General features: G+C 65.6%; 39 protein-coding genes, 1 tRNA gene and 2 pseudogenes (2 of these 42 cut by a window edge). 12 read left to right on the top strand and 30 right to left on the bottom strand.

Annotation, left to right across the window (positions count from 1 at the left end; translation table 11 throughout):
* The 4 genes from AC5Y5B_RS14960 to AC5Y5B_RS14945 form a co-directional block, all read right to left on the bottom strand.
* On the bottom strand, positions 1-10,577 hold the 5' portion of the coding sequence (locus AC5Y5B_RS14960; RefSeq protein WP_500005700.1) for an amino acid adenylation domain-containing protein. Its footprint begins 553 nt before the window's first position; only the first 10,577 of its 11,130 coding nucleotides appear in the window; it begins with the start codon at positions 10,575-10,577; the stop codon falls past the left edge of the window.
* Positions 10,578-10,674: 97 nt separating this feature from the next.
* Positions 10,675-12,405, bottom strand: a complete 1,731-nt coding sequence (locus AC5Y5B_RS14955) for a thiamine pyrophosphate-binding protein (RefSeq protein WP_500005699.1) — start codon at positions 12,403-12,405, stop codon at positions 10,675-10,677.
* 627 nt (positions 12,406-13,032) lie between these two features.
* A complete protein-coding gene (locus tag AC5Y5B_RS14950; RefSeq protein ID WP_289176421.1) occupies positions 13,033-15,642 on the bottom strand; it encodes a helix-turn-helix transcriptional regulator in 2,610 nt (869 codons plus the stop codon).
* A gap of 460 nt (positions 15,643-16,102) precedes the next feature.
* Positions 16,103-18,778, bottom strand: a complete 2,676-nt coding sequence (locus AC5Y5B_RS14945; protein WP_240631703.1) for a helix-turn-helix transcriptional regulator — start codon at positions 18,776-18,778, stop codon at positions 16,103-16,105.
* A gap of 1,178 nt (positions 18,779-19,956) precedes the next feature.
* Here AC5Y5B_RS14945 and AC5Y5B_RS14940 point away from each other — a divergent pair.
* Genes AC5Y5B_RS14940 through AC5Y5B_RS14930 form a run of 3 tightly spaced genes read left to right on the top strand, consistent with a single transcriptional unit; the run spans position 19,957 to position 22,077 of the window.
* Positions 19,957-20,358: a helix-turn-helix domain-containing protein gene (locus AC5Y5B_RS14940; RefSeq protein WP_240631702.1), complete on the top strand. Its 402-nt coding sequence runs from the start codon at positions 19,957-19,959 to the stop codon at positions 20,356-20,358.
* Complete coding sequence (locus AC5Y5B_RS14935; protein ID WP_240631699.1) at positions 20,327-20,839, top strand: hypothetical protein; 513 nt, start codon at positions 20,327-20,329, stop codon at positions 20,837-20,839. Before AC5Y5B_RS14940 ends, AC5Y5B_RS14935 begins: the two co-directional genes overlap by 32 nt.
* Entirely contained in the window at positions 20,836-22,077 is a 1,242-nt protein-coding gene (locus AC5Y5B_RS14930; protein ID WP_500005697.1) for a DUF6545 domain-containing protein, read from the top strand. Before AC5Y5B_RS14935 ends, AC5Y5B_RS14930 begins: the two co-directional genes overlap by 4 nt.
* A 22-nt stretch (positions 22,078-22,099) precedes the next feature.
* Here AC5Y5B_RS14930 and mshC read toward each other — a convergent pair whose 3' ends face one another.
* From mshC to AC5Y5B_RS14900, 6 genes are all read right to left on the bottom strand, one after another.
* Positions 22,100-23,335, bottom strand: coding sequence for a cysteine--1-D-myo-inosityl 2-amino-2-deoxy-alpha-D-glucopyranoside ligase (gene mshC / locus AC5Y5B_RS14925; protein ID WP_500005696.1), 1,236 nt, complete (start codon positions 23,333-23,335; stop codon positions 22,100-22,102).
* A gap of 118 nt (positions 23,336-23,453) precedes the next feature.
* Positions 23,454-24,245: a 3'(2'),5'-bisphosphate nucleotidase CysQ gene (locus tag AC5Y5B_RS14920; protein WP_500005695.1), complete on the bottom strand. Its 792-nt coding sequence runs from the start codon at positions 24,243-24,245 to the stop codon at positions 23,454-23,456.
* A gap of 109 nt (positions 24,246-24,354) precedes the next feature.
* Positions 24,355-25,170: an SCO1664 family protein gene (locus AC5Y5B_RS14915; RefSeq protein ID WP_346427294.1), complete on the bottom strand. Its 816-nt coding sequence runs from the start codon at positions 25,168-25,170 to the stop codon at positions 24,355-24,357.
* Complete coding sequence (locus tag AC5Y5B_RS14910; protein WP_007770786.1) at positions 25,154-25,741, bottom strand: DUF3090 domain-containing protein; 588 nt, start codon at positions 25,739-25,741, stop codon at positions 25,154-25,156. The genes AC5Y5B_RS14915 and AC5Y5B_RS14910 overlap by 17 nt, the downstream gene beginning before the upstream one ends.
* Positions 25,742-25,813: 72 nt before the next feature.
* Positions 25,814-26,575, bottom strand: a complete 762-nt coding sequence (locus AC5Y5B_RS14905; RefSeq protein WP_500005692.1) for a histidine phosphatase family protein — start codon at positions 26,573-26,575, stop codon at positions 25,814-25,816.
* A gap of 128 nt (positions 26,576-26,703) precedes the next feature.
* Positions 26,704-27,006 carry a hypothetical protein gene (locus AC5Y5B_RS14900; RefSeq protein ID WP_112632394.1) on the bottom strand — a complete coding sequence of 101 codons (303 nt, stop codon included), beginning with the start codon at positions 27,004-27,006 and terminating at the stop codon, positions 26,704-26,706.
* Between the two features lie 207 nt (positions 27,007-27,213).
* Here AC5Y5B_RS14900 and AC5Y5B_RS14895 point away from each other — a divergent pair, with 207 nt between their 5' ends.
* The 6 genes from AC5Y5B_RS14895 to AC5Y5B_RS14870 all read left to right on the top strand — a co-directional run bounded on the left by AC5Y5B_RS14895 (position 27,214) and on the right by AC5Y5B_RS14870 (position 32,816).
* The gene (locus tag AC5Y5B_RS14895) at positions 27,214-28,206 is read left to right on the top strand and encodes a YncE family protein (protein WP_500005691.1); all 993 of its coding nucleotides are present in this window, start codon (positions 27,214-27,216) and stop codon (positions 28,204-28,206) included.
* Positions 28,203-28,472, top strand: a complete 270-nt coding sequence (locus AC5Y5B_RS14890) for a DUF5703 family protein (protein WP_112632392.1) — start codon at positions 28,203-28,205, stop codon at positions 28,470-28,472. Before AC5Y5B_RS14895 ends, AC5Y5B_RS14890 begins: the two co-directional genes overlap by 4 nt.
* A gap of 32 nt (positions 28,473-28,504) precedes the next feature.
* Complete coding sequence (locus tag AC5Y5B_RS14885; RefSeq protein WP_500005722.1) at positions 28,505-29,575, top strand: quinone-dependent dihydroorotate dehydrogenase; 1,071 nt, start codon at positions 28,505-28,507, stop codon at positions 29,573-29,575.
* 76 nt (positions 29,576-29,651) lie between these two features.
* Positions 29,652-31,175: a PucR family transcriptional regulator gene (locus AC5Y5B_RS14880; RefSeq protein ID WP_500005690.1), complete on the top strand. Its 1,524-nt coding sequence runs from the start codon at positions 29,652-29,654 to the stop codon at positions 31,173-31,175.
* A gap of 180 nt (positions 31,176-31,355) precedes the next feature.
* Entirely contained in the window at positions 31,356-31,985 is a 630-nt protein-coding gene (locus tag AC5Y5B_RS14875; RefSeq protein WP_500005689.1) for an Rv1733c family protein, read from the top strand.
* 291 nt (positions 31,986-32,276) lie between these two features.
* Positions 32,277-32,816 carry a GreA/GreB family elongation factor gene (locus AC5Y5B_RS14870; RefSeq protein ID WP_500005687.1) on the top strand — a complete coding sequence of 180 codons (540 nt, stop codon included), beginning with the start codon at positions 32,277-32,279 and terminating at the stop codon, positions 32,814-32,816.
* 167 nt (positions 32,817-32,983) lie between these two features.
* Here AC5Y5B_RS14870 and AC5Y5B_RS14865 read toward each other — a convergent pair.
* The 3 genes and pseudogenes from AC5Y5B_RS14865 to AC5Y5B_RS14855 form a co-directional block, all read right to left on the bottom strand.
* Positions 32,984-34,343, bottom strand: a pseudogene (locus tag AC5Y5B_RS14865) (HNH endonuclease signature motif containing protein).
* 125 nt (positions 34,344-34,468) lie between these two features.
* Positions 34,469-34,999 carry a YbhB/YbcL family Raf kinase inhibitor-like protein gene (locus AC5Y5B_RS14860; protein ID WP_112632387.1) on the bottom strand — a complete coding sequence of 177 codons (531 nt, stop codon included), beginning with the start codon at positions 34,997-34,999 and terminating at the stop codon, positions 34,469-34,471.
* Positions 35,000-35,035: 36 nt separating this feature from the next.
* Complete coding sequence (locus tag AC5Y5B_RS14855) at positions 35,036-36,409, bottom strand: M20/M25/M40 family metallo-hydrolase (protein WP_430918405.1); 1,374 nt, start codon at positions 36,407-36,409, stop codon at positions 35,036-35,038.
* Between the two features lie 112 nt (positions 36,410-36,521).
* Here AC5Y5B_RS14855 and AC5Y5B_RS14850 point away from each other — a divergent pair.
* Positions 36,522-36,607 (top strand) — tRNA-Leu (locus AC5Y5B_RS14850).
* On the opposite strand, the gene AC5Y5B_RS14845 is transcribed toward AC5Y5B_RS14850, so the two are convergent.
* The 4 genes and pseudogenes from AC5Y5B_RS14845 to AC5Y5B_RS14830 form a co-directional block, all read right to left on the bottom strand.
* Positions 36,589-38,235 carry a recombinase family protein gene (locus AC5Y5B_RS14845; protein ID WP_112632386.1) on the bottom strand — a complete coding sequence of 549 codons (1,647 nt, stop codon included), beginning with the start codon at positions 38,233-38,235 and terminating at the stop codon, positions 36,589-36,591. The genes AC5Y5B_RS14850 and AC5Y5B_RS14845 overlap by 19 nt on opposite strands.
* A gap of 186 nt (positions 38,236-38,421) precedes the next feature.
* Positions 38,422-39,911 (bottom strand): annotated as a pseudogene (locus AC5Y5B_RS14840) (replication initiator).
* Positions 39,904-41,349 carry an FtsK/SpoIIIE domain-containing protein gene (locus AC5Y5B_RS14835; protein WP_112632385.1) on the bottom strand — a complete coding sequence of 482 codons (1,446 nt, stop codon included), beginning with the start codon at positions 41,347-41,349 and terminating at the stop codon, positions 39,904-39,906. Before AC5Y5B_RS14835 ends, AC5Y5B_RS14840 begins: the two are co-directional and overlap by 8 nt.
* A gap of 104 nt (positions 41,350-41,453) precedes the next feature.
* A complete protein-coding gene (locus AC5Y5B_RS14830; RefSeq protein WP_005086573.1) occupies positions 41,454-41,798 on the bottom strand; it encodes an SCO3933 family regulatory protein in 345 nt (114 codons plus the stop codon).
* Between the two features lie 254 nt (positions 41,799-42,052).
* Here AC5Y5B_RS14830 and AC5Y5B_RS14825 point away from each other — a divergent pair, with 254 nt between their 5' ends.
* Together AC5Y5B_RS14825 and AC5Y5B_RS14820 are read left to right on the top strand one after the other, a co-directional pair.
* Positions 42,053-42,853: a hypothetical protein gene (locus AC5Y5B_RS14825; RefSeq protein WP_112632384.1), complete on the top strand. Its 801-nt coding sequence runs from the start codon at positions 42,053-42,055 to the stop codon at positions 42,851-42,853.
* 5 nt (positions 42,854-42,858) lie between these two features.
* Positions 42,859-43,326 carry an NUDIX hydrolase gene (locus AC5Y5B_RS14820; protein ID WP_005086575.1) on the top strand — a complete coding sequence of 156 codons (468 nt, stop codon included), beginning with the start codon at positions 42,859-42,861 and terminating at the stop codon, positions 43,324-43,326.
* A 10-nt stretch (positions 43,327-43,336) separates the two neighbouring features.
* Here the strand turns inward: AC5Y5B_RS14820 and AC5Y5B_RS14815 are convergent, their stop codons facing one another.
* The 13 genes from AC5Y5B_RS14815 to AC5Y5B_RS14755 form a co-directional block, all read right to left on the bottom strand.
* Positions 43,337-43,873, bottom strand: a complete 537-nt coding sequence (locus AC5Y5B_RS14815) for an HD domain-containing protein (protein WP_005116484.1) — start codon at positions 43,871-43,873, stop codon at positions 43,337-43,339.
* A gap of 370 nt (positions 43,874-44,243) precedes the next feature.
* The gene (locus AC5Y5B_RS14810) at positions 44,244-45,443 is read right to left on the bottom strand and encodes an acyl-CoA dehydrogenase family protein (RefSeq protein WP_112632418.1); all 1,200 of its coding nucleotides are present in this window, start codon (positions 45,441-45,443) and stop codon (positions 44,244-44,246) included.
* Between the two features lie 159 nt (positions 45,444-45,602).
* The gene (locus AC5Y5B_RS14805) at positions 45,603-46,709 is read right to left on the bottom strand and encodes an NDMA-dependent alcohol dehydrogenase (protein ID WP_005086578.1); all 1,107 of its coding nucleotides are present in this window, start codon (positions 46,707-46,709) and stop codon (positions 45,603-45,605) included.
* Positions 46,710-46,857: 148 nt separating this feature from the next.
* Positions 46,858-47,268: an SCP2 sterol-binding domain-containing protein gene (locus tag AC5Y5B_RS14800; protein WP_005110592.1), complete on the bottom strand. Its 411-nt coding sequence runs from the start codon at positions 47,266-47,268 to the stop codon at positions 46,858-46,860.
* A 91-nt stretch (positions 47,269-47,359) separates the two neighbouring features.
* Positions 47,360-48,418, bottom strand: coding sequence for a BtrH N-terminal domain-containing protein (locus AC5Y5B_RS14795; protein WP_005086581.1), 1,059 nt, complete (start codon positions 48,416-48,418; stop codon positions 47,360-47,362).
* 49 nt (positions 48,419-48,467) lie between these two features.
* Entirely contained in the window at positions 48,468-49,613 is a 1,146-nt protein-coding gene (locus AC5Y5B_RS14790) for an acyl-CoA dehydrogenase family protein (RefSeq protein WP_005086582.1), read from the bottom strand.
* A 38-nt stretch (positions 49,614-49,651) separates the two neighbouring features.
* Entirely contained in the window at positions 49,652-51,271 is a 1,620-nt protein-coding gene (locus AC5Y5B_RS14785; protein ID WP_112632383.1) for a fatty acid--CoA ligase, read from the bottom strand.
* A 26-nt stretch (positions 51,272-51,297) separates the two neighbouring features.
* The gene (locus AC5Y5B_RS14780) at positions 51,298-51,951 is read right to left on the bottom strand and encodes a transglutaminase-like domain-containing protein (protein WP_011560574.1); all 654 of its coding nucleotides are present in this window, start codon (positions 51,949-51,951) and stop codon (positions 51,298-51,300) included.
* Positions 51,948-53,405: a cytochrome P450 gene (locus tag AC5Y5B_RS14775; protein WP_112632417.1), complete on the bottom strand. Its 1,458-nt coding sequence runs from the start codon at positions 53,403-53,405 to the stop codon at positions 51,948-51,950. The genes AC5Y5B_RS14780 and AC5Y5B_RS14775 overlap by 4 nt, the downstream gene beginning before the upstream one ends.
* A gap of 115 nt (positions 53,406-53,520) precedes the next feature.
* Positions 53,521-55,050, bottom strand: coding sequence for a flavin-containing monooxygenase (locus AC5Y5B_RS14770; RefSeq protein WP_011856019.1), 1,530 nt, complete (start codon positions 55,048-55,050; stop codon positions 53,521-53,523).
* A 76-nt stretch (positions 55,051-55,126) separates the two neighbouring features.
* Positions 55,127-56,092: an alpha/beta hydrolase gene (locus AC5Y5B_RS14765; protein WP_012296509.1), complete on the bottom strand. Its 966-nt coding sequence runs from the start codon at positions 56,090-56,092 to the stop codon at positions 55,127-55,129.
* A complete protein-coding gene (locus tag AC5Y5B_RS14760) occupies positions 56,089-57,606 on the bottom strand; it encodes a flavin-containing monooxygenase (protein WP_011560579.1) in 1,518 nt (505 codons plus the stop codon). Before AC5Y5B_RS14760 ends, AC5Y5B_RS14765 begins: the two co-directional genes overlap by 4 nt.
* A 44-nt stretch (positions 57,607-57,650) precedes the next feature.
* Positions 57,651-57,671, bottom strand: partial view of a flavin-containing monooxygenase gene (locus AC5Y5B_RS14755; protein WP_005086592.1) — the 3' end only. The gene runs 1,473 nt beyond the window's last position; the window shows 21 of its 1,494 coding nt (coding positions 1,474-1,494); the start codon falls outside the window, past its right edge; the stop codon is at positions 57,651-57,653.

The raw sequence follows: 57,671 nt of genomic DNA, 5'->3' as shown, positions 1-57,671 counted from the left end.
ACGGGGTCGCCGTCCCCAAACAACGGCTGAACCGCGCCCAGCAGCTCGTCGATGTGCAGGTAATCCGCATAGGCCAGCTTGGCCTGTGGCTCTGTCGCCTCGATGTCGTCTGCCGGGTCTTGCAGATGCCTGAATGGGCAGACGCCGGGAACGACGTCCATCGTGCTCGTGCCGGTACTCAACGTGCCCCTCCGTTCCCCGAACCGCTCGAGTTCGCCGGGCCGCTCACAATCGAGGGGCTGGCAGACCTCGCCAGATCGAACTTGTTCCAATGAATCTTTGAGTTGTTTGCCGTACATGCTGAGCGATTCGGTTGTGAGCATCTCTTGATGCGTACAGTCGACCGCGTGCTCGGTGATGTCGCCGGCAACGTAAGGTCGCCAACTTTGCAGCAGCGACTGAGTGGTCTCGCCACGCGTAGCGGAAAAGACGATCGCATCGCCATTGAAAACACCGGGCTCGTGCCGTTGAGCCAATTCGATGTCGCTGTTGATGTTTCGAATGAACAGATCCAGAACCTGCTGGTAGCGCGGGAACTCCGCGGCGAATTCCGCGGCGCCCCGTTCGCGGATCAGCGCTTCGATGTGCTCGAAGGTCACCGCCTCAGCCTGTTCTTGGCCGCCGATCCGATAGAAGCGCAGCGCTTCGATGTGCTTGGTCCAGTCATGGAGATCCTCTTCGGGTAGATCGTCCGTTCTGGGTTGTGCGTCCAGCAGGATCAGGCAGTTGATGTCGCATCCGCGCCGCTGCAACTCGATGGCGATTTCATGGGCGACCACGCCCCCGAAAGACCAACCGAGAAGGTTGTAGGGCCCGGCCGGATGAATTCGTTGAATTCGGTCGGCGTAGTTGTTCGCCATATCGCGAATTGACCGGGGCTCGGCCTCTTCGCCATCGGGAACCTGTTGAATTCCGATGATCGGGCACTCCACGTAATTGCCGAGCGCCTGATAGAGCCAGCTCACCCCACCCCCGGGGTGAATGCAGAACAGCGGAACGCCGGTACCCTTTTTCAGGGTTTGGACCGGAACCACTTCTTGCACGGAAACGGTGTCTTCGCAGCCGGGATGGCGATGCAGATAATCGGCAAGACCGGCGACGGTGGACGCATCGAACAGATAGCGCACCGGCACTTCCCGGCCCAGCGCCTGCTGCAGCCGCGTGCTCAACTGGATGGCGATCATCGAATTGCCGCCGAGGGCGAAGAAGTCGTCGTCGAGCCCGACCCGATCCACGGCCAACACCTGAGCGAACACCTCGGCGACGATTTTTTCCGTCTCGGTTTCCGGGGCCCGGAAGGGGGCGGCGGCAAGCACGGGTGCCGGCAGCGCCCGACGATCGACTTTGCCCGAGGAGGTCAACGGAAACTCTTCGAGCACCACGATTTCTGCCGGCACCATGTAATCGGGCAACCGCGCGCCCACCTGCTCACGCAGGACCGCGGGATCGGGTTGCGGCACGCCGCTGACGTAGCCGACGAGGCGGTCCCCGGTGAGGCCGCGGTGCACGGTGGCCGCGGCCTGGGTGACCCGCGGGCAGGACAGCAGCGTGCTTTCGATCTCGCCGAGTTCGATGCGCTGCCCGCGCAGCTTGATCTGCGCATCGACGCGGCCCAGGTACTCCAGCAAGCCGGCCGAGGTCCAGCGCACCAGATCACCGGTGCGATACATGCGTTCGCCGGCGTCCCCAAACGGGTTGGCCACGAACCGTTCCGCCGTCAACTCCGGCCGCTTCACATAACCGTGGGCGAGCACGGGTCCGGCCATATACAGTTCGCCCGCCACCCCGATCGGCGCGGGGTTGAGGCGTGCATCGAGCACCAACGTACGCACCCCGGCGATCGGTGCGCCGATGCTGACAGGCCGCCCCGCCGACAGCGGCGCATAGCTGACCCAGATGGTGGTCTCGGAAGGCCCATAGGCGTTGAACATGCGCCGGCCCGGCGCCCAGGCGGCCACCAACTCGGCCTGGCACGCCTCCCCGCCCGTGATCAGCGTCTCGAGTCCCTCCAGCCGCTCCCGATCCAGTGAAGCCAGCACCGTCGGGGTCACCAGCGCCGCGCTGACCCGCTGGTCGCGCAGCAAGTCGGTCAGGGCCGCACCGGCGTACGCGTCCGGGGGCGCCACCACCAACGTCGCGCGCGACGCCGCCGCCCACAACCACTCGAAGATCGAAGCATCGAAGGTCGGTGCGGCCACCATCAGCATCCGGGCTTCGGCGCCCAACCCGAACGCGTCGCGCTGCGCCGCCGCCACGCCCAGTAGACCGGCGTGGCTGACCGCCACCCCCTTGGGGGCACCGGTGGACCCGGAGGTGAATATCACGTACGCGGTCTCATCCACCGCCAACGGCGCCAGCCGATCAACGTTGGTAATGGGCTTGGCGCACCGCCCGGACAGGTCCATGCCGTCGAGGCGCAGCACCGGGCGTGCCCCGGCCCCGGCCACGGTGTCGGCGCCGCAGGTCAGCACGCACACGGCGTCCACCGCGTCGAGCACCGTGGCGATCCGCTCGCCGGGATGCGCCCGATTCAGCGGCACGTACACGCCGCCCGCCTTGAGCACCGCCCACCAGGCCACCACCAACTCCGCGCAGCGATCCATCGCCACGCCGACCGCGCGCTCGGGACCGATCCCCGCCTCGATCAGCACCCGGGCCAACCGCGTCGACCACACGTCCAGTTCGCGATAGGACACCTGCCGCACACCGTCGAGCACCGCCACCGCGTCCGCATCGGCGGCCACCGCCGCGGCCAACAACTGCGGGCCCAGCCCCACCGGCGCGTCCAGCGCGCCGGCACCGGACCAGCCCCTCAGCCGCTCGCGCTCACCGCGATCCAGCAGCGCCACGTCCCCCACCGCCACCGCGGCATCGGCGACCACCGCCTCGATCACCCGCCCGAACCAGGTGACCAACCGCTCGACGGTGACCCGGTCGAACAGATCGGTGGCATACGTCACCGTCCCGGCGGCCATCGGGGCGGCCGGATCCTCGGTGGGCACTTCAGCGATGTTGAAATCCAGCTCGAACTTGGCGGTGTGGACGTCCGCCGCGAGCGGCTCGACGCTGAGCCCGTCGATCGCCACCATGTCGGGGCGCGCGTTGTTCTGGAAGACCAAAGCCACCTGGAACAGCGGGTGATGCGCGGTGGAGCGCACCGGGTTGAGCTGCTCGACCAGCAGTTCGAACGGAACCTCCTGGTTGCCATAGGCGTCCAGCGCCTTCTGCCGCACCTGCTGGAGCACCTCGCTGAACCGGTGGCCCGAGCTGACCCCCACTCGCAACGGCCACGAGTTGACGAAGAAGCCGACCAGATCATCGAGTGCCTCATCGAGCCGTCCGGCGATCGTCGCGCCGATCACCACGTCCTCGCCGGCGCCGACGCGGTGCAGCAGCATCGCCAACGACGCCTGCAGGACCATCGAGACCGTCGCGTTGTGCGCCGCCGCCACGGCTTTGACCCCCGCCCACAGCTGCGGGTCGATGCGCAGTTCCACCGCATCACCGCGATAACTGGGCACCGGCGGGCGTGGCCGATCCGCCGGCAGTGACACCGCCTCGGGCACGTCGGCCAATTCCTGTCGCCAGTACCGCAACTGCTCGGCGATCACACTGTCGGGGTCGGACTCGGCGCCCAGCCAATCCCGTTGCCACAGCGTGTAATCGACGTACTGCGCAGCCAGCGGCGTCCACGCCGGGGCGGTGCCGTTCCGCCGCGCTTGATAGGCCTGCGCGACATCACGGACCATCGGAGCCATGGACCACCCGTCAAAGGCGATGTGGTGCACCACAATTCCCACCACATAATGGTCGGGTCCCACCGAATAGACCTGCGCGCGAATCGGGACTTCCGACGACAGGTCGAAGCGATACCCCAGCAGCGCCGCCAACTCGCCGAGCAAGTTCTGCTCGGGCACGGACACCACCGTCGCGTCGCCGCGCCGCCACATCCCCGCCTGGGCGGGCAACACGTGCTGGAACGGCACGCCGTCGACGTCGGGATAGATGGTGCGCAGCGATTCGTGGCGGGCGATGACATCGTCGAAGGCCGCGCCCAGAGCCTCGACATCTAGTGCCCCGACGATCCGGAAGGCGATCGGGATGTTGTAGGTCGCGGCGCCGCCCTGGAACCGGTCGATGAACCACAACCGGCTCTGCGCGTAGGACAACGGCACCATCGGGGGCCGCTGCTGTGCCGTCAACGCCGGCCTCGCCCGCTCCCCCGCGTGCGCGTTCATCCACTCGGCCAATCCGGCCACGGTGGACGCGTCGAACAACGCCTGGATCGGAACCTCGGCACCCAGTTCGGTCCGGATCCGCGCGATCAGCCGGGTCGCCGACAGCGAATGCCCGCCGAGGTCGAAGAACGACTCGTCGATGCCGACCCGCGCCACCCCGAGCACCTCGCCGAACAGTGCGGCCAACACCCGTTCTCGTTGATCACGCGGCGCCCGATAGCCCTCCGCGGTAACGAATTCCGGCGCAGGCAGCGCCCGCCGGTCGAGTTTGCCGTTGACCGTCAACGGCAGCGACTCCACCACCATGATCGCCGCCGGCACCATGTATTCGGGCAGCCGGCCGGCCACAAAGCGGCGTAGCTCGGCGACGCGTTCGATCGCCGACTCATCGCCTTCCCCGGTCGGGATCGTTCGGTTCAGCACGACATAGCCCACCAATCGCTTGTCGCTGACCCGCTCGGCCGCACTCGCGCCGGAGCTGGTCGCGTGGGCGATCACCGCGGCCTGCGCCACCCCCGGGTATGCGGCGAGGACGGTCTCGATCTCGCCGAGCTCGATGCGATACCCGCGGATCTTGACCTGCTCATCGGCGCGCCCCACATACCGCAGTTGCCCGTCGGGACCCCAGCACACCAGGTCCCCGGTCCGATACATCCGAGTTCCCGAGCCCACAAACGGACAGGCCACGAACCGCGCCGCGGTCAGGCCGGGCCGCCGCCAATACCCAAGTCCCACACCGGAACCGGCCACGTACAGCTCGCCGACCACGCCCGCCGGCGCCGGCCGCAACCACGCATCCAGCACAAAGAAGGCCAGGTGTGACAGCGGCCGCCCGACCGGGCTCGCGGCGGTGTCGGTGTCGGCCGCGACGATCTCCCGGAACGAGGCGTGCACCGTGGTCTCGGTGATGCCATACATGTTGATCAGACGCGGCAGTCCCGCGTGGTCGTGCAGCCATGTCCGAAGACGTTGCGGTTCAAGCGCTTCCCCGCCGAACACCACCGTCTCCAATTTGAGCTGCCTGCCCAGTTCCGGGGACAGGGCGTCGGCGGTTTGCAGTGCGTAGAACGCCGAGGGGGTTTGACTCAGCACGTTAACCTGTTCGGCAACGAGCAAGGCGTGCAAGTCTTTTGGTGAGCGGGTCACCGACTCGGGCACTACCACCAGTCGCGCTCCGCGCAGCAGCGCGCCCCAGATTTCCCATACCGAGTAGTCGAAGGCCAGGGAATGACACTGCGTCCACACCTGTCCCGGCGCCATCTCGGCGTCCAGCGACTGCAGCAGCCGGATGACATTGCGGTGGGTGATCGGCACCCCCTTGGGCGCGCCGGTGGTGCCCGAGGTGTAGATGAAGTAGGCGATGTCGTCTGGAGCCGCCGCCAGCAGCCGCGCGCTCGGGTAGCTCGTGATGCGTGGGTCGTCGACGTCGATGACCAACAGGTCGCACCCGTCCAGCCGGTCGGCCAGCCCGGCGGTGGTGAGCGCGACGATCGGCCCGGCGTCGTCCACCATGAAGCGGACCCGGCTGTCGGGATGCATCGGGTCGATCGGCAGATACGCCGCACCGGTCTTCAACACCGCCAGGATCGCCACGACCGCCTCGGCCGAGCGGGGCAACAGCAGCGCCACACACTGGCCCCGCCCGACACCGTGGCTGACCAGAACGTGCGCCCACCGGTTAGCGGCCTCCTCGACCTCGCGGTAGGTCCACGAACGCCGCCCACAGCTGAGCGCCACCGCCTCCGGCGCGCGCGCCACCTGCTCGGCGAACACCACCGGGATCGACACCGACGTGTCCGCGGGCTCGGTCAAAACCGCCCTGTTGCCCCAGGCATCCATGTCGGCGTGCTCGCCGGCATCCAGTACGTCCACCGACGAGAGCCGCCGCGCGGGATCGGTGGTCAGCGCGGTCAAAACCGATCGGAGCCGCTCGATCAGCGTCTCGATGGTGGTCGCGTCGAACACGTCCGTGCGGAAGTCAACCGTGCCCCCGATGCCGGCCGGCTCGCCGTCCTCGGTCCAGCGTTCGCCGAGGGAGAACACCAGATCCATCCGGGTGTCGTCGACGACCCGCCGCGAGCCCGGCAGCGGCGTGATCTGCACGTCGCCTAGGGCCAACGCCGCGGCGGGGTCGTCCTGCCCGGCGAAGTTCTGCCAGGACAACACGACCTGGAACAGCGGGTGATGGGTCGCGCTTCGGGTGGGGTTCAGCCGCTCGACGAGCACCTCGAAGGGCACGTCCTGGTGTTCGAAGGCGGCCAGGCCCCGCTGGCGCACCCGGGCCAGCAGTTCGACGAAGGTGGGATCACCGGCCAGGTCGACACGCAGCACCAAGGTGTTGATGAAATAGCCGACCAGCTCATCCAGTGCCGGGTCGCGCCGGCCGGCGATCAAGAACCCGACCGCCACGTCGCTGCTGGTGCTGAGCTTGGCCAACAACACCGCCAGGGCGGCCTGAACCACCATGAAGCTGGTCGCGTTGTACTCGCCGGCCACCCCGCGCACCCGTCGCTGCAGCTCGGCCGGCCAGTCGACCGGCACACTGGCGCCGCGGTAATCGGCCACCGCCGGGTAGGGCCGGTCGGTGGGCAGCGCCAGGCGTTCGGGCATGCCGGCCAGCGTGTGTTTCCAGTAGTCGAGCTGCGCGGCGATGGGGCTGTCGCTGTCGTCGAGATCGCCCAGGTGCGCGCGCTGCCACAGCGTGTAGTCGACATACTGCACGGCCAGCGGCGCCCACTGCGGGGCCAGGCCCTGCCGGCGTGCCCGATAGGCCTCGGCCACATCGCGGGCCAACGGCGGCAGTGACCGCCCGTCATAGGTGATGTGGTGCACGACAATTCCCACCAGATACTGCTCGGGTCCCACGGAATAGATCTGGGCCCGGATCGGGATTTCGGCGGACAGGTCGAATCGGTACGCCACCAGCGTCAACAGCTCCTGCAGCGCGTCGGACTCCGGCACGGACACCACCGCCGCGGCCCCGCGCCGCCACATCCCCGCCCGGGCGGGCAACACCTGCTGGAACGGCGCACCGTCGACGTCGGGAAATATGGTGCGCAGGGATTCGTGGCGGGCGATGACGTCATCGAGGGCCGCTCCCAGCGCCTCGACATCCAGCGCCCCGTTGATCCGGAAGGCGATCGGCATGTTGTAGGTCGCGCCCCCGCCCTCGAACCGGTCCAGGAACCACAGCCGGCTTTGGGCGAACGACAGCGGAACGCGCTCCGGGCGCGGCATCACCTGCAACGGTGCGCGTGCGGCGCCGCCACGATGCCGGTGCAGATAGTCGGCGAGCGTGGCGACCGTGGACGCGTCGAACAGATAACGCACCGGCACTTCCCTGCCCAGTGCCAGCTGTAGGCGCGCGCTCACCCGGGTGGCGGTCATCGAATCCCCGCCGAGGGCGAAGAAGTCGTCGTCGAGCCCGACCCGGTCCGCGCCCAACACGTCGGCAAACGCCTCGGCGATGACCTTTTCCGTCTCGGTGTCCGGGGCCCGGAAGGGTGCGGCGGCGGCGACCGGGGCAGGCAGGGCCCGCCGGTCGACTTTGCCCGAGGAGGTCAGGGGCAACGTGTCGAGCACCACGATCTCGGCCGGCACCATGTATTCGGGCAGCCGCGCGCTCAGCCGCTGACGGACGACGATCGGGTCGGGCTCGGGCATGCCGCTGACGTAGCCGATCAGGCGGTCGCCGGTGGGGCCGCGGTGCACGGTGGCGGCGGCCTGGCCGACCTGCGGGCAGGCCAGCAGGGTGTTTTCGATTTCGCCAAGTTCGATGCGCTGCCCGCGCAGCTTGATCTGGGCGTCGGCGCGGCCGAGATAGTCCAGGGAACCGGCCGACGTCCAGCGCACCAGATCGCCGGTGCGATACATCCGCCCCCCGGCATCGCCGTAGGGGTTGGCCACAAACCGTTCGGCGGTCAACCCCAGGCGGCCGAGATAGCCGTGCGCCAGCGCGGGTCCGCTCAGATAGAGCTCGCCGGCCACCCCGATCGGGGCGGGGTTGAGCCGTGCGTCGAGCACCAGCGCGCACATGCCGGGAATCGGCGCGCCGATGGTGACCGGCTGCCCCGCCGACAGCGGCGCGGTGGAGGTGGCGCAGATGGTGGCCTCGGAAGGTCCGTAGCCGTTGAACATCCGCCGGCCCGGTGCCCAGGCGGCCACCAACTCCGGCGGGCAGGCCTCTCCCGTGGTTACCAGCGTGTCCACCTCGTCGAGCCGGGACCGATCCAGCGAGGCCAGCACCGTGGGCGTCACCACCGCCGCGCTGACCCGCTGCTCGTCCAGCAATGCGGTCAGCGCCTCGCCGCCGTAGGCCTGCGGCGGGGCAACCACCAACGTCGCCCCCGAGCCGACCGCCCACAACACATCGAAGATCGACGCGTCGAACGTCGGCGCGGCCACCATCAGCACCCGCGATTGCGCGCCCAACCCGTACACCTTGCATTGCGCCGCAGCCAATCCCACCAGGCCGGCGTGACTGACCACTACGCCCTTGGGCGTGCCGGTGGACCCCGACGTGAACATGACGTAGGCGGTGTTGCCGACCTCGAGTTTCCCGCGCCGGTCGGCGTCGGTGATGGGCTTGGCGCACCGTCCGGACAGGTCCATGCCGTCGATGCGCAGCACCGGGCGCGTCCCGGCCCCGGCCACGGTGTCGGTGCCGCAGGTCACCATGCACACGGCGTCCACCGCGTCGAGCACCGTGGCGATCCGCTCCACCGGGTGGGAACGATCGACCGGAACATAGACGCCGCCGGCCTTGGCCACCGCCCACCAGGCCACCAGCAACTCCGCGCAGCGATCCATCGCCACGCCGACCGCGCGCTCGGGGCCGACCCCAGCCTCGATCAGCACCCGCGCCAACCGCGTTGACCATTCGTCCAGTTCGCGATAGGACACCTGCCGAACACCGTCGAGCACCGCCACCGCGTCTGGATCCGCGGCCACCGCCACGGCCAACAACTGCGGCGCCACCCCGACCGGAGCGCGCAGCCCGAACCCGGACCAGCCCGACAACACCAGATCGCGCTCACCGCGATCCAGCACCGACACCCGTCCCACCGTCACCGAGGCATCGGGTACGAGTAGGCGGTCGAGGAGCAATTCCAGACGACGGATGTGCCTGGCCATTTCGTCGGCGGTGTAGCGATCCGGGTTCCACGCGAACTGAATTCGCGGCCTGCCGTCGACCGTCCGCGGATAGATGTTGAACGCGACGTCCTGTACGGGGAAGTTGAAGACCTCGAAGGTCGCTTCCGACGGTCCGAAACGAAGCGGCTCGGCGAAGGCCATCACGTTGATCACCGGCCCGAACTCGACGTTCATGTCCAGAGGGGCCGTATCGGCAATCAGATCCGGCCAGCGCCGGAATTGCTGATGGCGCAGCGCACCGATCAAGTCCTTGCCGACCCGATCGGTCAGCGCGGCCATGCTTTCGCCGTCGTCGACGCTGACGCGCAGCGGCAACAGGTTCGACATCATGCCGGCACACCGTTTCAGCGCCGCGGTCGTGCGTCCCGAAACCGCCAACGACATCGAGACGTTCTGCCGCCCCGTCGTTTTCGCGATGAAAACCGCCACCGTCGCGATCGCCCGTGCGACATCGAACTGGCCGCGCCCGTCGTCGGACACGCGGTGCTTGCACACCAGTTCGTGCACGACGGGGTGGCGCGGCGGCGCGAGCCTGCGCGTACCTGCCAGGTCGGTGACCTCCAAAGGCTCGCGCATGACGGCCTTCCAGTACTCGGCATCGGCAGCGCAGCGCGACGACTCCTGGTACTTCAGTTCCGCGTCACGGATCAGCGCAAACTCGGAGAAGTCGACGACGTCGGTGGTGTCGGAAACCGAACCCGTGTACACGGCGGCGATGTAGCGGATGAAGTTGTTCGCCCCGAACCCGTCGAAGAGAACGTGGTGGGTGCGCAAGTAGAAGTACGACAATTCGTCGGTGATCCGCAGCAGCGCCAAGTCACAAAGGCGGTCGCGCAGCGGATCGAACGGCCGGCGGTAGTCGTCTTGCATCCAGCCGCGAGCGGCGGCCACCGGGTCGCGCTCGGTGCGCAGGTCGATGCAGCGCACGGTCTGCGGAAGCGAGCGGTCGACCATGAAGACCAGCTCACCGTCATCCAAAGACGGCCTCGCGCAAGGTGTTCCGAACCGGCTCGTGGCCGCTTGGCAGGCATCGCTGAGCCTTTCGGCGTCGACATCGTGGTCGATCACGACGTAGCCGGCAAAGTTGTAAGAGACTTCGGGCTGCAGCAGCTGAGCAGTCCAGATCGACCGCTGAGCTGCAGTCAACGGTCCAAGCAGGTCGTTTTGCGTACCGTAATTGAGCATGATCGCGACGTACTCCTATTTAGGCTGATGTAGGCGTTGAAAGTGCGCTGGTGCCGATACGGGCGGCGATTCGTCGGCAATGTCGTCGGCGATGTCGTCAAGCGCTGAAGACGACATCGGTTCTGTTCTCCTTCGTGACACCTTGGCAAGCAACAGGTTCCGACGTCACAGGCCCGAGAAACGTCGAGAGAGGATGAATTTCGCCGGCGGCGCATTCGACGCTGATCACCGACGGTCCATCGGCCTCCAGCGCCGAATGCATGGCGGCGCTGAAGCCGTCGACGTCGCTGACGTCAACCGCTGGAAGCTGTGGGAACATCGCAGCGAGGCCGGCCCCGAGCCGACTCGTCGTGAAGGTGTTGTAACTGTGCCGATTTCCGTAGAACAACTTTTCGCTCATTGCGCACATGGCGCGGGCGTTGTTGTTGAACAAGACGAACGTCACCGGTAACCGGTATTGCACTGCGGTATGCACCTCCATGCCGTGCATGAAGAAGGCGCCGTCCCCGGCTAGCACCACGACGCGCCCGGTCTGTCGCCCGAACTTGGTACGCCCCAACGCCATTCCGATGCCGGCGCCAAAGCTGTAACCCATGCCGTGGGCGACCGCGAACCGGCCCCCGCGCCGAACCGGTAGATAGTGGACGGCCGCGGCGCCGCTGTTGCCGACGTCGACCACGATGTCCGCGCCGTCGGGCAACAGGCGGTCGAGCATGCCCATCGCTTCGCGGTAACGCACACCGGGACCGTCGAACCGCGGCGGCGTCAACTCGGTGCTGGATACCGCATCCGGCACTCGAATCCCGGTTGGCCGCTCGCGGCCGGTCAGCGCGCTGGTCAACATTCGCAGCGAGGCCTGCAGGTCGTCGGTGTGGACGTGGGTACACGCGACGTACGGCGGTACCGACCCGATCGAGATGGTGGGCACGGCGGCCAGGGCAGCGTCCAGGCCGGCGCGGGCTGTCACCGGTAGCCGGGTGCCCACCACCAGGCACAACGCGCTATCCGCCACCGCTTCCACCACACCCGGGTGGCCCATGACGCCGGTGACGCCAAGCGCCGACGACAACCCGAAACCCGGTGTGCCTGCGGCGTCCTTGGCGTGGGGCACGCATGCCACCCGCGCGCGCAGCACGGCCCGCAAGGATGCCAGTTCGGCGCGCGCGTCGTCGCGGACCACCTGCTCACCGGCGATGATCGTCACCGGACCGCTCACCCGGCGCAGCGCTCCCACGATCGGACGCGGATCGCCGATGTCTCGCGGCCGCTCGATTCCGTGTTCAGGCATGAAGCCATTGATGCTTACCTGCGATTGCTGAATGTCTTTGGGCAGCAACAACACCGCCGGGCCACCCGTGCGCGCCGCTGCCACGGCGGCGGGCAATGCCGAGGCGATGTCGGCGGGGGTCTGCACCCGGCGGCAGAAGACCGACACCTCGGAGAACAGCGCCTCGGCGTTCAGCGAACCGTTGCGACCGCTCGTGTCCTGGAAGCTGCCGCGACCATCCATCGTGGTCGGTGGCTGGCCCACCAGCGCCAATAGCGGCATGCGACTGGTGAACAATTCCCCAAGCCCGGCAACAAGGTTCAGCGCGCCTCCGCCGCACGTCGCCACCACACCAAAGCCACCGCGGCTGCGGCTGTATCCGTCGGCCATCGCGGCGGCCGAGAACTCCTGTTTGGCCAGCACCGCGTCGATGTCCGAATGCAAGAATGCGGCGTCGTACAGGTCCTCGATGTTGCCGCCGTCGACGCCGAATATGTAGTCGACCCCGATTGACGCGAGATGCCCGACGATATGGTCGACCACGCGGTGGCTGTGAGACATGATTTCAACCTCTAGAAACGGCGTAGGTGTATTGCGTGCTCGCCCCGGCCCGGTGGAGGAATTTGCACATGCGTGAACGTCCGTGATGCAGGCCCGCGCTTGCGGCGACGAGAGTTGCGCGCGTGCGCCATGCGGCAGTGGGCAGCATCGGTATGGTTGCGCCGGCCCCGGTGCCGGCCCCAACGGCCGCCCGGTGCAACGGCTTTGGCGGGTTTTTGGAGATCCGGTCGTAGTCCACAATCGCGGGAGTCCAACCGGCCATGCCCGCCAGGCATGATGTCATGTGCGGGAGCTTAAGTTTGCTCGAACAACTGTCATGGACCGATTGATTCGACTCAAGTGGTACGCGCGCACAGATCGAGTAGTCATCGGCCGCGCAGTGCGTAACGGATTGGTAACGGCGTTTTTGACCAGTGGTCACCGAGTGCTCAAACGCTCACCGACGAGCGCAAGACGGGTTATCCGTGCCGGACGCCCGGCGTGCGGCACGGACGCTATCCGCTTGCAAGGGAATGTCTTTCGGTTTGCGAACGACCTGGGGCGGACCCGCACGCTCGGGTGGATTACACAGCAGCCGCTGGAGCGATCAGATCTGGCCCCACCCGAACGCCCAAATAGCGCGTTCGGTCACGACGCATCTCGGCTCATCAGGCGGATGAGTTCGTCGCGATTGTTGATGCCCAATTTGGTGAAAAGGCGGTACAAATGGCCCTCGACCGTGCGCACCGAGATCACCAGCCGATCGGCGATCTGCCGGTTGGACAGACCGGCCGCGACCAGCAGCACAATCTGGCGTTCGCGGCCACTGAACGGAAGGGGACGCGCGGCGGCCTCGAGCGCGGGTGTCCGCGACCCGCATCGGCTGGCCAGGGCGTGTGCCCAGGTCGACGATTCGACCTCCTTGCGACGGTCGCCCGCGCGGGCGTGCTCGCCCGCGGCCTGAGCCGACGCGTCGGCGGCAAACGCCAGACCGCCGAGGTCAGCGAACCGGTGTGCCGCGGCGTCGAGCAGGTCGCCGTCGTGTTGCGCCAGGCCGCGGGCATGGTCGGCGACGGCCCGCGCCGATGGAGTGTTCAACGTCTCGACGAGCTCCGCCAAGCGGGTGGCCTGCGAACGGTCGCCGAAGCGCACGGCGGCATGGCGTGCCCGCATCTCCGCCACGTTCATCCCGGCCGCTCGTGCGGTCTCCGCCGCTTGCAGCGCGTGCGCCTGGGCGGCCGCCGGGTCCCCGGCCGCCGCCCGCTCCCAGGCCCGGGCGAGCTCGAGTTCGGGCAAGAACACGCCAACATGCGGGCCGTAGACTTTCTCCGCGCGCCGCAGCGCCGCCGCGGCCGCCGCACTCTCGCCCCGCGCCCCTTCGGCCTGCGCGTGCAGGGCGGCCACCACCAGCAACCACGGCGACGGAAAACCTTGGGACAGTTCGGAGATCGAGCGGTCGAGGGTAGCGCAGGCCGCCGGCAGCTCACCGCGGGTGACCTGCACGAGCCCGAGCATGGCGTCGACCATGGCCTCGGCCGCCGGGATGCCGATGGCCATCGCGGCATAGCGCTTGTGGATCCGCTCGGCCGCGGGATAGTCACCGGAAGCGGCCGCGACCATGACCTCGGCGACCCCGATGGCGAACCGTTGCGATCCGGCTTTGCAGAGCGCGGTCGCGCGCAGTCCCGCCTCGGCTATGGGGCCGACTTCGGCAAACCGTCCGGCGGCCATCAAGGCACCGCAGGTCGCGACGGCCGCCCACACGGTCGCCATGGGCATGACATCGGACTCGCACAGCGCCGGCCCGGCTTCGATCGTGCTCGCAACATCACCGCAGAAGAACCCGATAGAAACCTCCAGGGCGTTGATGAGATGCAGGCCCCCCTCGCACGCAACACGCTGCTTCACGTCGCTCAGTACTCGCCCCGCGGTTTCCGCGTCACCACACCCCCACGCCAGGTTGGCGGCTCGTAGACACCCCCACCGGGCGACCGACCACTCGTCGGCATCATCGACGTCGACGTCGACGTCCAGCAGGATGGCTTCGGCTTCCTCGCCGCGACCTTGCCAACTCACCGCCTCGGCGAGCACCAACGCGGCCGGCAGGCCACCGCCACGATCGACCGCAAACCTGGCCAACTCCTCGCCCAGCACCACGTTCGACATCGCCAACGCGTCGGCGGCCGCCTTGACGGCCACACTCAGGTCGGGATCGAGGTCGCTCCGCATCATGAACTGCGCCAGCTGGATCCGGCCCCGCAGATCGGGCAACTGCGAGCGCCGGCCCGCTGTCCGCAGATGCCTTCGAAGGGTTTTCGCCAAGAGGCCGTTGATTTGTCGCGAGCGCACCATCCCGGCGCGTCGGGTCGCCGCCTCACTGAGCATGGGGTGGTTGAGTTGCACCAGGGTGTGGGATCCATCGGCGACCAACTGGATCAGGCCGCGGCGTTCCAGGTGTGCCATTGCATCGGCATCGCAGATTTCACGCAGGATCTCCAATTCCAGCAGCTCGGCGGTGGCCAAAATCTCCACCACCTCCAGCTCCGCTGGACTCAGCGATTGCAGCCGGAAGTCCAACGCGTCGTGCAGCTCGCGGTCGGCGCGCAACGGACCTCGCAGTTGCCAACCCTCCTCCGTGTGAACCAGCGCCCCACTTTCCCGTCCTGCGGCCAGAAAACCACGCAGTAGCAACAGATTTCCCGCGCTGCGCTCGAACAGCTCGTCGACCAATCCCGACTCGACTGGGCCCCCCAACACCGCACCCGCCAACAGGGCGGTCTGCTCGCGGGTGAACGGATCGATGTGCACGGTCAGCAGCAGCCGTTCTTTCAACAGCGCGGTCACCGCATCCGAGACCGGTTCCCCCGACCGGATCGTCACGATCAACCGTGCGCTGCGACCGGCCGCCAGCTGGTTGACCAAGGTGGCCGACAACGGATCGAGCAGCTGCGCGTCGTCGACCACCACCACCAGGTTCTTGTCCTGCCCCAAGGTGTTGTGCGCGGCGGCCAGCATGATCGCCGGTTCGTGTCCCACGCCGAGACTCACCACGCGAGAAAACGCGCCGAGCGGCAGGGCGCAACCTGTTTGGGTGCCCAGGGCGAATCGCACCGTGCGGCCGGCCGACTCGACCGTCTTCGCCAGCATCCGCGCCAGCGTCGACTTGCCCACCCCGCTGTCGCCGACCAGGGCCACCCCGCTGAAGTCCCCGTTGCTGAGCGCCGCCAGTGATCGCCGGAACTCGGCATCGCGGCCCACGATGGGCCACGTCGATTCATTCGCCCGGTGCGTCAAAGTTTCCCCACTCCCACCGACGCCGCCGACAAGGCGGCCGATACCGGTGCGCTCGTCGACTACAGCGAGCCGGTGCCGCTCTCGTCTGCCCGACGAGACGGTCCGAGCTCGCCGTTCGCTACATGAAGGCTGAACTCGCTGCCGCCAGATAAAGCCTGAAATTCTCAAGCGACGCCAAGGTCACGGCCAGGCAGCCCGATGCGGGCCGGCCCTCGACTGTGAGCGGCTGTCGTGGCAAAACCGTGACCGCGGATGGGTCGACATCGTGGTCGACGATCGCGACTGTGCGCTTCCGAATACCTCTCATGGGCGGGAGCGTATGGCCCCTCAAGCAGGCATCATCGGAATCCACAGCTAAGTCGAGTGGTGCCTGCGCAGAGATAGAGTGGCGGCCCGCCGAAATTCATAGATTATCTATGGAGAGTCAGCCGGTCCGGGGGTGGTCGTGGCGTCCGTAACCCAGGGACTCGTCGTCACCAAGTGACAACTCGCCTCGCGCGGACGGCTCCTTGCGGGTAAGGCAGATGAGTTGGTCGCGATTGTTGATGCCGAGTTTGGTGAAAATCCGGTACAGGTGTCCCTCCACCGTGCGTACCGAGATGACCAGCCGATCGGCGATCTGCCGGTTGGACAGGCCGGCCGCGACCAGCATCACGATCTGGCGTTCGCGGCCGCTGAACGGAAGCGGGCGAGCCGACGCGTCGACCGACGGGGTGCGTAGACCGCATTGACTGGCCAGCGCGTGTGCGCGGGTGGAGGAGTCGTATTTCTTCGTGCGGTCGCCACGGCGGGCGTGTTCGCCGGCGGCCTGAGCCGACGCGTCGGCGGCGAAGGCAAACGCGCCAAGGTCAGCGAACCGATGTGCCGCGGCGTCGAGCAGATCGCCGTCGTGCCGCGCCAGCCCGCGGGCATGGTCGGCGACCGCCTCGGCCAACGTGGTGTTCAGGATGCGGGCGAGCTGCTCCAGCCGCGTGGCCTGCGAACGATCGCCGAAACGCACGGCGGCATGGCGCGCCTGTAGTTCGACGGCGTGCATCCCGGCGACTCGCGCGGTTTGTGCCGCGCGCAGCGCATGCGCCTGGGCACCCGTGGTGTCGCCGGCGGACACCCGCTCCCAGGCCCGGGCGAGCTCGAGTTCGGGCAAGAACACCGCAACATGCGGTCCGTAGGCCTTCTCCGCCCGCCGCAGCGCCGCCGCCGCCGCGGCATTGTCCCCCCGCCCGCCCTCGGCCTGCGCATGGCGGGCGGCCACCAGGACCAACCACGGCGACGGAAACCCCTCAGCGATCACCGCCTGCGATTTGACGAACGCCGCGCACGCGGAAGCGAGCTCGCCGCGTGCGACGTGCACGAGGCCCAGCATCGCGTTCACCATGGCCTCCAGTTCTGGAAGGCCGTTGGCCATCGCGGAATAACGCTTGTAGGCGCGCTCGGCCGTGCGATCGTTGCCTGCGGCGATCGCGGCCATGACCTCGGCCATCCCGATGTTGAACTGATGCGGCCCCAGGCCGCACAGCGTGGCCGCATGCAACCCGACGTCGGCCACCCTGCTGACGTCAGAGAATCGGCCGGCCGCCGCCAGGGCGCCGCAGGTGGGGAAGGCAGCCCACACCGTCGCAATCGGTAGTAAATCGGACTCGCATAGGGCTGGACCAAGCGCGATGGTCGTCTCGACGTCGCCTCGGAAGTAGCCCATGGACAGCTCCAGCGCGTCGATCAGCTGCATGCCCGCCTCGGAGGTCACCCGCTTTTTCACGTCATCGAGGGCCCGGGTTGCGGCTTCGGCGTCTGCGCAGCCCCAGTACAGGTTCGCAGCGCGCAGGCAGCCCCAGCGCGCTACCAGCCATTCGTCCCCGCCGTCGGGTTCGGCGTCGATGAGCACGGAATCGGCCTCCTCGCCGCGGCCCTGCCAACACACCGCCTCGGCAAGCACCAAGGCGGCCGGCACCCCACCGCCGCGATCGAGCGCGAACCTCGCCAGGTCCTCGCCCAGCACCACATTCGACATCGCCAACGCGTCCGCGGCGGCCTCGGTGACCACGTCGAGGTCGGGCTCCAGGTCGCTGCGCATCATGAACTGCGCCAACCGGATTCGGCCTTGCAGGCCGGGCAACCTGAGCACGCGTCCCCCGGCCCGCTCGTGCTTCTGCAGGGCCCGCGCCAGCTTGCCGTTGACTTGCCTCGCGCGCACCATCCCGGCATGCCGGGTCGCCGCTTCACCGAGCATGGGGTGACTCAACTGCGCCACCGCGTGGGACCCGTCGGCGACCAACTGGATCAGACCGCGCCGCTCCAGGCTCGCCAGCGCCTCCGCATCGCAGATGTCCCGCAGGACCTCCCACTTCAGCCGCTCGGCGGTGGCAAGGATCTCGACCACCTCCAACTCGTCCGGACTCAGGGATTGCAGCCGAAACTCCAACGCGTCGCGCAGTTCGCGGTCGGCGCACAACGGTCCCCGAAGTTGCCAGCCCTCTTGGGTCCGAACCAGCGCGCCACTTTCTTGGCCGGCGGCCAGGAAACCGCGCAGTAGCAACGGATTTCCCGCGCTGCGCTCGAACAGCTCGTCGACCAGTGGGAAATCGACGGGACCGTCCAGCACCGCCCCGGCCAGCAGGGCGGTCTGCTCGCGGGTGAACGGATCGACGTGAACGGTGAGCAATATGCGTTCCTTCAACAACGCTGTCACCGCATCCGAGACTGGCTCACCGGACCGGATCGTCACGATCAGTCGCGCGCTGCGCCCGGCCGCCAGCTGATTGACCAACGTGGCCGACAACGGATCGAGCAGCTGCGCGTCGTCGACAACCACCACCAGGTTCTTCTCTTGAGCCAGCGTCTTGTGCGCAGCGGCCAGCATGACCGCCGGTTCGTGGGTCACCCCGAGGCTGACCGAGCGAGAGAACGCGCCGAGCGGCACTGCGTAGCCCGTTTGAGTGCCGAGCGCGAATCGCACTGTCCGGCCGGCTGATTCAACCGTTTTCGCCAGCATGCGCGCCAGCGTCGACTTGCCCACCCCGCTGTCGCCGACCAGCGCCACCCCGTGAAATTCGCCGTTACTCAGGGCCGCCAGAGACCGCCGCAACTCCAGATCTCGCCCCACAATGGGCCACGTGGACCCGACTTCCCCCGACACCAGAAAACCCTAATTTTTAGCGAGCGAGCACCGGCGCCTTGGCGTTTCGCAAAGCCAGGGCGGTAGCCAGTGGATAGCGTTCCAAAGTCCAGATGGGCCGGCAACCAGCCCAAGCGGTAACGGCCACACGACGCTCTTGTGGCCGACGATGATCACGACGCGGGTAGCGACGCAGCCGACCGTTCACTGACGGCCCTGCGCGCCCGCTCGTCGTGTGCACCGGACTCATCCCTTCTGCAGTCCAGCAATTACCGAAAAATATACGCCAATCTGCACCTGGCAGCAAATTGTTTCGACCCGCCGCGATTCGACACCCGTGTAAATTAATATCCAGGTTATACAGGTGTTTCATAGGTTCGAACGGCGGATCAACGGGGGGCTCATAGCAAACTCTTATCCACAGCTGGTCCCGCTTCTGGCCGACCACCGAGCATACGCGCAGAACAAATTTTTGGCCCCGCATCGCAGCCATAGCTAACACCGCCGGACCGGTGTCGGCACCCCTGGAATTCACGTCTCAGTGCCACATCTGCGTCCGAGGGGGTCCCTTCCTACGCGACGTCGACAACGGGTCAGCGCCGCCATCGAAGCGGCGGTCGAGTTTGCCGTTCTTGCGGACGGCCTCCGACACCCTGGTCTATCGCGCTTCGCCACGCTTCGCCGATTCGGACGAGGCCCTAACCCAGCAGGGAAGACCTTCGAAATCCCCAGCCTCCCCGCGGGAAGGCGGACCCGGCGCTCTGGTGCCCGCCCCTCGTCGTTCACCAGCAAAGCCGGGTCCGTAGGCGAACCGCGCCGCACGTCGATCGCCACACCCGGCCGGGCACACGCCGCGGCGAATTGTATACGCCAGTACACGCCGGAAATTCAACCGTACACTGATGAAAATGCAAGACGGAACGCCGCGCGCCTGTGCATAACCGAGATGAAGCGCTTCACCATCCACAGACGCCGAGGTCGCAGCCGCGCACCGAAAAGTTTTCGCGAGTAGCGTTTCGGGACCGTCGAGGAGGACCGCCCTGTAACATGAGTACACACCGCCAGAGATCAGATGAAACGAGAGTGCATTGGCAGCCGATGGCGTCACAGCCAACGGATCCAACGACGGCGAGCTGGCGGCCCGGCTGAACAAGCTGTTCGAGCTCATGCGCAAGGCCGGCACGCCTCCGTTGTCCAACGCCGCGGCCGCGGCGGCGATCACCGACAAGACCGGCGTCCCGATCAGCCCGGCGTACCTCTGGCAGCTCAGAAGCGGCATAAAGACGAATCCCACTGTCGCGCATTTGAGGGCGATCGCCGATTTCTTCGGCGTGCCGCCGTCCTATCTGATCGATCGCGGCACCGACCCGGCGATCGACGCGCAACTGAATCTTCTACAGGCATTGCGTGATAACGGCGTGCGCGATCTGGCGGCGCGCGCATCGGGGCTGACACCCCAGGCCCTCAACAGCCTGGCGGCGATCGTCGACCACCTCCGCGAGCTTGAACGGCTGCCCCCGATTTCTTCGCAGAGAGATGACCAACGAGATGGCGGCCTCGAACGCTGACATACTCGCGCTGACGCGCGACCTCCCGATTCCGGTGCCGTGGGACCGGAACGTTTTCATCGAGAACTTGGGCCAGATGCGCGGTCGCGCCATCAGGCTGGTCCCGACGGACACCGCGACGCTAGCGGACAGCCCCTGCGGAATTTGGCTGGCCTGCGATGACGAAGACCTGATCCTGCATGAGGTCGGCACCACGGACTACCACATCGACCAGATCGTGGGCCACGAGATCGGGCACATCTTGTTGGGTCACGGTCGATGTGGCGGTGACGGCTTCGACGAGGCGCCCGAATACAGGGTGTGCCGCCAGGCCCTGCCCGACATCGATCCCGAAACGGTCCGCGCGGTATTGGGTCGTGGCGACTACGCGAGTGATCAGGAGCGCGACGCGGAGATGTTCGCTTCCCTGTTGCTGATCGCCGCCGCGGAGGCTACCGAGCGTCGCTCGATGATGCGCAGCGCCTTCTTTCGTCGCCAATGACCTCCATCATCCCGGGTATCGTCGCGTGGCCCGTGATCACGATCATGGCGATGCTTCTTGCGGCGCGGTTCCGGTGGTGCAAGGCGAACCTGTACCAGACCTACTTCAACAACGTGATGGCCTGGCTGCTGCTCGCGCAGCTGCTGCGCGAGCGCCGGGTGGAAGCGATGTTGTCTACAGGCGCCCTCATGAGCGTGACCACCGCCCAGCAATTGTCCTGCGTCGCAATGATATTGGCGGACGCTGAATTCATCGGCTTCACCATGCTGTGGAACCGGATCTCACCGGAGGCGACGCGTCGCAGTCACCGCTATTACCGCGTGGCCGCCGTTGCGCTGTCCGCGGCTTTCCTGGCCGTGGGCACCCGTGCTCGCGTCGCGGGTCAGCCGTTCGAGGTGGCCGGCGGCTGGGATGCGGTGTTGGCGTTGAGCCTGTACCTGACCATCCTCGTCACCCTGGTGGTGCGGTTGCTGTGGATGTTCGGCGCGGAGCTGCTCAGGGCCACCGACACGCGCGAATTGCTGCTGGCGGCCGCCGGGGTGCTTGCCGTCGCCCTGACGGCCGCAGCCTGCCTGGAGGCGCTGGTGTTGGCGGTGAGCGACCAGCTCGGCTGGACCGACACCGTGCGGTTCCGGATGCGGGTGCACGGATTCGAAGTCCTGTGGATGGCCGTCATCGTGTATCTCTTCGGCGCGGTTCCGCTCGCCGTGCGGCTGCATTCCTTTCTTGGACTCGACCGCGTCAGCCGCATGTGGAGAAGTCTGCAGCCGCTGCGGCTCAGCATGACGACCGTGGTCCCGGAAAGCAGTTTCGACCTCGAGCACGACGACCGCCGGTTTCAAAAGACCACGCTGCAGCTGCACCAGACCGTCATCGAAATCCGCGACGCGATCCTGCAGCTGCGCCACTATGTTCGCACTACCTCTGAAGACGAGCTGGCGCGTTTCTTCCAGACATATTCCGTGCCGGCCGACGAACGCGCTTCGGCGACAGACGCTTTCGAGCTGGCGCGCGCGGCCGAGGCCAAGACCGCAGGGGACAGCCCCGCGACGCCCGACCAAGCTTTGGTGGTCAATTCCCGGTCCACCAACCTCTACGAGGAAGCCGCCGATCTGTCGGCACTGGCGAAATGGTGGACAGCGGCCCAAGTGGCGGCCCAACATGCGGCAACCGAACATGCGGCAACCGAAGGGGTCATCGCGGAGGGAACCAGCCTGGGAAGCGGCCAGCCTGCGTGACCCAGCGCATGTCCCGCCCGGGCTAGACGGCCACGCCCAATAGCGCATCGATCGCCGCAGCCACCCGCCGGGGCGCCTCGGCGTCGTGGCCCCCGTAGTCCAGCGCGTCGGTGACCCAACCATCAATCGCAGCAAGGGCTTTGGGAGTGTTGAGGTCGTCGGCCAGGTATTGGCGCACCCGCGCGATCACGTCGGTGGCGTCCGGGCCGGCCGGTAGCCCGGTGGCGCGACGCCAACGGAGCAGCCGGGCGACGGCGTCGTCGAGCACTTGGTCGCTCCAATACCGGTCCCCGCGGTAGTGCCCGGCGAGCAGCCCGAGCCGGATGGCCGCCGGCTCGACACCCTGCGCGCGCAGCTGGGACACCAGGACCAGGTTGCCCCGGCTCTTGGACATCTTGTGCCCGTCCCAGCCGATCATGCCGGCGTGCACGTAGTGGCGCGCGAATCTCCGCTCGCCGCGGACACATTCGGCGTGCGCGGCGGTGAATTCGTGATGCGGGAAGATCAGGTCGCTGCCCCCACCCTGAATGTCCAAGCCACTGCCGATGCGGCTGAGCGCGATCGCCGCGCACTCGACGTGCCAGCCCGGGCGTCCGGGGCCGAACGGCGAGGGCCAGCTCGGCTCCCCCGGCCGCGCGGCCCGCCATAGCAAGGCGTCGAGCTGGTCGGTTTTGCCGGGCCGTTGCGGGTCGCCGCCGCGCTCGGCGAACAGTCGCAGCATGGTGTCGCGGTCATAGCCGGATTCGTAGCCGAACTGGGGCGTGGCGTCGGCGCGGTAGTAGATGTCCGGGTATTCGCCGTCGACCGCGTACGCCGCGCCCGACGCGAGCATCTTCTCGACGAGTTCGACGACCTCCGCGATGGCCTCGGTCGCCCCGACGTACTCGCGGGGGGCCAGGACGCGCAGCGCCGCCATGTCTTCGCGGAACAGCGACACCTCACGCGCGGCCAAGTCGCGCCAGTCGATGCCGTCCCGCTCGGCGCGCTCGAGCAGCGGATCGTCGACGTCGGTGACGTTCTGCACGTAGTGGACCTCGTGGCCGAGATCCAGCCACTGCCGGTAGATGAGGTCGAACGCCAGATAGGTTGCCGCGTGGCCCAGATGGGTCGCGTCGTACGGGGTGATGCCGCAGACATACATCGTGGCGGTCGATCCGGCCGCCACGGGACGCACCTGTCGGTCCGACGTGTCATACAGCCGAAGCTCCGGGCCGCGCCCCGGCAACACGGGGACCTCTGGGGAAGACCACGACTGCATGGCAATCAGCCTAGGCGGGCGACGACAGCCGCCCGAAAGGCAGCCTCGTCGAATACACGGCCGGCCGCTCTCGGCCAAAGGCTGACGCGCCGGCCCGGCCGCAGCCGGCCTATCGCCGTTAGGTGCCGCGGATGGCGCCCAGCAGGATGGGCGCCAACTCGGCGCGGCACATCACGAAGTCGGGCAGATACGGGTCGAGCTGGTTGTAGCGCATCGGCGACCCATCGAGCCGCGACGCGTGCATGCCGGCGGCCATCACCACCCCGGCGGGGGCCGCCGAATCCCACTCCCACTGGCCGCCCGCGTGCACGTAGGCGTCGACGTCCCCGTCGATGATGGCCATCGCCTTCGCCCCCGCCGAGCCGATCGCGACGGGCTGGATCGGCAGCGTCTGCCGCATCCGGTGCAGCACCGCGGGAGGACGGGTGGCGCTGACGGCGATGCGGATGGTGTCGCTGACGCCGACGCGCGCGGAATCCGCGGTCACGGTGTCGCTGCGGTAGACGATGTTGCCGCGGGCCGGCAACGACACCGCCGCGTCGGTGATTTCGCGCTGGCCGTTACTGGGCCGCTGCCACAGCGCGATGTGTACCGCCCAGTCGTCGCGGCCCGGCGTGGAGAACTCCCGGGTGCCGTCTAGCGGGTCGATGATCCACACGCGGTCGTGGTTGAGGCGAGACAGGTCGTCGTAGGCCTCCTCGCTGAGCACCGCGTCGTCGGGCCGCTCCGCGTGCAGTCGCCGCAGGATCAAGGCGTTCGCCAGGCTGTCGCCAGCGTCGCCCAGCGCCCAGGGATACCCGAAGCCGACTTCGTCACGGACCTTCAGCAGCAACTCCCCCGCTTCGGCGGCGAGATCGGCGGCCAGCGCGGCATCGGTCGGGTCAGCCAGATCGTCCGCGCGGTTGCTCACTGGTTCAGTATCGCCGACGGCGTGCCGCGGCCCGCACCGATGGCGGCGGGCGGCTGCGACCTATGCCGGCGACCCGCTGCGCCCGGCTGCGCCGCGCTTGCGATCACCGCTAGAAGGCCGGCCACGGGATGGGGCGATGCCGGTTGGGTCCGGGCATCACCGGGCGGTCCAGCAGCGCGTGCGCGCGGGCGCGCAGCGCACGCACTTCGGCCCGGGTGATGTGCTCGGTCAGCTCGTCGCCGAAATGATCGTCGAGCGCGTCCGCCAGTCCGGCCACGGCTTCCAGGGTGTGATCGTCGATCGGCTTACCGGCCCACCCCCACAGCACCGTGCGCAGTTTGTCCTCGACGTGCAGGCACACGCCGTGGTCGACCCCGAAGATGTGGCCGTCGAGGTCGCGCAGCACGTGGCCCCCCTTGCGGTCGGCGTTGTTGACCAGCACGTCGAACACCGCCATCCGCCACAGGCGAATGTCGTCGGCGTGCATCAGGACGACCTCGTCGCCCGCGTAGTCGAGGGCGCGCAGCACCGGCAGATAGCCCGGCTGCTTGGTGCCGGCGGGAAACAGGTCGACCAGATCCGGCCCCGGCCGCGGCTCGGTGTCCACGGCGTCGCCGGGTTGCTGCACCCATTTCTGCAACATTCCCGGACCCGCCGGGCCGTGCCGAATGATGGTGTAGGGCACGATATTCCAGCCCAATTTCGCCGACACCAGATACGCGGCCCGCTCGCGGCCGGCCAGCGTCCCGTCCGGGAAATCCCATAGCGGCGCCTCCCCCGCGACGGGCTTGTAGACGCAGTGCACGCTTGACTCACCAAGCGTCGACTCACACAGGAAGGTGCCGTTGCTGGCCGAGCGGATCCGTCCGATGACCGTCAGCTCGCCGTCGCGCAACACCTCACGGTCGTCAGACCTCGGGGTCATCGTCAGGCCCGAGCAGCGCACTGCGCCGATATCCGTTGGCGCGCGCGCAGATATGGCCCTCCGGGTCCAGTGGTTCGTCGCACAGCGGACACGGCGGCCGCCCCGCGGAGATGACGCGATTGGAGCGGGTGGCGAACTGGCGCGCCGACTCCGGCGTCAAGAACACCCGGACCGCGTCGGGACCCTCCTCGGTGTCGTCGAGCACCACCGAGGCGTCGAACTCGGCGTCGGTGACCGCCAGCAGCTCGACCACCACGGTCTGGGCCTCCGAATCCCAGCCCAGGCCCATGGTTCCGACCCGGAACTCGGCGTCGACGGGGGTGACCAGCGGATCGAGGTCCTCGATCTCGGCGGGCTCCGGCGGAACGGGCGTGCCGAACCTGCGGTTCACCTCCAGCAGCAGCGCACCGATGCGCTCGGAGAGCACCGCCACCTGCTGTTTCTCCAATATCACCGACACCACGCGGGCGTCGTGCACAGCCTGGATGTAGAACGTGCGATTTCCGGGCTGGCCAACGGTCCCGGCCACGAAGCGGTCGGGTGTGCGGAAGACATGAATTGCGCGGGCCATGGCACTTCCCAAAATACCGGCAGTTGCCGTCGCCGTGCGATCCGATGGTGCCGGCCGCCGGATTAATCCGTATTAATCCGTGGAACCGCCGACCACCGCGTCGCTGGACGGCACTCCCGCGGCCGGTTGCTGCGCCTCCCCGTTGGATCCGGGGCCGGTTTCGGGCTTCGCCTCTTCCTTCGCCGGGGGCCCGGCGCGCAAGGACGCGGACAGCCGAGCGCCGGTGTGGTTGACGTGCAACACAAACGGGCGCAGTTCGGTGTAGCGGATCACACTGACCGACGCCGGGTCGGCGGCGACGCGCTGGAAGCCGTCCAGGTGCAGGCCGTACGCGTCGGCGATGACCGCCTTGATGACATCCCCGTGAGTGCAAGCGACCCACAGCACGTCGCCGCGGCCCTCCTCCCCGGCTTCGGCGGCCAGGCGGCGGTCGTGCTCGCGCACGGCGGCCACGGCCCGGGCCTGCACCTGCGCCAGGCCCTCGCCGCCGGGGAACACCGCCGCGCTGGGGTGCGCCTGCACGACCTTCCACAGCGGTTCGCTGACCAGGTCGCCGATCTTGCGGCCCGTCCATTCGCCGTAGTCCACCTCGGCAAGCCGATCGTCGACGAGCGGCGTCAGGCACAGCGCGTCGGCCAACGGTTCCAGGGTGCGCCGGCAGCGCAGCAGCGGCGAACTGATCAGCGCCCGGATCGGCAGATCGCCGATCCGATCGATCAGGCCGTCGGCTTGTTCGCGGCCCTTGTCATCGAGGTCGACGCCCTCGGAGCGACCGGCGAGGACGCCGGCCGTGTTCGAACTCGAGCGGCCGTGCCGTAACAGGATGACGGTCATATCGACCACGACGGTACCCGTTGAACGGGCCGCTGAATGACTAGCGCGATGGTGGCGACCCGCTGCGCCCGGCTACGGCCTGCAGTGGCGACCCGCTGCGCCCGGCTACGCCGCGCTTGCGATCGCCACTAGCGCGAGACCGGCACCGCGTGCGCTATGGAGTCGCGCACCGCAGCGCTCAGGCTGCGCTCGTCGGTCAGGTCGATGTCGACCACGTCGCGGACCGCCGTGGCAACCACCTCATCGGCCTGCGGAACGGGCCCCGCCAGGCGGGGCCGGTAAATCTCGACGACCAGGGATCGGTTCTCGATGTGGAACGAAAAGCTCCGTCCATCACCGACTTGTCCGTATCCGCTAGCGGCAATGCCTGTCGACATGTCCTCGACAGCAAACTCTTTCTGCGTCAAATGACGGTCAGCGGTGACGGCCATGAGCCGACCATACCTCGCCGGTAGGGTCGGATGCAGGCGGCGTGGCCCCTGTGGAGGCGACAGCGTTCCTTAGAATTTGTGTTCCGCTTGTGTTCCGCTTGCGTTCCGCCGCCACACCTTGAGGGAAATGAATTGCTGTCACGACCGTCGCGCCGGATACGCGCAGTTCGGGGCGGTTTGACGACTCTCGCGGTTTCGCTGTGGGCGATGGCCGGATGCTCATCCAATCCGCTCGCTGGCGCCCCGCACACCATCGAACCGGCGCGCGCCGCCGTGTCGCCACCCCCGTCCCAGCAGCCGGCCGGCGCGGTGCGTCCGCTGGCCGGTCACGCCGCGGCGGCGGTCTTCGACGGCGGCACGCATCAGCTGGCGGTCCTGACGCCGGGCCCCGACCCGGCCGCCCCGGCCAGCGTCACCGTCTTCGGTGACGCGCAGATCACGTCTCGCGTGGTCGAGTTGCCGGGGCCGGCGACCGCGTTGGCCGATGACGGCCGCGGAACCGCCTACCTGGCAGCGCGTGGCGGCTACTTCGCGGTCGAGCTGCATACCGGTCGGGTGACTCAGGTGGCCGTCGCCGACGCCTCCCAGACCGAATTCACCGCGGTGGCCCAGCGCGCCGACGGCAAGCTGGTACTGGGCAGCGCCGACGGCGCCGTCTACACCCTTGCCTCTCAGACGCCGGGCACCGTCACCAGCGCGACCGTCGCCAACCGCAACAAGATCTTTGCGCGCGTCGATGTCCTTGCCACACAAGGCAATACGACGGTGGTGCTGGACCGCGGCCAGACGTCGGTGACGACGATGGGCGCCGACAGTCATGCCGAGCAGGCGCTGCGCGCGGGCCGGGGCGCCACCACCATGTCCGCCGATCCGGCGGGACGGGTGTTGGTCGCCGACACCCGCGGCGGCCAGCTGCTGGTGTACGGCGTGGACCCGCTGATTCTGCGCCAGGCCTACCCGGTTGGGCAGGCGCCGTACGGCCTGGTCGGTTCCCGCGCGTTAGCCTGGGTTTCGCAGACCGTTTCCAATATCGTCATTGGTTACGATTTGTCCACCGGAATTCCCGTCGAAAAGGTGCGTTACCCGACCGTGCAGCAACCGAACTCACTGGCCTTCGACGAAGCGTCAGGCACCCTGTACGTGGTGTCGGGTTCCGGTGCGGGAGTTCAGGTCATCGAGCACGCGGCGGGCACGCGTTGACCGCGGCGCGGCGGAGCCGGCTGCCCGCGGGCTGGGACACCGAGATGTCCGACGAATACGAATGGGCGCCGTTGCGTTTGCCGCCGGACGTCACCCGCGTCAGCGCGTCCACCCGCTTGTCCATCGAGGCCGAATACCGCGGCTGGGAGTTGACCAGGGTGCGGCTCTACACCGACGGCAGTAGGCGAGTGTTGTTGCGCCGCAAAAAGTCTCGTCTGGACGGCGCCGGCTCCGAGGGGCGACGGCCCGACCAGCCGGAACTGTGACGGCCGTCCGGCCACGCGAGCGCGGGCACCGGATGTACGGCGTGCTGCGACAGCTGTTTTTCGTGATCCCGCCCGAGCGGATTCACACACTGGCGTTCGCCGTGTTGCGTGGTGTCACCGCGACCGGGTGGACGCGGCGGTTGTTGCACCGGTTGCTGGCTCCGACGGATCCGGCGCTGGCCAGCACGGTGTTCGGGGTGCGCTTTGCCGGCCCACTGGGGCTGGCCGCCGGCTTCGACAAGGACGGCCTGGGCCTGCTCACCTGGGGCGCGCTGGGCTTCGGGCACGCGGAGGTCGGGACGGTCACGGCCCACCCGCAGCCCGGCAATCCGGCCCCCCGCATGTTCCGGCTGCCGGCCGACCGGGCCCTGCTGAACCGGATGGGCTTCAACAACCTCGGCGCCGGCGCGCTGGCGACGCGGCTCGCGCGGCAGCGGCCCGAGGTGCCGATCGGGGTCAATATCGGCAAGACGAAGGTGACGCCGGCCGACGAGGCCGTCGACGATTACCGGGCGAGCGCCCGGCTGGTCGGCCCCCTGGCGTCCTACCTCGTGGTCAATGTCAGCTCGCCGAACACGCCCGGGCTGCGTGACCTGCAAGCGGTCCAGACGTTGCGACCCATCCTTGCGGCGGTACTCGCCGAGACGTCCACACCCGTGCTGGTGAAGATCGCGCCGGACCTTTCCGATTCCGACGTCGACGAGATCGCGGACCTGGCAGTCGAACTGGGCCTGGCCGGCATCGTCGCCACCAACACCACCGTGTCGCGGCAGGGCCTGCGGACGCCCGGCGTCGACGAGCTGGGTCCCGGTGGCATCTCCGGCCCGCCGGTGGCACGGCGCGCCGTCGAAGTGCTCCGCCGGCTCTACGGACGGGTGGGGGATCGCCTGGTGCTGATCAGCGTCGGGGGCATCGAGACGGCGGGCGACGCCTGGGAGCGGATCACCGCGGGCGCGTCGCTGCTGCAGGGCTACACCGGCTTCATCTACGGAGGCGGCTTGTGGGCCAAGCAGATTCACGACGGCATCGCGCAGCGGCTGCACGACGGCGGCTTTGCCTCGCTCAGCGATGCCGTGGGCTCGGCGACCCGTACGCCCGACTAGGTCGACTAGGTCAGGGCGCTCCGGCCCGCTTGACTCCTGGCTAGGCTGGGCACCAGTTCGGCACGAGGAGCGGCTGGTGATCACGTTGGACCGCCTGGTGAATGTGCTGGGTGGTTACGGCGTCCGATTGCGGTGGTCGTCGGTGCCCAGATCGACTGAACTGCGCAGCGTGGTGATCCACGAAGCCGCGCCGGACCGTGCGGTGGTAGGCGATGTACTGCTGGCCATCGGTGCCGGCTCCGTTCGCGAAGCGGCACAGTGGGCAGCTTCGGCGCGTGCTGTGGTGGTGTTGGTGCGCGACGGTGAGGGGCCTGTCGCGTCTGACAGCGGCCCCGGCGTCGGCGCGATCATGGTGGTCGACGAGACGGTCACGTGGAGCGAGCTCGCTATGGTCGTCTACGGACTCGTGCTGGAGGGCCGTGAGACTGAATCCGGTCGTGGCCCAACGGATCTGTTCGCGCTCGCCGATAGCCTGGCGGACGCAATCGGCAGTTCAGTTGTGATTCACGATCGGCTGTTGCGCGTATTGGCGTATTCGAAGCTGCAGCAACATGCCGATCCGGCACGGGTGCAGACCATCCTGGAGCGGCAGACACCGGAGCGGCTGCGGGCATATTTCGATACGCGGGGCGTATTCGCACACCTGGGGGTCTCTGACGAGCCGCTGTTCGTCCCCGAGGACTCCGAACATGGCTTGATCGGCCGCATGGTGGTCGCCGTGCTCTCCGGAGGAGAGCTGATCGGGTCGGTATGGGTCGCCTGTTCGGCGCCGCTGGACGAAGCGGCGCGCAGCGCCTTAGCCGAGGGTGCCCATACCGTGGCCCTGCATCTTCTACGGTCACGAGCCAGCGCCGACTTGGAGCGCCAAGTCGAATCCGAACTGGTGATCCAGTTGCTGGAAGGCACTGCTGATGCCCCCATGGTCGCGAGCCGGCTGGGTCTGCCGCTCGACGATTTGAGAGTTATTGCGCTGCAGGCGTTCATCGGCCAAGAACGCGATGCCGCTTTATTGTTGGCGTTCGAGCGCGCCACCACCGGCTTCGGCTGGTCTCGGCCGGGCCGCAGCGCTTTGGCGGGCAATATCGTTTACACGCTGCTACCGAGTGGGCAGGCCGACGCGGCGCTCCGCTGGGTGACCGGTCTGCGGGCGGCCCTGCCCGAACACATGAGGGTGTTGGCCGGCGTAAGTGGCGCGGCCGACGTGACAGACCTCGCCGCTGCGCGCCGGGAAGCCGAGGAATGCCTTTCGCTGCATGAGATGTCACCCGCCGCTACGCCTCCGGTTTATGACGAGTCATGGGCTGACATCCTGCTGCAGCGGTTACGCACGGCGGCGCGCTCGGGGCGGTCCCCATCCCGTGGCCCGGTGGCCGAGCTGGGCCGGCATGATCGCGCCAACGGCACGGACTACGTGGCCACGCTGCGTGCGTGGCTGGAGGCCCAGGGCGATCCCGCCGAAGCCGGCGAGCGGCTGGGAGTGCACGAAAACACCGTGCGTTACCGGCTGCGCAAGATGGCCGAGATCACCAACCTGCCGTTGAACGATGCCCGAAAGCGGCTGGCCATGATGATAGAACTCGCGGCCATCGACACCGATTGACATCGGGCAATGTCGATGCCCGACAATGCGCGCCAGCGCAGTTGTCTTGTTGCGGCAAAGCCCGCGCCAGCCATCTGAACCATCATGAAGATTGCTCACTCAGAGGCCGGGCTTGACTCAGGTTGGTTCAGCCCGCCTTGCGCTACCTCAGCCCACACCGACCATTCGATAGGAAACTCGATGTCCACCCCGGAGTCCGATCATCAACGGAGGGCCGACCGCCAACCAGACGATGACGCCGCGATGGAGGCATTCACCGTGCCCGTGCCGCGGAGGCTGTTGGTGCGGCTGTTCGGTCGTAACCCGCTGGTACGCACCACAGACCGGGTAGAGGCGCTGATTTTGGTGTTCGCCGTGGCGATGTCACTGATCGCCCTGCCCATCGGCGCCGCCGTGGGCACCGCGGTCCACGATTCTCGAAGCCGTCTCTATGCCGAGCAGGTCCAGACTCGCCGCCCGGTGACCGCAACGGTCACCGGAGACAGTCACCCGCGCCGCAACCTTGATAGCCCCACGGTGACGGTCCCCGCCCGATGGTTCGCCGGCGGGACCGAACGCACCGGCGACGTTTCCGCGCCGCTGACGGCCAAGATCGGCGACGATATCGAGATCTGGGTAGACGACCAGGGCCTTCCGGTTGCCCGACCGCTCAACACCGCCCGCGATGACGCGCTGGCCATCGCAGTGGCGACATGGTGGGGCGTGAGCCTTGTGGCTGTGGCCCTGTTCGCCCGCGCACGGGTCACCCTCGACCGGCTGCGCTACGACCGATGGCAACAGAGCTTCGATCGCCTCGTCGAGCGACAATAAGCGGCGCGGCCACCTTCAATCCCCAACCCATCCCAATTGCCGCGTGAGCCTCCGCGAGGCGCCCGCGGCGGCGGCGTTGTGGGCGCGTGACAACGCCGCGCACTGCCGTTGTCGGTTTACGGCAAACACGATCGTGCCGGCGCAGGCCACCATGGAATTAACGGCTACACGAAAAGCTTTGAACCGCATCGGAATTTCGCCCACCGTGGGCGTCCGAGTCGTCAGTGGCGGCTGCCCACATCGGCCCGCCCCTGACGACGCTCCCCGTCACACGAAAGGACACCACTCGACATGACCGGCGCCAAGCCCATCTGGATGACACGCCAGCAATACGTCCGCCTGCGCAACAAACTCAACGCGCTGCGATCGGGGCTCATCGTTGAAACTCCTGACGACGCAATGGACTTCGACGGGAATCGCGTAGCGCTCCAACGGCGTATACGTAAGATTCAAAAGCTGTTGTCCAAGGCCGTCATCGGCGAGGATCCCGCCGGTGACTTTATCGCCGAACCGGGGATGGTATTGACCATCCGCTACGACGGCACCGGCGAGACCGAGACTTTTCTACTCGGCAGGCGAGGCAGCGAGGGCGCCAACATCAAGGTCTACTCCATGGCGTCGCCCCTGGGCCGCGCGATAGCCGGCGCGCGTCCGGGCGAGAAGCGCATCTACTCAATTCCCGATGAAACGGGACGACTGGTGACGCTGCTTGAGGCTGTGCCATATGACATGCACCGAGCGCAAGTCGACGAGCCACCGACAGCCCATCCGCGGGGCAACGCTCGGTCGCGCATCGCTGCCGACCCCGTCTATTCGGGCGTGAGCACTTGATCTTCGAAGTCATCGACCCGGTGACGATAATGTTTCTCCTGCTAGCGGGTTTGGGCCTAATCATGGCGCTCGCGTACGGACGCATGTGAGCCGCCGCCGAACATCTCGCCTGGATCGGCTTTTGCCTCGCTCGGCGAGGCCGTCGGCTCGGCGACCCGCACGCCGGACTAGGTCAGGCGGCGCCGTCCCCCTCGCTCAGCACATCCCGGGTGATGGAAGGTGTTGGTGCGCGGTTGCCCACGCTCGAGATGCGGCGGCGGTATCCATTCGGTATCGCCGTTCGCGCGTTTTCGGGTGGTCCAGCCCTTCTCAAGGAGCCGGTGGTGTGGTCCGCAGGCCAACGTGAGCTGGTCGATGTCGGTGCGGTACGTCTTGGCCCAATCGGCGACGTGGTGGACCTCGCAGTAATAGCCGGACACGTCGCAGCCGGGATGCGAACACCCGCGATCCTTGGCGTACAAGACAATTCGTTGGCCGGGTGATGCCAGCCGCTTGGTGTGGTAAAGCGCCAGCGCCTTGCCCTTGTCGAAGATCGCCAGGTAGTGGTGGGCGTGGCGGCTCAGGCGGATCACATCCGACATCGGCAGCATGGTGCCGCCACCGGTCAAACCCCTCCCCGCCGCGGCTTCGAGCTCGCCAAGGGTGGTGGTCACGATGATGCTGGCCGGTAATCCGTTGTGCTGTCCCAACTCTCCGCTGGCCAGCACAGCTCGCAGCGCCGCGTTGAGCCCGTCGTGGTTGCGCTGAGCGGGGGTGCGGCTGTCGTGCTGCACCGCCTGTTCTGACGGGGCGCCGTCCACGACCGGCGTGTCGTCGTCGGGATTGCACATCCCGGGCGCCGCCAGTTTGGCCAGTACCGCCTCCCAACCGGCGCGCGCCTCCGGCGTCAACCATCCACTCAGGCGCGACATGCCGTCGGCTTGCTGATTGCCGAGCACCAGCCCGCGCGCCCGCGCTCGATCCTCGTCGCTGTAGCTGCCGTCGGGGTTGGCAGTCCATCAGGCGGCGCGCGAGCTTGGCGAGCTGATCGGGACGGAATTCGGTCGCCTTGGCCGCCAGCTGTCTCTCGGCGTGCTCACGCGTCTCGACGTCGACGGACTCGGGCAGCTGGTGGAAAAGCCGACGGATCACCGCCACGTGGTCGGCGCCGATCGCCCCGTCGCGCTGGGCCGCCGCCGTGGCGGGCAGCATCGGCGCCAACGGCTCGCCCGTCAGCGCCCGGCGCGGACCCAGGTCGGCGGCCTCAGCGATCCGGCGGCCGGCTTCGGCCCGGGTGAGGTGCAGGCGATCGGCCAGCACCCAGGACAGCCTGCCACCCGACTCCGTTGAATCCCATTGCGCACCAATCTGATTGATGAGCTGATGACTTGGCGCTTGGAGTCTGCGCGTTACGCATTCGAGTCTCTCCAACATTCGCAAGCGTTCCGGGTTGGTCAGCGCCCCATACGAGTGCTCTGCAAAGCGAGAGGCCAGAGCGCACAGCGCTTCGATGTCCTGCTGAAGCTCCTCGCGGTCGGTCACCGTCATCAGCACCGCCCGGCCATCATCGAACGCATGTTCGAATACTACGACCGCCCACCGACAACAATCGCCACGGTGAAACCGCCGAGACGAAAGTGGCGCAAGTGATGTGGGCCCGAAAGCCCCCCGACCTACTTCTGTTCGTAGGTGGCGTGGATGACCGCCCGCGCGATGGCGTGCTGGAACAGGTTGAACCCGAGGAAGGCCGGGCTGGCGTCCTCGGGCAGGTCCAGCTTTTCGGTGTCCACGGCGTGCACGGCGATGTAGTACCGGTGCGGGCCATGGCCCGCCGGCGGCGCGGCCCCGATGTAGCGGCGCTGCCCGGCGTCGTTCACCAGCGTCAGCGCATCACCCGGCAGGTTGCTGCCGTCCCCGGCGCCGGCGGGCAGCTCGGTGACGTCGGCAGGCAGGTTGGCCACGGCCCAGTGCCAGAACCCGGAGGCCGTCGGGGCGTCGGGGTCGTAGACGGTGACGGCGAAGCTACGGGTCTCGTCCGGGAAGCCCGACCAGCTCAGCTGGGGGCTGACGTCTTCGCCGCCCGCGCCCATGATTCCGCTGACTTGCGGCTTGTCCAGCGGCTGGCCGTCGGTGACCGATTGCGAGGTCAGCGTGAAGGTCGGCAGCTTGGGCAACGATGCGTACGGGTCAGGAGCAGTGCTCATGGCGGTCCTCTCGTGTGATCGGCTTGCGTCTGTCATCTAGCAGTGGGTCAGGAAGTGGGCCAGCACGTCGGTGCCGAACCGCAGCGCATCGATGGGTACCCGCTCATCGACACCGTGGAACAACGCGGTGAAATCCAGGTCCGGCGGCAACCGCAGCGGGCTGAAGCCGAAACAACGAATACCCAAGCGCGCAAACGACTTTGCATCGGTGCCGCCGGAAAGCATATACGGCACGGTGCGGGCGTCCGGGTCGAACGCCAGCACGGCGGCGTTCATGGCGTCGACGAGGTCGCCGTCGAAGCTGGTCTCGTACGACGAGAAATCCTTGATCCACTCGCGCGTCACGTCCGGCCCGAGCAGCTCGTCGATCTCGGCCTCGAACGCCGCCTTGCGGCCGGGCAGGATCCGGCAGTCCACCACCGCCTCGGCGACGGCCGGCACGACGTTGGCCTTGTATCCCGCCTTGAGCATGGTGGGGTTCGCGGTGTCGTGCAGGACGGCCTTGAGCATGCGGGCCATCGGTCCCAGCTTGTCGACCGCTCCGCGCAGGTCCCCCGATTCGGTGTCGAAGGTGAGCCCGGTCTCCTCGCTGACCGCGGCGAGAAACTGCGCGACCGCGTCGGTCACCACGAGCGGAAACTGGTGGCGGCCCAGGCGGGCGACGGCCTCGGCGACGGCCGTGACCGCGTTCTGGTCATGCACCATCGACCCGTGCCCGGCCGCGCCCCGGGCGGTGAGCTTCATCCACGAGAGCCCCTTCTCGGCCGTCTCGATCAGGTAGAGCCGACGTTCGCCGCCGTCCCGGCGCGGCACCGTGAGCGAGAACCCGCCCACCTCACCGATCGCCTCGGTGACCCCGTCAAAGAGCTCCGGTCGATTGTCGACCAGCCACTGCGCTCCGAAGGTCCCGCCGTGTTCTTCGTCGGCGAGGAACGCGAAGATCAGATCGCGCGGCGGCACGATGCCCGCCCGCTTCAGGTGGCGGGCCACCACGATCATCATGCCGACCATGTCCTTCATGTCGATCGCGCCGCGACCCCAGACAAAGCCGTCTTTCACCGCTCCGGAGAACGGGTGCACGCTCCATTCGGTCGGTTCGGCCGGGACCACGTCCAGGTGCCCGTGAATCAACAGGCCGCCCCGCGACCTGTCCGCACCCGGTAGCCGGACGAACACGTTGCCGCGGCCCGGGGCGCCGGATTCGACGTAGTGCGGCGCGTAGCCGACCTCGGCGAGCTGCTCGGCGACCCACTGCGCGCAGTCGGCCTCCCCCTTGGTCGTCTCCGGTTCGCCGGTGTTGGTGGTGTCGAACCGGATCAACTTGCTGACCACCTCGACCACGTCGTCGCTCGGGTTGGTTGGCTCCTCGGTCGCCCCGCTCTGAATGGTCACAACCACCTTTCCTACCATTGCGGCGGCCGGACGGCTCGATGCCGATCGTCGACACGTCTGCGGGAGCTGGATTGGGTTCGCGGTCGACGATCCGATAGCCTTAGCTGCCAACCCATGCTGGTTTGGCCTTGTCCGAGTGGCGGAATGGCAGACGCGCTAGCTTGAGGTGCTAGTGCCCTACTAATGGGCGTGGGGGTTCAAGTCCCCCCTCGGACACATCCGGCGACACGACTCAGGTCGGCTGTCGCCGTGACTCGCCGCAGGTGCGGATCGTAATCAAGACGCAGACCCAAGCTTGCGTACACCTGAGCGCGTTCCGCCCCGGTTGCCGCACCGAGGATGGCCGACAGCCCGCCCAATTCTTCGACCAGCTGGCTGATCTGTGCGGCAGACATGACATGGGGCCGCTCCGTGCGCTCAAGACGTGCCCTCAGCTCGTCGCGCTCGGCCGTGCGACGACGCAACGCAGCAGTCAAGTCCTCAACGGCCACACCAGACTCCACGGCCGCGACCAAGGCGGCAACCTTGCTATTGACCTCGCTCAGCTCGCGCTGCAAGGCGGCGTGGCCAGTTCTCGCCGAGGGGTCCATCTCCTGCCCGCGGGCGAGGTCTTCTGGATCGGCCAGGGTGGCGATCCATTCGTCCAGTCGTGCGGTCACCTCGTCTTCCCGAAGATAGACGGTGCGCGGATGGTCACTCAGGTCCACAGGTACGGAACGCGACTTGCCCAGCTCACATCGGTAGAGGATGCGCGTTGTTTGCTTCCCTGGTCGGGCGGCACCCTGCATGCGGCGTCCACATGCGGCACAGAACAGCAGCCCGCGCAGCGCATATGGCACCGTCGATTCTCTGCTACACACAAGACCCGGACCCCGCCGCGCCTGCATCCGAAGTCGGACAGCCCGCGCCAGCTCGTCAGTGATCAGCGCTTCGTGCGTTCGCCGGTCAGGTGCGATCCAGTCGACCTCGTCACGCCACCGCATGCGAGTCTCGTACCCGGCAGCGACATCGTCGGGGTTGACCAAGACCTCGTATTTCTCCTGCTTGCCCCACACACGAATACCGCGGTACGCCGGGTTGTCGAGGATTGCGCGGATCGCCGAATGGGACCATCCGCGCGGATCACGGTGCCGGTTCCGCTCCGGGTCATATTGGCTTGGTGATGGCACTCCATCGTCGGTGAGCTGCTGTGCGATGAAGCGCAAGCCAGCACCATCGGCGTACATGCGGTAGATCCGCTCGACGACCGAACATGTCGCGGGGTCGGGTTCGAGACGATGGAGCCGCTGCCCAAGACTTGCCTTGGCAGGGTTGGGATGCGGGCCGGCATCGACGAGTCGATACCCGTACGGTGGGCGACCGCCGAGGTATCTGGTTGTGTCCTGCGCGAGTGCCGACATCGCGGTACGGACGCGCATCTGGATTCGTGCGCGTTCTCCCTTGCTCATACCGCCGAAGAGCGTCATCACGAGGTCGTGTGCCTCGGATCCGGGATCAACCGCTCCGCCGACTTCAGGCACCCATAGGCCAACCCCGTAGTGCGTGAGCACCGGGAAAGTGAGCGCAAATTGCGGTCCGTAGAACGCGCGAGCAGGTTCCCCGATCACCACGGCATCGAAGCCACGGTCACGAGAAGTGACATCTGCAAGCAGACGTGAAGCCTCCGGTCTGCGTTTCCAGGGAAGCGAACGGCTTTGACCTATATCGAAGTAGTCGACAGCGAGGACTCCGCCATGCGGAGTGATCAGATCGATGGCACGACGTTTCTGCCAGCTGCGGCTCGCCTCGGGATCTTGAGCGTCCTCGGTACTCACTCGGCCATAGAAAGCGAACCTGAGGCTCATGCCACTTCCCTTCGTGATCCGCGGGTCCGGTCCCGCACAGCCAGTATGACGTTTACCAGCGCGCGGTTGGCCTCGCGCGGAAGCCGATTCCGGTTCGGCAGGTCAATTTGAACACCTCCCTCTGACATGCTCGGTGCATTAATTCGAGCGTCACATTCGGAGCGAGCATGTGGGGTTGGGCATCGTTCAGCCATCGCTTGCCCCTGGTGGATCCCAATGCTGGCTGCGTGTGTGGCGACGGGCTTCCACTAGTCCGATGCGGCGGATGTGAATACGTTGGAGGGCCGCGGAATAGACGAGACTGCGATCGCCGAGGCTGCCGGGGCCGGCACGGTCAAACTCCCACGCCACCAGATCATCGCCACCGGCGAAGTCACAGTCGGGATCGTATTGGTATGCAGTGCTTTTCGAGCTTTCCTCACGCGTCCAAATGGCGCGCTGTTCGCGCAGCACGGTCATGGTAGTCGAATAACGGCGGGATTTGCTGGTGATGTGGCCGCGGAATCCGAGGGTGTGCAACCACCGCCCGATGCCGGACAGTCCTTTGTCCGCGAGATCGCTGATGGTGGTCAGGATGGTCCGCACATGCTCGGACACGTCCAGGTCGGGTATGGCTTCCGTAGATAGGCGGCGTGCGCTGATTCCGAGGGCTGCCAAGGATTTGGTGACATACTTGGCGAGATAGCGCGCCACCAGCCGGCTAGACATGGACCGGCCTGAGCCTGAATTGTGCTCATTTGGCGGCGGATCCACCGATGCGGTTAGCGGTTGGGTGTCGATCTGTGTGCCGAACCGTATCGTCTGCCCACCGCCATCGGCTGTCGGGTCGTTGACGGTGAGTGTGACGGTGCGGATGGCGTACTGGATGACCCTAGCGAGTTCGACTGCACCGATAGGTGATTCCCACCCGGGGCGGTCAAGGTCGTCGTGGGGATCCAGGCGGATCAGTGCGTGGATGTGTGGGATAGCGCGGGCTTGCAGTTCGACGATCTTGATGAAGCTCACTCGCACCGTATCCGGGTCAACTCCGGCGGCTTTCAGGCTTTTGCGTAGGGCGCGCCGCAGGGTGATGGTGAAGCGTCGCCACAGTTCGGGCAGGTGCCACGTGAACAGCACATGCCCGGCATAGTCGTAGCACTCCGGACACAGCGGCTGGCCGACCCGCTCGTCGCCATGATCATGGGACATGCTGCACCACAATTGTTTTCCATGCGGGCAGCGTCGGTAGCCGCCGACCCGGTGCTGGTCGCGGCACACCTGCGCTGCCTTCTCCCGTGACTTCGTGGCGGTGTGGACGGCCCCGAAGCTCGGTGCGGTGAGAGTGACAAACACTTGCGGATGATCGGCCACCGTGGTGGGCATGCCGTGGTGACCGCCAGCGGCACCGGCGTGCACGAGTTGCCAGGTGTCGCGGGGTAGAGATCCGAGCAGGAGGGGCAGATGTGGGCGCGACGGTTGTTGCAGCGCGTCCATACCACCCGCTGACGCCCGTACTCATCGGCACCGATCAGCTGGATGGGGTGGGCGCAGAATCCGACGGATTCTGCTCGTCGCCACCAGGATTCGTATCCCATCGAGGCGGCGCGCCGCACCATCTGCTCGACCACCCGGGCGGTGTCAGCTGTATCCGGAACACCCGGTAGGACAAGCTGCGCCGATGTCGTGGAGCTATTCACCGCTGCCCTCACTCGCGGTGTGGCCGGTATCGGTGTTGTGTGGCTGGTGGGGCTTGTTCGGTCGCCTCGCGGTTCGGCGGAACCGGCTGGCCAGGGCGGTAATGTCGTGGTCGGTGACGTGAAAGGCCCGCACCCGCTGGGCGTGGGCGGTGCCGTCAACCATCATGTAGCCCACCCCGGGGGTGGTGTCGGGGATGCGGTCGCATTCTGCCCCGGCATCGCGCGCCCCTTGGCCGAGGACCATGGTGGTTTGGGTGGCTTCGGTCAGCCGCAACCCGATCCGCACCGTGAACAGCTGCCGTACCGGCAGGGTGTCTTTGGCCGGGTCTTGGACCGCGGCGACCACGCTGATGCCGACTGCGCGGCCTTGGGAGAGCAGCAGGCCCAGGAGTTGTTCGATTTCGGTGCGGACCTTGCGGTCGGTCACGTATGCGGTCAGTGCGGCGATCTCATCGATCACCGCAACGAACAACGGCTCCGACGTCGTGGGGGTGTGTAGGCGGGTGTGGCCGCGCAGACGATTCGCCCGGGCGTGCATCACCGTGACGAGCTGGCGTAGCAACTCCAGGGTGGTGTCGGTGGCGTCGTGGGTGAACACGGTGAACAGGGGTGCTCCGGCACCGAGTTCCATGCCGCCTTTGGGGTCGATGACACACAACCCGACCAGCCCGGTCTTCACCGCGGGGGCAATGCCGGCGATCAACGACCACAGCACTGAGCCTTTGCCTGCGCCGGTTGCCCCGGCGATCAGCACGTGGTGACCGAGCAGCGGCACCTGCCACCAATGTCGCGTTTCGGTGATCCCGACCCGCACCGACACCAGATCGACCGGGGTGGCCGGGGTTGGCATGGGCAGGGCGATCGGTTCAGCCAGCACGTCTGCGCGCATTAACGTGATGCGCAGTTCGCCGGGCGAGATGGCGGTGATGCTGATGCGGCCGGCGCGCCACGCGGCGGCCAGCGCGTCGGACTGTTTATGCCAATCTGCCACGGACTGGCCGGTGACGATCCGCACCACGAGCACATCGGTGGTTTTACCGATCGTCACCGTGCGCAGGGTGGGAGTGAGAGTGCGTCCGCCGAGGGTGGCGGTCAGGCCGTGCAAGGTGCAGATCGATTCCCAGGTGCGGGTGTAGCGCGACCACGTGAGCCAGCGCCGCCGTACCGGTTCGGTCACCCAGGCGCGAAATGACCCCGGTTGGAGCCAGGCCCAGCCCGCATACCCGGCACTGCACACGATCGCGCAGATCAGGCCCACGCGTGGGCCGTGGCTGATAGCAAGGACGAGGCTGGCGATGATGGGCACGCTGATCGCCGGGAACAGCACCGCCCACCACAGCACATACCCGGATGCGGTGAACAGCGACATGACCAGTTCTCCGAACCAGTCGTCATCGCCTGATCCACTGTTGGTGGTGTTCTTCTTGTTCGATGTCATGAGAGATGCCCTCCGTGAGCGTGTGGTCAACAGCAATGCCCGGGGTGTCGGGGTGGCGGGGTGCGATGATCTGCTCACCGCACCCCACACCCGCTTGGGGGTTGTTACTTCTGCGGGCGTGTCTGCTCACTCGGCGCAGCACCACTGGCGGTGGCGGCGGTGAGGGCATCAGCACGGAACGCCACCCCGCTGCGATCACCTTGGGCCCACGGGATGGCCACCAGACCAACTACCGAAACAGGCTGCGTGACTGTCACTTTGGGGTCTCCTGCCACAGTGACAATGAGCACTTCGCCGCCGGAGTCATCCAGCGCGAGGACCTGGGTGGCGTACATCGGCATCCCGGTGGCGGTGTCGACTTTCGGGGCGCCGGTTTCGAAGTTCAGCCGTGGCTCAGGAGCGCGGGTGACGATAAAACGAGTCCCAGACGTATCGATTCTCAAACGCATTGTCCTACTGGTCCTTTCGTGAGCTGTTGACGCCGGTCCGGCGCTGGACTCAGTTCACGTGGACATCACGGACGTTGCGAGAGACATATGCCGACATTTCCGACACATCCACGGGCATTTCGGACACGGCCCGGACATACCCACGGACATCACACCGGCACTATCGCCGCCGGGTGGCGGCAGTCGCATGGCAAACTAGACACCACGCGCTGAGGGATGGATACGGACGACACGGGAAGATGTGCGCTGGCACGATGGACGAGCAGGACGGCACCGAGGCCGCCATCACTCCCAACGATCGCCTCGTGCAGCGGCTACACGCCAAAGGTCTGTCCTCGCAGCGGTTCGCCACCGCGGTGGGTGTCGATATCAAGTCGGTGCGACGCTGGCTGGCCGATAGCGACTACAGAATTCGCGAACACAACGCCCACAGAGCCAGCGAGGTGCTCGACTGCACCCCGCATGACCTGTGGCCCAACCAGTACCCACCCTCCACCGCGAGCGCAGTGGCAACAGCGTCTGCGGGTGGGCCGTTCACCGCGACCCTGTATGCCAGCCGCACCCAGCTACCCATCACCATGTGGCAGCAGCATTTCGCCGACGCCACCACCGGCATCGACATCCTCGTCCTGGCGGCCACGTTCCTGTTCGAAACCCTCGACGGATTCCTCGACACCCTGCTCGCCGCCGCCGCCCGCGGTGTGACGGTGCGGTTTCTCGTCGGGGACCCCGACACCCCCACCACGATCCTGCGCGGCGAGGAGGAAGGGATCGGCGAGGCCGTCATCGCCCGCTGCCGCACGTCCGTGGAACTGCTCGCCCCTCACGCCGGCACCCCGGGGCTGGACATCCGCACCCACGACACCGCGCTCTACACGTCGATCTTTCGGGTCGATGACGCCATGATCGTCAACTTCCACATCTACGGCTCAGCCGGGCGCAACAACCCTGTGCTGGTTCTGTCACGTCACCACGAGCCACGGCTCTGGGCCACCCTTGAAGACGCTTTCACCCAGGTCTGGGACCATGCCAGACCGCTGACCTCGAAAGGCTGACCCCGATGCGCACCGACTACTACAACGACCCCAACGCCCCGGCGCCCAACAGTGTCGTTCCGTCGGCCTCGGCCATCGTCACCGACGAACACGGTCGCATTCTGCTGATCAAACGCCGCGACAACACCCTGTGGGCGCTACCGGGCGGCGGCCACGACATCGGCGAAACTATCGCCGACACCGCCGTGCGGGAAGTCAAAGAGGAAACCGGGCTTGACGTCAAAGTCACGGGTCTGGTCGGTGTCTACACCAATCCCCGCCACGTGGTCGCGTTCACCGATGGCGAAGTCCGCCAGCAATTCTCGCTCCTGTTCACCACCACGGTGCTCGGCGGCACCCTTGCCATCGACCACGAAAGCACGGACATCGCCTGGACTGCACCCGACGAGATCCCTAACCTGGATATGCATCCGTCGATGAGGCTGCGCATCGAGCACTACCTGCAACACCGCGACGGCCCCTACCTCGGCTAACCGGCTGGGTTTATAGCCAGTCGCGTACTCGCCGGACGGCCGCCAACAATTCGTCGCGGCCCGCGTCGACCGCCCGGTGCACCGGGTCCTCGGATCCATAACGCGACAGCACGTCGCGTAACCGATCGCGCGGTGATATCGGCGCCCCGTCAGGTCCGGTCGTCAGATCGCAAAAAGTCAGCACATCAAGGAAATCGCTGGGCGGATCACTGAACGCGGATAAGCCTGACAAGCCCCGCTCGGCAGCCTCCGCGTGCGCTCCGGTATGAAAGGCCACCAAGGAGGCGGCCAGCTCCCCGAAGCCGGCCGCTCGCACGTACTCCGCTCCATCGAGCGGATGAAACCCGGTCCGGCGCAACGACGATGCGTAACCGATATCGTGCAGCCACGCCGCTGCGACCAGACAGTCCGCTGTCTGGGGATCGAAACGCCGACTCAACCGCTCGGCAGTCGCCGCGACGCCCCGGACATGCGCCAACCGCCGCGGCTGCTCAGCCAGCCGCGTCTCGGTCTCGCGCCGTGCACGCTGCGTCAGAACCCCGCTCACAGCCGCCAGCTTACGAGCCACAGCACCATGACGCAGCCCCCTCGCAGCTTATGACGTAGATCCTGGAGGCCAGGATCTGCGAGGAACGGCGGCTACCTGCAGGCTTCGCTACGCTCGCTCTGCTCCCGTCCGCTGGCGCTCCCGTCCGCGCCGCTCCCTGCGCTTCGCCCTCCGTCCGCCGCCACGCACACATGCACCCACGACCGGCGCCGGAACTAAGTCGCAGGCCACCACAGCTCTGGCATCACGACGAAGCGCAGCTGCCCTCGCTCCTCGCCGCATCGAGACGCCGCGAGCGGCAGGCTGGACCAACAGCCGCCTGACCGTCGTTGACCTGCGATGTGAGAACTTTCTTTACTGGTATCAAGAACTAGAGTCCGATACGTTTGGCAATGATCTCATTCATGATTTCGTTGGTGCCGCCGCCTATTCCGAGAATCCGGCAGTCTCGGTAGTGTCTCTCGATCTCAGACTCACGCATGTAGCCCATCCCACCAAAGATCTGAACCGCCTCATTGACCACGTAGTCGCACGCATACACAGCGGTGTTCTTGGCCATCGACACCTCGGCAACGACATCCTCCCCCGCTAGCCACCTCTGCATGACCGCACGGGTATAGGTGCACGCCACGTCGACCTGTCGAGCCATCTCCGCGAGCTTATGGCGAATGACCTGGCGCCCCGTCAAGGGTCTACCGAACGTTTCACGCTCCCGCGCCCAACTCTTGGCGAGATCGAGAGCCCGACCCGCCGTCGCGTACGCCTGGACGGCGATGCCGAGCCGTTCAGCCTGAAATTGCTGCATGATCTGCAAAAACCCGCTGTTTGCTGCCCCCACCAGGTTCTCAGCCGGTACGCGAACGTCGACGAAAGACAACTCGGCGGTGTCGCTACATCGCCATCCCATCTTGTCCAACCGGCGGGACACTTCGAATCCAGGCGAATTCTTGTCGATCACGAGCAATGAAACTCCACCGTAACCCGGTCCGCCGGTGCGTACCGCCGTAGTAACGAAGTCCGCCCGAACTCCGCTGGTGATGAACGTCTTTGCTCCGTTGACCACATAGGTGTCGCCGTCGCGCACTGCGCGTGTGCGCATATTCGCGACATCTGAACCTGCCCCAGGCTCGGTAACGCCCAGCGAGCCGATCATCTTTCCTGCGAGCGTCGGACGGACATATCGTTCAATCAGGGCGTCGGAGCCATTGGCGGCAATGTGGGGAAGGGCAATGCCATGGGTGAACAAGGCGGCGCAGACGCCAGTGGACCCGCCTGCGGCCAGGATGGCCTCAGTGACCAGTGCAGAGTCAATCGCATTGCCGCCGCTGCCGCCGACTTCTTCCGGGAACCCGATTCCGAGAAGCCCCACCTCGGCAGCATTGAGATGCAGGTCGCGCGGAATCTCACCCACGTGCTCCCATTCCGCTAGCTTCGGCGCGATTTCACGTTCCACGAAAGACCGCGCCATTTGGCTCAGCGCTCGTCGCTCCGGCGTGGTCCACACCTCCGGGGCGATAGCGAAACGAGCAGCCCCATCCCCGCTTGCCGTGGTCGTGCCAGCGTCCGTCATCTCAGCCTCCAGAGAATGTGATAAATGATCTATGAGGTGTCTGATGCTTGCCGTCCTCACGACGGGAAAGAAGGACGCGACGCCAACCACCCAAGCGGCCCGGCCGCATGATCTGCAGCGACGCAAGGACATGAAGACCAGCAGTGGGCATGATGCTCTTCAGAACCGGACCAGCCCTCGGATGTTTTTTCCTGAACGCATATCCTCGTAGCCCTCATTGATTTGGTCGAGGGAGTATTCGCGGGTGACCAACTCATCGAGCTTCAACAACCCAGCGGAGTACAGCTCGACCAGTCGCGGAATATCGTGCGGCGCATTGGATGAGCCATACAAAGCGCCACGAATCTGCTTCTCGTAAAGCGTCATTTCAAGCAGTGATCCTGAGATCGATGAGTCGTCGGGGTGCCCGATGGCCGTGACCACGACGCGCCCGCGCTTTCCGACCAAGGCCAGCGCTTCCGCGGTGTAGGAGGCCTCAGCCACATCGGTGGTGAGGATGCAGACATCAGCCAGCTTGCCCAGCGTCATATCGCTGACCAGCGACCAAGCTTCATCCATCGAGGCCGCGGTGTGCGTCGCACCGAACCCGCTCGCTTGCTCTCGCTTGAACTTCACCGGATCGACCGCCACAATCGCCAGCGCTCCCGCGATTCGCGCGCCCTGAATCGCATTCATTCCGATTCCGCCCGCTCCCACTACCACGACGGTGTCCCCGGCGCGCACCTCCCCAGTCCGCACCGCAGATCCGTAACCGGTCGTGACGCCGCAACCGATCAAGGCTGCCCGATCCAGGGGGATTCCGCCGTCAATCTTGACCACGGACGCCTGCGGCACCACTGTGTACTCGGAAAACGTCCCGAGCAAACACATCTGCCCGACGTCCTCGCCTCGTGCGTGAAAGCGATAGGTGCCGTCGATCTGCGGTCCCATCATGAGCGCCGCTCCCAACTCACAGAGATTGCCCATGCCGCGCGCGCAGTACGAGCAGCGCCCACACGAGGGAAGGAAGGTCAAGATGACAGAATCACCTTCGGACAGTTCCTCAACCCCTTCGCCGCACTCCACGACTGTGCCAGCACCCTCATGACCCCCCACTACCGGCAATGGGATCGGGAGGTCGCCGGTCACCAGATGTTCGTCGGAATGGCACAAGCCGGTGGCCGCCAGCCGCACGAGGACCTCCCCGGGACCTGGCGGATCCAAATCGACTTCTTCGACCTCCCACTTCTGCTCCAAGCCCCACAAAACAGCCGCACGTGTCTTCATGTTGAAGTCCCTTCTATCGAATTACGCTTCTCGAGTAGTTATCCCGACCGCGCACGGTGGTCGCGCGAACTGTCCTGGATGATCTCCGGGCACATCGCCCAGAGGCCCGCGCCGCTCACCCGGGCCCGGGCGCGGTACCGCACCGACATCACACATTGAGCAGGTCGTGACGCTTGTCGGCCTCAAGGATTGCCCGGTATTCCGGAAAGAGGTTCTTTGCCTGCGGTATGAGCTTGATCAGTTTGGTGACAGGACCTTTCGCTCGTACAGTTCCTTTCGCCATCGCCATGGTCAAGTTCACCTTCCCCAACCAGAACCTGTTGCCGGTATCCGCGGACATGAACAATTCGACATTCGGTGTAACGCCACTGTCCGCGCCGGTCTCTACGACCTTCTCCGGCATATCCACGGTTACTACCGCATCCGGATCGGTGTAGTGGATCCGTAACACCACCCCGGACCCGGCAAGTCTGTTCGCAAGGTCTTCGTTCTCCAAACCTCGTCGAAAGATGCCGGCGAGGTAGCGGTAAACCTCTTCCGCATCAGCGAAGACAGCCATCGTGATTCTCCCTTCTTATGACACAATTCAAAGCGCTCAAATAAATCTGCTGGGTCGCAACCAGTTCGGCTTGCTCCGAAGCAATCAGAACTCATAGGAGTAGATCTCCTGCCTCCCTCAGCGCCTCCGCGAGTCGACGTTCGGCTGTCGGCAATTGCGCAGCCACGGACGCGGCGCCGCTCGCTCTTCGGTGCGGATCTGCACCGCGGTCATAAGCGGCGTGCGCAACCGCGGTCCACAACTCAGATGCGGTCTTTGCAGCCTCCGCTGCTTTAAACGCAGGTTCGAAACTCAACTCTTCAGCGACGCGCCGACATCCACGTGCTTGCAGATCTCGGAACAGACCGCCTCCGGTTCCGGCTTTTTCGATGAAGGCGCTCAGCGCAAACAAGGCTCCGTCGAGGGTGTCGTCGTCAAAGATCTTCGGCCACCGCTTGAGATCCTCCACAAAAGTCGATACCCCTGGTAGCCCACGCACCTGAATTTCACAATCGGAGTCCTCGGTGATCGGCGCGCTCACACACGAACCCTGCATCGCGTCCGCGGACCTACGGAAGGCCGACCGGGCAGCATTGCCGAGATCTGGTGCCGCGCCGGGCCACTCGACTACGTAGGTGGTGTGCCGCGTGGGGACGGGAAATCCCGTCGATGCCCGCGCCTTCCGTAGATTCTCGTAAGGCACGGCTTGAGGTGTATCGCGATCGTTATCGACCACGAAGGCGAGTTCCTCGTCGTCGTCGTACCCTACGATCACGACATCGTGCCGGCTCATACTCAGACGCGTTCTCAGATAGGGCAATTCGGCGATGTCAGTCCACACCATGACCGGCGTACCGGCATCGATCTGTTCGGTCACCCATTTCCACCCGAGATCGGGGTCGTCTGTCGAACGACACTCGAAGCGCGCGCCCAACCGGGTCAAGTATTCGTCTTCGAGGTCCGCGCTGCGTCCAACGAGGTAGATCGGTGGACGTAGGTGGGCCGAGCGAACATACGAGAAGTCGAGGGCCCCGCCGAGAGCAAACACGATGCCTTCGTCCGGGGTGTCATCACCCCAACGGATCCCGGCCCATTCGGTCAAATCCCGAAGAGCCCCCGATCCGCAGTGGCCGCCCATGTCGTGGCGATACGGCACCACCATCGATGCCATCAGTCCTCCTCCTCTAGATGACTAACGTGCGGGCGGCAACTCCTCTGAGTCATAGGGAACGCGAGATGATTTCCTTCATCACCTCGTTCGTGCCGGCATAGATTTTTTGCACGCGCTGATCCACCCACAACCTCGAGATGGGGTACTCGGTCATGTAGCCATATCCGCCGTGAAGCTGCATACAGTCATCGAGTACCTTCATCGCTCGCTCAGTGGTCCACCACTTCGCCATGGCGACGGTCTGCACGTCGAGTTGACCCGCAAGGTGCAGGTCGATGCAGTAGTCGAGGAACACTCGTGCGATGCGCGTTTCTGTCGCGGCTTCAGCCAGCGTGAACTTGGTGTTCTGAAAGCCAAAGACAGGCCGACCGAACGCCTCCCGCTCACGCGTGTACTTGAGCGTCTGCTCCAGGGCAAGTTCCATCGCTGCGACAGCCCCCACCGCGACGATGAGTCGCTCTTGTGGCAGCTGCGTCATCAGCTGAATGAAGCCCTGTCCCTCAGACTGGCCCAGTAGATGCGAGCGCGGAACTCTCACTTCATCGAAGAACAACTCGGAGGTGTCCTGGCCGCGCTGGCCGATTTTGTCGAGAACCTTGCCGCGCCGGAATCCCGCCCGGTCAGCCTCGACAACGATCAAAGAGATGCCCGCAGCGCCCTGGCTCGGATCTGTCTTGGCAACAACGATGATGAGGTCGGCCTGTTGGCCGTTGGTGATGAAAGTCTTGGAGCCGGTGATCACGTACTCGTCACCGTCCAGGAGGGCTTTTGTCTTGACGCTCTGCAGATCGGACCCGGTCCCCGGTTCTGTCATGGCGATCGCCCCGATCATTTCACCGGACGCCATCTTGGGAAGCCACTGCGCGCGCAGCTCTTCAGTCGCGTACTGCAGGATGTAGTGGGCGACGATTCCGCTGTGCAGTCCCGCGCCCCATGAGCTGTCACCTATGCGGGCCTGCTCTTCAAGCACGACCGCTTCGTGCGCGAAAGTGCCACCGCCTCCGCCGTATTCCTCAGGTATAGACATGCAGAGCAGGCCCAGCTCGCCTGCTCGGTTCCACAGTTCTCGGTCGACGTGGTGCTGGTCTGCAAAGCGGTTCGCATGCGGCGCCAATTCGGCCGAGAAGAACTTCGCAGCGAGGTCACGAAGCTCGAGTAATTCGGCATTCATCCAGGGAGAGATTGGTGAGGACATGATTACCTTCCGACTGTTGGAATTCCAGGGATTTGACGTTATGACGTTTCGATTTCGATGAGGTATTCGCCGGCAGAGTGGCGCGCACGGATGGCCTTTTTGTCGTACTTTCCGACGCTCGTCCTCGGAATATCGGACACGAAGCTCCATCGATCGGGAATCCACCATTTGGCGACTTTGTCCGCAAGGAACGATCGGAGTTGGTCAATGTCAACGTCGGTTCCGGGGTGGACGACGACAAGCGCCAACGGCCTTTCCTGCCATTTATCGTCCGCGACGCCGACTACCGCCGCTTCGTACACGGCAGGGTGGCCGATCAGCGTGTTTTCCAGCTCCACCGAGGAGATCCATTCGCCACCCGACTTGATGACGTCTTTCGAGCGGTCGGTCAGTGTCAGATAGCCCTCGGCGTCGATCTTGCCCACATCACCGGTACGCAGCCATCCTTCGTCGAACTTCTCCGTATCGTTGTTTCCGAAATAGGACCCGGTGATCCAGGGACCGCGCGCCTGGATCTCCCCAACTGATTGCCCGTCCCACGGCACGTCTTTCCCGTCGTCGTCCCGCAACCGGATTTCGACACCGCAGATCGGTCGGCCCTGGGATGCGCGCAGCTCCCAGCGCCGCGTCGCGTCGGCTCTGTGAACCGGACGTGCAACGGTCGCCAACGGAGAGGTTTCGGTCATACCCCAGGCCTGCACAATGGGCACGTCGTACTTCTCTTCGAATGCCCGCATCAACGAAAGCGGAACAGCAGACCCCCCGCACGCGACCAGCCGTAACGAAGAAATGTCCCGCTCAGGGTGCGAATCCAGATATCGGTCGACATCGTTCCAGATCGTCGGCACTGCACCGGCCAAGGTCGGTCTGGTGTCTTCGATGATCGACACCAACGGTTCGGCTTGGAGATACCGGTCAGGCAGTACGAGATCCGCACCGGACATCAACGCTGCGTAAATAAGCCCCCACGCATTGGCGTGAAACATTGGGACGATGGCCAGAACACGGTCGGCCTCGCTGACTGACAAAGCGTTAGCTGTGCAGGCGGTCAGGGAGTGAAGGTACGTCGAACGGTGGCTGTAGACGACGCCTTTGGGATCTCCGGTGGTACCGCTCGTATAACACATGGCCGCGGCGGACAGCTCGTCGAGCTCAGGCCAGTCAAATGATTCTTCTTGGCCGGCAAGCACTTCCTCGTAACGCAGAACGGTCTTCCCGCATCCCTGTAGCGGGGCAAGGTCGCCCTCTCCGGTGACGATGACGGTGTGCACCGACGCCATCGCTGGGAGCGCGCGCGCCAACAACGGGGCAACCGAAGCGTCGACTAGGACGATCTGATCGCTCGCGTGATTGGCGATGTACGCCAGTTGCTCTGGGGCCAAACGAATGTTGAGCGTGTGCAGGACCGCGCCCATGGAGGGAATCGCACAGTAGGCCTCCAGATGTTCCTGGTTGCTCCACTGGAAGGTGGCCACGCGTTGGTCTGCCGTGACGCCAAGACTGCGCAGCGCATTGGCAAGGCGAGCCACTCGCGCCAGCACAATGCGGTAAGGCGTTCTCCGATATCCATTTCCGGTCGGAGTGACGACCTCGCTGTCACCGTGTATGGCTGCCGCATGCTGGACGATCGCCGACACCGTGAGCGGAACATTTTGCATTGTGCTTTGCATCGTGTAGTGCCCTTTCAGGCGAAGAGGTCGGGACGGCTGTTCGGCTGATCGATGAATGTGCCGTAATGCGTTCTCAGTGCTTGCAGGATGTCTGCTAGGGGTAGATCGTCGTAGGCTCCCCGGTCGCGCAGATACTCCATGTGCTGGGTGCCGTCAGCGGTGAAACCATGGAGTAGCGCGTCGCTACGGCCGTCGAATTCGATCGGCGAGACACCGAAGCGTGCGCACAGCTCGCGATTGAACGCCGGGGTGGCCTTTACCCACGCACCGTTGAGGAACATGAGACTGTAGCCGTGGTAGACGAAAACGTCGCTACCACCCATCCGCTCGCGCAATGCCTTGGTCTGGAGGTGGTTTCGGACGTCGGCGAACCCCAGCCGCGCCGGGATTCCCGCCGCTCGGCACGCTGCAGTCAAGAGCACGGCCTTCGGGACGCAGTAGGCCCGTTCTGCGGTCGCGACGGTGCTGGCGCGATACGCGTGCGGGTTGTCGGTCACCGTGTAGGGGTCGTACCAAATGGAGTCACGGACCGCGGTGAAGATGGCGATGGCCTTCTCGGTGTCGCCGCAGGCACCACGGATCGCCGATGACACGAAGTCACGTACCGAATCTTGTTGCCAGTCAAGAAACTCCGTGGGTTCGAGGTAGGGGCTGTGGTCGACGGTCATCGGCGCTTCATCTCCAACGGAAGTCCGTCCACCGGAATGGGCAGCGAGGTGTTGTCCCATCGGACGTGATAGTTCTCCGGAACCTTCCAAGTGAACGAACGCAGCATCCTGTGCAGGATTGCTTTGACCTCGAGCGTCCCGAATTGCATGCCGATGCACTTGTGCGCTCCACCTCCGAACGGAACCCAGGCGAATCGGTGGTGTTGGTCTTCGCGCCGAGGCTCGTCGAAACGTGAGGGATCGAACCGCTCCGGATCACTCCAGATCGTTCGATCGAAGTGATTCACGGCAGGCGTTATAGCGCATAACGTGTTCGAGGGGATGTGATATCCATCGATGGCGACATCTCGAACCGTCTTGCGCATCACCAGCGGAACAGGTGCAAGCAGTCTGAGCGCTTCCTTGATCACGAGGTCGATGACCGTCATCTTCTCCAGGGCCTCGATGTCCGGCAACCCGTCACCGATGGCCGCGGCTTCCGCAGCCGCAGCCTCCTGCCACTGCGGATACTTGGCAAGGAAATAGGTGACCGCTGTGGTGGTGATCGTCGAGGTGTCGTGGGCCGCCATCATCAAGAAGATCATGTGATTCACCACATCCTCGTCGGAAAACCGCTCCCCGTCTTCGGTCGTGGCTTGACAGAGAGCAGCGAACAGATCCTCCGTTTCACCGGCTCGCGCGGCCGGCAGATGCCGGAAGAAGTAGTCCTCCAAAACGCGCCGCCCTTGCACACCAGCGCGGAATCTGGTTCCCGGAAGCGGAGCACGCACAAGGGAACTCGCCGCCCGGACCGTAGCGACGAACGCCTTGTTGACAGCATCGCTCTCGTCCTTGCCGCGGCCGCCCATGAAGACGTCGGTAGCGATGTCGAGGGTGAGTTCCTTCAACAGTGGGTAGATTCGAACCGACGGGCCCACCGGCCACGCAGGCACTGCCGAGCGAACGCATGGCGTTACCTGTTCGACGTATCCGGTCAGGCGCGGACGCGTAAACGCCTCCTGCATGATGCGCCGGTGCATCAAGTGCTCGTCGAAGCTCATGAGCATCAAACCGCGATGGAAGAAGGCGTCGATCAGGAAGGACCAGCCATCCTGAGAGAATGCCTTCGCTTCGCTCGTGAACGCCTCTCGAGTGGCGTCAGGGCCGGCGATGACCACCATCTTGGTGCCGAACGCGCCCATCCACGACACCGAACCCAGACGGTCGTAGCGCTCTCGACTGAAATCCGAGCCGAATCGGATGTAGTCGAGCGTGTGACCTACGAAGGGCAGTCCGGCATCCCCCCGGACGGCTTTCAATCCATTGCCCGCGGGTGCCGGTGCCAGTTCACGAACCGGCCAGTCCCGGCTCCATCGACGCCATCTGTCGTCGACGGCGTGAGGCGCGGGGACCATGATCACAGAGGACAACCGCTCCTTCACGTGGTGCGCAGGTGCGAGAAGGTGATTCGTCATGGTTCCTCCTGGACGCTGGGCCGCTTTGACGGCGTCCACCAGTCTTTACAAAGATGCCATTGATGTCAATATCTAGACATTATTGGCCTAGCGGTTAAGTGCGCGTCTCGTGCCCTTAGTCGGCCAGGCTCGGTTCTGCAGGGTCTCCGACCTTTAGACGCCCGACGTTTCTCAAGACGTAATCGCCGCTGTGCGGCTTCCGGGTAAGGAGTCGATAAACCAAGGTAGGCCCCGGCCAGTTCGTCGGGATTTCCCCGCTCGAGGTTCGATACCAGCTCGCACACAGCGCCCACACCGACCTCCGTAGTCGCCTTCTCAAGCGCGTGTTGTAGCGTTGCGCGCTCTCCGTCCTGACATCGATCGCATGACCCGGATGAGCAGCCACGGCTTTGATGAGCGTTGCGATGTGACGGACTTGTGACTCGATCATGTAGAGGATCGACCCCGAGCCCACATTCGTGTTGGGACCATAAAGCAGGAACAGGTTCGGGAACATGGGGACAGTGATGCCCAGATATGCGTACGCCTGGGTCTTCCACACCTCGGCCAAGGAGACTCCGCGAGAGCCGCGCACGGACATCGGGGCGAGAAAATCGGTGGCGCGAAACCCGGTTCCGTAGATCACGACATCTGCAGGACGAAACTCTCCATCCACGGTCTTGACACCGTTGTCGCAGAGCTCTGCGATAGCCTTCGGCACCAACGACACGCGATCACTCGCGATTGCTGGATAGTAATCATTCGAGAACAGCACTCGCTTGCACCCTGGCGCGTCCGAAGGCATCAATTGCTCGCGCAAAGATGGGCTAGCAACCTGCCGATGTAGGTGGCGGCGCGCGATCGCACCGAGGACGCGTGAGAGGGGCTTCGCGTCGACTAGCGTCACAGCGAGCAACTCGAAAATTAGCCATACCGCGAAACGCTCGAGGCGCAGCGCCATCGGCAATAACTCGCTCACCCTGTCGTGAAGGACTCCATACCTGCTGTCCCACTTCGGCAAGATCCACGGAGCCGTGCGCTGATATAGCGTGACATGCTCCGCCTCCTGGGCGATGTGTGGCACGAATTGGATGGCACTAGCTCCTGTGCCGATGACGGCTACTTGCTTGCCGCGAAGCGAAACCGATCGGTCCCAACGCGCCGAATGAAAGCGCGGCCCCTGGAAGGTGTCTGCGTCGGCAATAACGGGTACGTGGGGCAAGGAGAGCTGACCCACGGCCGAGACGACGACATCGCAGGTTATTGTCTCGTTCGAGTTCGTAACCAGGGTCCAACGCCCTAGCTGGTCATCGAAGGTCATTGCGACAACTTCGGTCTGGGTACGCAGATGCGCGGCCAGTCCGCCACTCTCCACGAGTTGTTGGAGGTACTTGAGTATCTCGGGTTGCTCGGCATATCGCCGTGACCAACGAGGATTGGGCTTGTACGAGAGTGAGTACAACGCTGACGGCACGTCGCAGGCCGCTCCCGGATAGGTGTTGTCACGCCAAACACCCCCGATGTCTGCAGCCTTTTCCAGGATCGTGAAGTTCGTGAACCCGTCCTTCTTCAGCCGGTGGGCCATCGCAACCCCGGCGAAGCCGGCCCCGATGATCACGATCGACGGATCGTATGCGCGACAGGCCGTCGCGAAGTTGCTGCTCATGAGGCAGAGACGACTGACTTCACGCTGCGGCGGTCGAGGTGGTGTAGGTGTAGGAGCATTGCCTGTTCGGACACTTTCACCTGACTTCCGAGGCTTCAAGGAAGCGTCCCGCTCGATGAATCGCGTCTCGGGCTTCGGGAAGAATCCGGAACATAGCCTGGAATACATGGATCTGTCCCCGGTATACCTGGATCTCGACGTGGGATCCAGCTGATTGAAGTCGCTCGGCGAGACGGCGCGAGTCATCGATCAACATTTCTCTCCCGCCCACCTGAATGAGGATCGGCGGCATCGAGGTGAGGTCCGCGTCAAGCACGCTGAGGCGCGGATCTCCGCGATCTGCGCCACCTACGTAGAGGTCAAGAGCGCGCGCCGCTGATTGAGCGGAGGCAAAAGGATCCCGGCGGCGAATTTCACGCGCTCTGGCAAGTTCGCACCTGAGATCCAGGACGGGAGACATCAGCAGCATCGCATCAGGGAGCGGCAATCCAACTGCACGTGCGCCCAAGGCCGTGGCCATCGTGAGCTGACCGCCCGCTGAATCGCCGGCAACCGCGACGGTGCGCTGACAAGAACCCGGGGACCCTCCGCTGGTAAGCCAGCGATACGCATTCAGCGCATCGTCCGCGGCTGCGGGATAGGGATACCGCGGGGCAAGACGATACTTCACTGCGAAGATGGGGCGCCCGCTCGCCGAGGCGAGTTCACCAAGAAGACCGCGGTGCGTCTCCGGCGAGCACATAGAATAGGCGCCGCCGTGGATGTACAGCAAAGGGTTGGCATGCGGATTAATGGCAGGCGTGGTGATCCAGTCCCCACGAACCGGGCCTCCGGCGAATACAGTGTCAACCTTGCGCACTGTGACGCCGCGCCGAGGCCGTGAGGCTACGAGCGCTGTTCGAAGCACGCGATCCATCACCGCAAGTCCGTAGGCGTTTGATGGCATCAGCTGCGCCAGTGGCCGCAGCGTGGTTCGCGAGGACATCGCGACGAGATGACTGGCAAGACTGGGCTGCCAGTCAGGGGCATCCATTCTGGTCACCGGGGACACACCTCTTCGGGCCGATTCTCGAATCGGTAGTCCGAGAGGCGAAAGGTGCGGCTCCGCCAATAGGTCTCCAGAGTCGTTGATGGACGGAGTGGAACGTCACCGTGCCTGTCGAAGTAGTAGCTGTTGGCATTGGAACAGCTCGGCTGCCAGAAAACCTGTCTGTGACGCCGCCTTAGCACTTCGGCGAAATAACGGTCGTTCGCCTCCTTCTTGACCTCCACGCAGTTAGCACCCAGCGCCCGCGCGCGACGAAGACACCGGACGATGTGCCGACTCTGCGCCTCGATGAGCGTGAAGTACGAGGAACCGTTGTAGCCGTACGGGCCGAAGATGTTGAAATGATTCGGAAATCCCGGGACGCTCACCCCTTCGAAGGCCTGCAGTCGATGCTCGTCCCACCATGTAGCCTGCTCCAGCCCGCCGCGTCCCTTCAATACGTAAGTTGGCATGTTGCCCGACTCCATCACTTTGAAGCCGGTGGCCAGGATCAAGACGTCAATGGGATGAGCTTTGCCGTCTCGAGTATGGACGGATGCATGGTCGATATGGGTTATGCCGCTCGTCTCGAGCGAAACGTTGGACCGGTTGTACGTTGCGAGATAGGAATTGTGGAAGCTGGGTCGTTTACAGCCCAACGAGTAGCGCGGAATGAGTTGTTCTCTCGTCGTCGGGTCATGGACCTCACGCCGCATGTACCGCTTTGCGGCGCTCTCCATGACATCGGCGAACGGTATCACCGTATGAAAGTGAGCGGCGATTGGGAAAGTGATTTCCACGAACGCCTGGCTGGCGGTCCGGGTCGCCAATTGTGCCCCCGGCAGGAAATGTAGAAGCCTTCCACCCCACGTCGGTATGGGGAAGTCTGGCTTCGGCAGACAATAAATTGGAGTTCGCTGAAATACCGTCAGACTCTCTGCTTTCTTTGCGACTTCGGGTATCAGTTGCACCGCCGATGCACCGGTACCGATTACTGCAACCCTCTTCCCGCTGAGATCTTTGGCATTGTCCCATCTAGCCGTGTGGAGCGTAACGCCGGCGAAATCTCGCACCCCCTTGATTTCAGGCCACTTTGGCCGACTGAGAACGCCGGAGCAATTTATCACGAAGCGTGCCGTGAACTCCTCACCATTGGCACTGGTCAAATGCCACCGTGTTGCGTTCTCGTCGAAACAAGCCTCGGTAATGGTTGTGTTGAAACGAATATGGTCCCAGAGCCGATACTTTTCAACACATCGCTCGGCATAGGCTTTGAGCTCATTGCCGTGGGCGTACGTGCGCGACCAAGAGGGCCGCATTTCGTATGAGAATTGATAACTGAACGACGGTATATCGACAGCGATACCCGGGTAGGTGTTCCAGTGCCACGTACCACCTACGCCATCGGCGTCATCAACCATCAAGAAGTCGGTAAATCCCGCCTTCATCAAGCTAATGCCAGACCCGATGCCGGAAAATCCAGCTCCTATGATAATTATCTCGTAATTACGGTCGGACTTGCGATCCATTCCTGTATTTCACCGTTCTGACGGTCAGCCTTGCAAACTTGTATTCAGAGTGATTGCGTCAGCTC

Source organism: Mycobacterium sp. NGS33 (assembly GCF_059812885.1).
Note: the sequence above shows the minus strand (reverse complement) of the source record. Positions and strands in the feature narration are given on the sequence as shown.

What these genes read in the sequence shown, in the direction of transcription:
- AC5Y5B_RS14955 (WP_500005699.1), bottom strand. Translation starts at nt 12,405, where the DNA reads ATGTCTCACAGCCACCGCGTGGTCGACCATATCGTCGGGCATCTCGCG.
- AC5Y5B_RS14940 (WP_240631702.1), top strand. Translation starts at nt 19,957, where the DNA reads ATGCGCAAGGCCGGCACGCCTCCGTTGTCCAACGCCGCGGCCGCGGCG.
- AC5Y5B_RS14935 (WP_240631699.1), top strand. Translation starts at nt 20,327, where the DNA reads ATGACCAACGAGATGGCGGCCTCGAACGCTGACATACTCGCGCTGACG.
- AC5Y5B_RS14930 (WP_500005697.1), top strand. Translation starts at nt 20,836, where the DNA reads ATGACCTCCATCATCCCGGGTATCGTCGCGTGGCCCGTGATCACGATC.
- mshC (WP_500005696.1), bottom strand. Translation starts at nt 23,335, where the DNA reads ATGCAGTCGTGGTCTTCCCCAGAGGTCCCCGTGTTGCCGGGGCGCGGC.
- AC5Y5B_RS14915 (WP_346427294.1), bottom strand. Translation starts at nt 25,170, where the DNA reads ATGACCCCGAGGTCTGACGACCGTGAGGTGTTGCGCGACGGCGAGCTG.
- AC5Y5B_RS14910 (WP_007770786.1), bottom strand. Translation starts at nt 25,741, where the DNA reads ATGGCCCGCGCAATTCATGTCTTCCGCACACCCGACCGCTTCGTGGCC.
- AC5Y5B_RS14905 (WP_500005692.1), bottom strand. Translation starts at nt 26,575, where the DNA reads ATGACCGTCATCCTGTTACGGCACGGCCGCTCGAGTTCGAACACGGCC.
- AC5Y5B_RS14900 (WP_112632394.1), bottom strand. Translation starts at nt 27,006, where the DNA reads ATGGCCGTCACCGCTGACCGTCATTTGACGCAGAAAGAGTTTGCTGTC.
- AC5Y5B_RS14895 (WP_500005691.1), top strand. Translation starts at nt 27,214, where the DNA reads ATGGCCGGATGCTCATCCAATCCGCTCGCTGGCGCCCCGCACACCATC.
- AC5Y5B_RS14885 (WP_500005722.1), top strand. Translation starts at nt 28,505, where the DNA reads ATGTACGGCGTGCTGCGACAGCTGTTTTTCGTGATCCCGCCCGAGCGG.
- AC5Y5B_RS14875 (WP_500005689.1), top strand. Translation starts at nt 31,356, where the DNA reads ATGTCCACCCCGGAGTCCGATCATCAACGGAGGGCCGACCGCCAACCA.
- AC5Y5B_RS14870 (WP_500005687.1), top strand. Translation starts at nt 32,277, where the DNA reads ATGACCGGCGCCAAGCCCATCTGGATGACACGCCAGCAATACGTCCGC.
- AC5Y5B_RS14860 (WP_112632387.1), bottom strand. Translation starts at nt 34,999, where the DNA reads ATGAGCACTGCTCCTGACCCGTACGCATCGTTGCCCAAGCTGCCGACC.
- AC5Y5B_RS14855 (WP_430918405.1), bottom strand. Translation starts at nt 36,409, where the DNA reads ATGGTAGGAAAGGTGGTTGTGACCATTCAGAGCGGGGCGACCGAGGAG.
- AC5Y5B_RS14845 (WP_112632386.1), bottom strand. Translation starts at nt 38,235, where the DNA reads ATGAGCCTCAGGTTCGCTTTCTATGGCCGAGTGAGTACCGAGGACGCT.
- AC5Y5B_RS14835 (WP_112632385.1), bottom strand. Translation starts at nt 41,349, where the DNA reads ATGACATCGAACAAGAAGAACACCACCAACAGTGGATCAGGCGATGAC.
- AC5Y5B_RS14830 (WP_005086573.1), bottom strand. Translation starts at nt 41,798, where the DNA reads ATGCGTTTGAGAATCGATACGTCTGGGACTCGTTTTATCGTCACCCGC.
- AC5Y5B_RS14825 (WP_112632384.1), top strand. Translation starts at nt 42,053, where the DNA reads ATGGACGAGCAGGACGGCACCGAGGCCGCCATCACTCCCAACGATCGC.
- AC5Y5B_RS14820 (WP_005086575.1), top strand. Translation starts at nt 42,859, where the DNA reads ATGCGCACCGACTACTACAACGACCCCAACGCCCCGGCGCCCAACAGT.
- AC5Y5B_RS14810 (WP_112632418.1), bottom strand. Translation starts at nt 45,443, where the DNA reads ATGACGGACGCTGGCACGACCACGGCAAGCGGGGATGGGGCTGCTCGT.
- AC5Y5B_RS14805 (WP_005086578.1), bottom strand. Translation starts at nt 46,709, where the DNA reads ATGAAGACACGTGCGGCTGTTTTGTGGGGCTTGGAGCAGAAGTGGGAG.
- AC5Y5B_RS14800 (WP_005110592.1), bottom strand. Translation starts at nt 47,268, where the DNA reads ATGGCTGTCTTCGCTGATGCGGAAGAGGTTTACCGCTACCTCGCCGGC.
- AC5Y5B_RS14795 (WP_005086581.1), bottom strand. Translation starts at nt 48,418, where the DNA reads ATGGCATCGATGGTGGTGCCGTATCGCCACGACATGGGCGGCCACTGC.
- AC5Y5B_RS14790 (WP_005086582.1), bottom strand. Translation starts at nt 49,613, where the DNA reads ATGTCCTCACCAATCTCTCCCTGGATGAATGCCGAATTACTCGAGCTT.
- AC5Y5B_RS14785 (WP_112632383.1), bottom strand. Translation starts at nt 51,271, where the DNA reads ATGCAAAATGTTCCGCTCACGGTGTCGGCGATCGTCCAGCATGCGGCA.
- AC5Y5B_RS14780 (WP_011560574.1), bottom strand. Translation starts at nt 51,951, where the DNA reads ATGACCGTCGACCACAGCCCCTACCTCGAACCCACGGAGTTTCTTGAC.
- AC5Y5B_RS14775 (WP_112632417.1), bottom strand. Translation starts at nt 53,405, where the DNA reads ATGACGAATCACCTTCTCGCACCTGCGCACCACGTGAAGGAGCGGTTG.
- AC5Y5B_RS14770 (WP_011856019.1), bottom strand. Translation starts at nt 55,050, where the DNA reads ATGAGCAGCAACTTCGCGACGGCCTGTCGCGCATACGATCCGTCGATC.
- AC5Y5B_RS14760 (WP_011560579.1), bottom strand. Translation starts at nt 57,606, where the DNA reads ATGGATCGCAAGTCCGACCGTAATTACGAGATAATTATCATAGGAGCT.